Here is a 57,671-nt window from a genome sequence, read left to right on the forward strand (position 1 = left end):
GGCTCACCTCTTCCCATCCCGAACAGAGTAGTTAAGCCCGCCTGCGCAGATGGTACTGCAGTTTTGTGGGAGAGTATGTCGTCGCCTTTCTTTATGAAAAGCCTGTCTGGAAAGATGGGCTTTTTTATTCATACTTTAAGTATGTATTGGTACCTTAGCTCAGATGGTAGAGCAATGGACTGAAAATCCATGTGTCCCTGGTTCGATCCCTGGAGGTACCACAATAATGCTCGGATGGTGAAATTGGTAGACACGCTGGACTTAAAATCCAGTGAACAGCAATGTTCGTGCGGGTTCAAGTCCCGCTCTGAGTACTAAAAGCTTCAATTGGCAACTTGCTAATTGAAGCTTTTTTTTTGGTATTATTTGAATGAATTTCCAACGCCTAAAGCGGTTCTGTTTATTTTTTGAATAGTACCATCCTCATTAAAATAAAGATTTTCGGCACATACCTGACGTTGTTTATCTCCACATTCCGATTTGTTTTCGATCCATCGGTGATAAAATAGCACCCATTTCCCTTTGTATTCTACAATAGAATGATGGTTGTTGCTTTCGCCTTCTTCGTCCATAATCACTCCTTGATATTTCCAAGGGCCTTTAGGAGATTTTGCTGTATAATAAGTTAGAATTCTATTTTCTTCCGGCATGGTATAATAGTAAATTCCTTTTCTTTTAAAAACCCAAGGACCTTCTCTTTTGGGTTTATAGCCACCCATATCCATTTTATACATATCCCCTTTTACGCTGAGTAAATCGTCATTCATTTCGGCAACCAGATAATCGCCGCCGCCATTAAAATAAATATAGCCTGTGCCATCATCGTCTATAAAAAGACAAGGGTCATTAGCGTATGGAGCGGTCCATAATGGTTTTCCGATGGCGTCTTTAAATGGACCGGTGGGAGAATCACTTACAGCAATACCAATTCCCATCCATTTCGTACTGTTTTTTGGGTTAACGCGATCTTTAAAACCAGTTCCCACAGGAAAGCAAAAGTAATATTTACCGTTTTTATAAGCGCAATCTGGAGCCCAGGCAAAATTATCGGCCCAAGTGAGGTCTTTTACCGAAAAAATAGCGCCATGATCCGTCCAGTTTACTAAATCACTTGATGAAAAGGCATGCCAGTCTTTCATAAAAAAATCGGTTTGACATTCTTCATCGTGAGAAGTATAGACATACATTTTTCCATCTTTCCATACATGAGCGGAGGGATCTGCAGTGAATATTTTGCTGCCAAAATTAAGTGGATTTTGCGAATGAACCGAGTTTGCAGAGAGGGTTGCTATCGTTAATGCTGCCAGAAATTGAAATGCCTGAGTTTTCTTCATATTTATTTAAATTGTTTAATAGACTTGTAAATATAAATTATTTATAACAAAAAAACCTTGCACTGGTTAGGCAAGGTTTTGAATAGTAGTTTCTTTTGATTATTTAGTTTTTACTAAAGTATATTTTTCAGAAGTTACTTTTTTTAGTTGTATTCCGGAAATTTCTGTTATTAAGCTGTTATTTGTACCCTTTTTATACGTGATTTTTTGAGGATAATCATTTTGTAGATTTTCAAAAATCAATTCATTTTCTGTATCTTCTTTTAATTGAAAATGAATGGGTTTGTCATTATTTTGGCCTTTTATCGTTGTGATATACGTTAGACTTTCAGCTTTTTGTTGCAGGATAATATTTTCCTCATGAAGAGTATCTTTGTCTTTTATAAAAAGAGATTCCGCTTTAAATGTACTGTCGTTAACTTTTTTCCAATTTTCAGAGAGGATTCCGAAATCGGTTTTACTTTGCCAATTGCCTATAAGCCAATCGGCTTTTTTTATTTGGTCTTTTTCAATAGTTGAGTTTTTTTGGCATGCCGCAACAACCAAAAGGAGCGAGAGTAAACAGGCTTTTTTTTGCATAAAAAGAATGAATTGATTAAGTGTCAAATCCAGAGCAAAATTAGTGAAAATAGTAATAGATTTTTAAGAATATCATTTAGCTGTTTTAATATTTTAAGCTAATTAAAAGATTTAAATTTGCATTTTAAATATTAAAAATCAAAATTAATGCTTTCAGCTTATATAAAAAGATTAAGAGAATCTCCTCAAGGTTATCGTTTAGCAACTACCGTATTTTTTTTCATATCAGGTTTTGGGTATTCATCCTGGGCTTCACGTATTCCTGCTATAAAAGAGCAGTTGCATTTGTCGGAAGCTGAATTTGGAGCTGTTTTATTTGCTTTTCCTATTGGGTTGATGCTAACCATGCCTTTTACAGGAAGAATTTTAAATTTATTCAGTAGTAGGTATTGTATGTTGTTAGGAGCTGTTTTGTTTAATATAGTTTTAGCATTGCCTGGTTTTGCTGCATTTGTATGGCAGCTGGTTCTTATTTTGTTGATTTTTGGAGGTTCCAGAAATATTTTGAATTTGTCAATGAATGCTCAGGCTCTTGAAGTACAGCGGCTGTATCCAAAATCAATTATGACCACTTTTCATGCGGTATGGAGTTTAGCCGGATTTGCTGGCGCAGGTTTAGGATATGTAATGGTAACCCAGCATATTGATCCGTCTTTTCATTTGTTAGGGATTAGTGTTGCTATGCTTGCTGTAACAGCTTGTTTTTATCCGCTCACTATTGAAAACGAACCTTCCGGAGAGCAAAAAAAGTTTTTTTCTATGCCCGACAAAAATTTATTAAAGTTTTCCATAATTTGTTTTGTTTCTATGGCTTGTGAGAATACGATGTATGACTGGAGTGGGATTTATTTTCAGAATGTATTGCATGCCTCTCCTAAAATTACTACTGCAGCTTTTGTGTTTTTTATGACCGCAGTTACTTTAGGTCGTTTTTTAGGTGATTATGTGGTGATGCGTTTTGGGATTAAAAATATTTTATTTTACAGTGCTGTTCTTATTTCTGTTGGATTTTTACTTTGTTTTGTTTTACCATTTATTTTCTCTACAATGATTGGTTTTGTATTGATAGGAATAGGGGTTTCCTGTACTGTTCCGCTGGTTTTTAGTATTGCAGGGAAATCTAAGAGTTTGAGCAGTGGGTCAGCTTTGACGTCCATTTCAACGATTGGATATCTTGGTTTTTTAGTAGTTCCGCCGATGGTGGGATTTATATCTGAGTTGTTGAGTATGAAATGGGCTTTTTTAGTTATGGCGCTTTTAGGTGGGATTATGATTTATATGGTAAGTAAAATTCCGGAAGAGCATTAATTGTTATGATAACTGATTGATAGCCCTGATAGAAGCGACATCCTTTTTCAAGTTTTTTACTTGAAAAAGATACAGCGGATAGCAGGAAACAGCTCCTGAAAAAATGTGAAAAAGGGATTCTAAAATGTGCAATCTTTTTTGTATTTTTGCACTCCAATTATAAGGACTACAACTATGTTAGACAGACTTCAAATAGTGAAACAACGTTTTGACGAGATTTCGGATTTAATTATCCAGCCGGATGTTATTGCTGATCAAAAACGTTATGTGCAGTTGAATAAAGAATATAAGGATTTGAAAGCTTTGGCTGGAAAAAGAGATGAATATGTTCTTTTGATGGCTAATATTGACGAAGCAAATGAAATTATTGCTGACGGAAGTGATGCTGATATGACTGAAATGGCTAAGATGCAACTGGATGAAGCAAAACAAAGATTACCAGAACTTGAGGAAGAAATCAAATTTATGTTGATTCCTAAAGATCCAGAAGATGCTAAGAATGTAATGGTGGAGGTTCGAGCCGGAACGGGTGGAGATGAAGCGAGTATTTTTGCAGGTGATTTATTTAGAATGTATACTAAATATTGTGAAAGTCGTGGTTGGAGAACATCGGTCGTGGATATGAACGAGGGAACTTCAGGAGGCTTTAAAGAGGTTATTTTTGAAGTTACCGGAGAAGATGTTTACGGAACATTGAAGTTTGAAGCAGGAGTTCACCGTGTGCAGCGTGTACCTCAAACGGAGACACAAGGACGTGTGCATACATCAGCAGCAACCGTGATGGTATTGCCGGAAGCGGAGGAGTTTGATGTTCAGATTGATATGAATGATGTGCGTGTGGATTTCTTTTGTTCGTCAGGACCTGGAGGACAATCTGTAAATACCACTAAATCAGCGGTGCGTTTAACGCATATTCCAACAGGATTAGTGGCTCAATGTCAGGATCAGAAATCACAACATAAAAATAAAGATAAAGCTTTAGGGGTATTGCGTTCTCGTTTATACGAACAGGAATTAGCTAAAAAAGAAGCGGAAGATGCTTCAAAACGTACTTCTCAGGTGAGTTCAGGAGACCGTTCGGCAAAAATCAGAACGTATAATTATGCTCAGGGACGTGTTACAGATCATAGAATAGGATTGACATTATATGATTTAGGGAACATCATGAATGGTGATATCCAGAAGATTGTGGATGAATTACAATTAGTTAATAATACAGAAAAACTGAAAGAAGCCAGCGAGGTTTTCTAATGGTTAACTAAACATTATTAGTTAAAAAAAATAAAATTTTTTAATATTATTAATAAGAAAAAGCACTTAATTTGCGTTATCAAATTAGGTGCTTTTTTTGTCCCAAATTTATTAACTAATAGTATTAAATATGAAGAAGAACGTATTTCTTTCGTTATTTGCTTTTGCAAGTTTTTGTACGGCAAATGCTCAGTCTTATTTAGGTTACACACCCGATAATTATGCAGGTGTTCAAAGTGTATTATACAATCCGGCGTCTATAGCTGATTCCCGTTTTAAAGCAGATATTAATTTATTCTCAATTAGTTCATCTGTGGCTAACGATTTGTATGGCGTTAAGATTTTTGATGTTTTTAAAGACGGATATGATTTTGATTTAGAAGCTAAAAAGAATTTTAGCAATGCCAATAATGGTTTTATGAATACCGATATTATGGGGCCATCGGTTATGTTTAACATCGCCCCTAAACATTCATTAGCAATATATACCAGAGCAAGAGCTTTTATGAATGTTCTTGATGTTAATGGAAATGTAGTAAATGAACTTTCTAAAGATAATAAAACTAACTTTGATTATCCGGTAGGAAGCCCAAATGCAGTAGGAAATTCATGGGGTGAATTCGGGATTTCTTATGCTGCTGTTTTGTTTCAAAGAGGAGAGCATTTCTTAAAAGGAGGTATTACTGCTAAATATTTACAAGGAGTAGCTAATTACCATTTACAGGGAACTAATATTAATCTGGAATTTCAGGAGAATGTACTTTTTCCTGAGCAAAGTCAATATGTGAGTGAAGGAACAGCTATTTATGGCTCAAGCCAGGATTTTGCTGATAATTCAGATGTTGAAATAAATTCAAAGTCAAGAGGTTATGGTCTTGATTTAGGATTGGTTTATGAATGGAGACCTGAATATTCTGCTGAAAGAGCTGATATTAATGACTTAAAGGAAGTAAACAAATACAAGTTGCGTTTTGGTCTTTCTGTTACTGATTTAGGATCTATGAAGTATGCGGATGGTATTCGTAGAAATTATGATTTAAATGAAACAATTACTCAGAATGAATATGATAATGCAGATAGTTTTGACGAGTTTTTGGAAGACAATTATGATTTTACAGTTGTAAATGGAGGGGTAAAAGCATACTTGCCAACAGCTATTCATGCTGATGTAGACTGGAATATCCATAGAAAATTTTATTTGAATGCTAATGCTGATTTTGGTGTAGTAAGTAAAACAAAATTAAACCAAAACAGTATTGCTAACCGTGTGAGTTTGACTCCTCGTTTTGAATCAAAATGGTTTAGTGCTTATGTTCCAATTTCGTATATGGATTATAGTAAGCAGGCACAAGTGGGCTTAGGATTAAGAACAGGAGTATTTTTTATAGGATCTGGTTCGATAATTTCTAATGCTATTTCAAAAAGCTCGAGAGCTGCCGATATTCATTTAGGAATGAAAATCCCTATTTATCAAAAAAAGGCCAAGGATAAAGATCAGGATGGAGACGGAGTTTTAGATAAAGATGATGAATGTCCTGCTGTTGCCGGCCCTGTTGAGAACAAAGGTTGTCCATGGGAAGACAAAGATAATGATGGCGTTCTAGACAAAGATGATGCATGTCCTGCTGTTGCCGGTCCTGCTGCCAACAAAGGTTGTCCATGGGAAGACAAAGATAATGATGGCGTTTTAGACAAAGATGATAAATGTCCTGAAGTTGCCGGACCAAAAGAAAACAACGGATGTTTATGGCCGGATACGGATGGAGACGGAGTTGCAGATAAAGATGATAAATGTCCAAAAGTAAAAGGAACTTTAGCAAACAAAGGTTGTCCGGAAGTAACTACGGAGGTAATTAAAAAATTAAATGATTTCTCTAAGTCCGTTTTATTTGATTCTTCTAAAGCTACTATTAAACCTGAATCTCATGATAAATTAGAAGGAATTGTAAAAGTAATGGATGAATACAATAATGCTAATTTTAAATTGGAAGGACATACTGACAGTACTGGTAATGAGGCTAAAAATCTTCAGTTATCTAAGGACAGAGCAGCTGCAGTTAAAGATTATTTGATTGCTAAAGGCATTAGTGCTGACAGACTTTCATCAGAAGGATATGGTATTACTAAACCAATAGCTACTAACAAAACGGTTGAAGGAAGAGCTCAAAACCGCCGGGTTGAGATTATTTTAATTAAATAATTCAAACTTCATTAATATTTAAAAAAAGCTATTTCACTAATCGTGAAATAGCTTTTTTTATGGGTATTATTTATGGCTCGAAATAAAAAATACTGACGGAACTCAGCAATAATTGGTTACAAAAAAAGCCTTTACTTTCAATCGAAAGCAAAGGCTTTTATTTCGAGAAGACAGAATTATTGTTTAGCTTCTACATTTTCATCAGATTTTGCTGTTGCACGATTAACTCGATACATTGTAGCAAATTTGATTTTTAAACCTGAAATTTTGATATTGTCTTTAGAAGATAATCCTTCTTTTTCAACAGTATTTTTTCTGGTATCTAATGCTTCATATAAAAGCTTAATTTCATCCCACTCTTCTCTGTTATAAGAATCTTTGTTTTTTTCTACAGTGTCTATAAAGTTAGAATAAACACCGGCAATGTTATCTTTGTTTACCCAAGCAAAACTCATGTCATCGCTTATTTTTTCTGTAAATAAAGAGCTTCTTAGATTTTCACGGAACATTGAGTTGCGTTTTTGAACAACTTCAGCTTTATATTCTTCATATTTAGTAGCAATCTTATCCATGTCTGCCTCTTTTTCAGCTTTATTTTCCAGGGCATTTAGAGCTTCTTCTGCATCCATTTTGGTTTGCTCATATTTAGCTTCGATGCTTTCCCAATTTTTACTGGTTTCTTCAGCAGCTACATCACTAATAGAGTCTACATACATTTTAAATTCTTCTACTTTTTTATCAGCCATTTCTTTCTTTTCATCTTTGCATGAACTCATGATAACAGCTATTGCAGCGAGAACGAGAAATTTATTTAGGTTTTTCATTTTTATAAATTTAATTAATTGAATTGTGTTATTGTACTATTTTAAAGGTCAAATCCGTAAGCAAGACGCAAAGCAATCTGACTTAATCCATTATCCGCATTATTATTTCTTAATGCAGGGAAATCAGGTAAATATTCGTAACGAACGCTTATATCAATGTATTTTGTAGCGTATCCTATACTCGGACTTAATAATAATGACTTGTCGTTATAGTCATTTGTCACTGCAAATGCACCACCTACTTCTCCCATTAAATAGAATTGATCTTTTAAAACAAAGGCTTTAAAACCCAGTTTAGCAGGAATATATCCTAAATCATTGTTATCTCCGCTGATGAACAGGTTATTGAATCCAGTTGTGGCAGTAAGAGAATAACTTTTGGATAAGTCATATTGCAATCGAACATCACCACCTACATTAAGGTTATAAGGTTCTTCGAATGGATATCCAACAGTGGCACCAATTCCTAATTTGAATTTTTGTTCATAGTTGTCATTAGGAAGATCCTGCGCCATGGCTTGTGTACTACCAATAATTAGTAAAGCCAGAATTGCTAAATTTTTAATTGCATTTTTCATAATTACAATAATATTTGTTATACTTTTTTATAATGAAATAGATGTTTGAAAAAAAAGCATGATTAATTTTCATTTGCCATTTGGTTGGCAGCTTTTGCTTTTCCCTCCTGAACTAAATCATTAGTGTTTTGAGCAATATTTTGATATTTATCCTCAATTTTTTGAATCGCTTTATCAAAGTCATTTTTCATAGTGTCTTTTAATTCCTTTGTCTTGTCTTTGATTTTTTTTCTGGTGGTTTTTCCGCTTTCAGGAGCAAATAGAACGCCTAATACTGCTCCGGTTAATAATCCACCCACTACTCCTATAATTAATTTATTTGTGTTCATAATTTTTATATTTATTTAAGTTATTAATTTAAAGTCTTCTTCCGCTTATAATTCGCATCAGTATAGCAATAACAGCTATCACTAACAAGATGTGAATTAAACTTCCGATACTGTATACAAAGAATCCTAAGGCCCAGAATATTACCAATAATACTGCGACCAGATAGAGTAAGTTTCCCATGATTTTTTTTTTAGATTATAATATTATAGTTTGAAACCAACGTACACACTTAGTGCGCTGTTTTTTGAATCAGGAAAAGTATAAGTTTCTCCGGCAAATGTTCTTTCTTTACCTATTGTTTGTAATCCATAATTGTAACGAACTCCTATTGAAGTAGATTCAAAATCAAATCCCACACCGGCTGATAAACCATAATCCCATTCGTTCAGATCATCATTATTGATGTTTTCTTCAAAATCAAAAGATCCACTGTCGGTTTCATTTGTAGCTTTACCATCAAGTAAATAAGCAACATAAGGTCCAAAATGAACATTGAAGTTTGGGGTTACATTAAGTTTTAGTAAAACAGGTAATTCTAAATAGTTTAATTTTAGTTTAGTAGTTCCGGATGCAAATACATTATCATAAACTAATTCAGAACCTTTTCTTGAATAAAGTAGTTCAGGTTGTAAGGATACAGAGTTGGAAACAGGAAAGTTTGCAAATAAACCGGCATTAAAGCTTGTTAAAACATTATTGTCATCAACATCTTCTGTGTAAAGATTAGTGAAATTAACTCCTCCTTTAATACCTACTGAAGGTTCCATATCTTGTGCTTGAGTAAAATTTACAACTGATAAGCAAACTGCTGCGGCTAAAAATAAATTTTTCATGACTTGTATTTTAAAATTATTAATTGTTGTTTAAATATAGTTCCTAGGCTACATTACAAAGTTGCGATATGTTTAGTTTACTAGTATTACAGGATATTTTAAGACTTTTATAGAATTACCATTTTCATTTATAAACAAAAAAAACACCTTAAATAAGGTGTTTTGAGAGACTTTGTATCAGTAATTTTATTTTATCGTCTTTGCTTCTTTTTGAAGAATGTTAATATTTTTTTCAAGCTTTACGATGGTTTTATCTGCAAGGTTTTTTAATTGATCATTAGGTGTAGTTTTGCTGATTCTTTTATATTGATCTAATTCTACACGGAGTAAAATACTAGTTCTGTTTAAATACAATTTAATATTGGCTTCACTAATAAAACTTTTTAAGGTATTGGTATCATATAATGTATTAGGAATAATAATAAAATTGTCCTTTGCAATTTTTCTAATCTCTTTTTTTAACTCAAGATGTTCAAATTCGATTTTTTTAAATAAAAGTTGGGTACTGTTTTCCATTGTGCTTTCCTGAGCTTTTTGAGTAATTGCTACAACTTTTAAATTAGATTCTGCAATTTCAATCAGAGTTTGGGGTATTATTCTCATTTCAGGAATATCCTTTTCAGTTTTATTTTTTTTCTCACAGGAAGCCAGCATCATATAACAGATGGCAAACACTATAAGGAGCAGAACTGGTTTTTTTCTTTTTAAAAACTTCATTAGGAATATTTTATGTAAAAATAAAAAAATAATTTTGTATTTAATTTATATGCATCTTTAATAGTATTACATAATTAGTGGGCTTTACGCAGGCAGATAGACTTCAAAAACAGCGCCTTCATTTAGTTTTCCTTTAGCAAAAATATATCCTTTGTGGTTTTCCACAATTTTTTTACAAATAGCAAGTCCCACACCTGTTCCCGGATAATCTTTTTTACCATGCAATCTATTGAATAATAAAAAAATCCTTTCAGCATATTCCTGTTCAAAACCAAGACCGTTATCTTTAAAAATAATTTTTATGAATTCTCTCTTGGATTTTTCGTTCAATTTAGGAGCTTTAGAGGCTTTTATTCTTTTAGAAGTTATAGTCACTATAGCCGGAACATCTGTTTTAGAATATTTAAGAGAATTGCCAATCAGATTAATAAATAATTGTTCCAGCTGAAATGGAATTCCCTGAATTTTGTGTAATTTTTCGGCATTTATTTGTGCATTTTTCTCGGTAATGCTTTCGGAAAGCTCGCTTATAGCATTCGAAAAAATGGTATTTAAATCGACAGTTTCGAATTTCTTTTCGGATCGGTTAGTTCTGGAATATTGCAGCAAATCATCTATCAATACACGCATCCTGTTAGATGCTTCCTGTATTTTTTGAAAATAATCTTGTCCTGTTTCTGATAAGTTTTCTTTTTCTTTATCTTCAATTCTGGAAATAAAGGTTTGAATTTTCCTGAGCGGTTCCTGTAAATCATGACTGGCTACATGATTGAATTCGGTTAATTCTTTATTGTTTTGTTCTAATTCCTTATTTCTTAATTCAATTAGTTGTGTCTTATTAAAATCTTCGGTAATATCTTGTGTAGTACCAATCATTTTTTGATTATTCAGTCTGTCGACAAATATTTTTCCGGTAGTTCTAAAATAACGAACTTCCAGAGTGTCTTTTTTAATTATTCTGTAATAGGTTAGGGGCAGAAATTTTTTTTCTTTTATTTGTTCAAAAGCATCAATGATGATTTCTTTGTCGTCAGGATGGATGTAACTAATTAAATTTTCCACCGTAGGCAGGAATGACTGAGGTTCACAACCTAACAAGCGAAATTTATTATCCGAATAGTCAAAAGTTTTATTTTCCAGATTTAATAACCAGCTGCCATATTTTCCAAGTATTTCTGCTTGATTACTGGATTCATCAAATATTTTAAGCCTGATATTTTGATTAATTAAATCTTTGTAATTTTTAATAATAAGTAAATATCCTAAACTTAAAAGCAGAATTGAGATCAGGAAAGTCGAAAATATAATTAAAGGGGTGTTTGAATTATTGTATCTGTAGAGTTTTCCTTTAGAATTTAATAATTTGTTTTCGGTATTAAGCATGATATTTACCTCTGTTTTTAAGGAATCCATGACTAATTTACCGTTATTGAAATAAGTATTAAATTCTTTTTTATTGGTAAAATTATTTTTAAAATAAGAAAAGCGTTTGTCAACTAAATCATAGATTCTTTTGAGTCTGATTTGTTTTTTTGGATCATATCTTATGGTATGATTTAATGACTGAAAAGAATTATTAATGTTTTTACGTGCATCAATAAAAGGCTCCAGATAAATAGAGTCATTAGTAATAATGTAACCACGATAACCGGTTTCGGCATCTTTTAAATAAGAAGTAAGCTGTCCTAACTCAATTGAAATTTCATAAGTATTGATGATTGAATCATTAATTTTATCTAATTCTTTTATGTGTCTGTATGTTACAGAGGCTAAAAAAATTAAAATAAAAAAAGCGATTAAAAACACAGCTCTTATGAAGCCTATTGAATCAAATAACTTATATTTAAACATTTTTACATTCGTAATAAAAAATTATCCTTGTTTAACCCCGAAGTTATATACTGCCAGTTTAGCGTTACCACTTCGGATAATACTTCTTTTAATTTTCCAAAATTGCTGGGTTTCTTAATATAAATATTTGCTCCCAATACAAAAGTGTTTTCGATGTCTTCTTCAGAAGAAGAAGTAGAATAAATAGCAATAACAATGTCTTTAAATCGAGGTTCATTTTTAATTTCCTTTAAACATTCTATACCTGATTTTAAAGGCATGTTTAAATCCAGAAAAATAATATTTGGCAAAATACTCTCAGGATCATTAAGGAAATTCATTAAAGCAACGCCATCATTTACCGTGTTAACAACGGTATTAATTTTTAATTCATCAAAAGCATCTGTGAAAAACATTCTGTCGTCTTCGTCATCATCTGCCAGGGTAATTAAGATGAAATCTTTTTGCATATAGGTATTTGGGGTTTAATTGATATTTTGACTGCTAAATTCGTTACGTTTTTTCAATATTCGTTGAAATGCCGAAGGCGTAATTCCTGTAGTGTTTTTAAACTGCGAGCTTAAATGCGCTACACTGGAATAATTAAGTTTAAAAGCAATTTCGGTTAATGTCAGGTTGTGATGAGTAATAAGTTTTTTGACGTACTCAATTTTTTGAATAATGATAAAATTCTCTATAGAAGTATAGGTAACTTCTGAAAATAAATTAGAAAGATAACCATAACTATGATTGAGCTTTTCAGCTAAATATACTGAACTTTTAACCGAAGGAGCATTTTCGTTGAAAATCATCTCTATAATTGTTTCTTTTATTTTTTGAACAATAATGTTTTTTTGATTTTCTATAATTTCAAAACCATATTCGGTCAATAATGCACTTATCTTTTCATAAGTAATAGTGTCAATCTCTTCTAAAAATAAAATTTCATTAGTATTAATGATGTTGTATTTGACATTGAAAGTGTCTAATTTTTCTTCTAATATTTTTTTTATTAGAAAGGATGTATCTGTTTTTAAAAATAATTTCAAGGCGATTATTTTAAGTTATATTAGTTTTTAAGTTTAGTAAAAGTAATAAATAGGTTTATTATTTCACAGTTTTTAAATATTTGTTTATCCAAAAATAAAATGTATTGTAGAATTTTTATAGAAATATCTGTAATTTTTATATAAATTTAGGATTGGCTTTGTAACTTTGCGTTTGTAAAATAAAATGAATGACTACACAACAGCTGATTGAGCAAATCCAGATAAAAAAATCCTTTCTGTGCATAGGTTTAGATGTCGATTTAAATAAAATTCCAAGCCATTTTTTAGCCTTAGAAGATCCTATTTTTGAATTTAATAAAGCCATTATTGACGCTACGCATGATTTAGCGGTGGCCTATAAACCCAATACTGCTTTTTTTGAAGCTTATGGAATTAAAGGCTGGATGTCTTTGCAAAAAACAATTAGTTATATAAACGAAAAATATCCTGAAATATTTACTATCGCCGATGCAAAAAGAGGCGATATTGGGAATACTTCTTCTATGTATGCCAAAGCTTTTTTTGAAGATTTAAATTTTGACAGTATTACCGTTGCTCCTTACATGGGAAAAGATTCGGTGGAACCTTTTTTAGCTTTTGAGGACAAACATACTATAATGTTAGCGTTAACTTCTAATGAAGGTGCTTTTGATTTTCAAACCCTTCAGGTAAATGGAACCAAAGGCGAGGCTAAAGAATTGTATAAAACTGTTTTAGAGACTTCTAAAACATGGAAAAACAGTGAAAACCTAATGTATGTAGTAGGAGCGACTAAAGCAGAATATTTTACAGAAATTAGAAAAATAGTTCCCGATAGTTTCTTGTTAGTTCCAGGTGTTGGAGCACAAGGCGGAAGTTTGTCAGAAGTATGTAAATACGGAATGAATGCTAATGTAGGATTGCTAATCAATTCTTCGAGAGGGATTATTTATGCTTCAAAAGAAGCTGATTTTGCTCAAAAAGCACGAATTGAGGCTTTAAAAATGCAACAGGAAATGGCTGCAATAATGCAGGCTGAATAATAAAACAATAACGTTTATAAAGGCAAAACCATTAATTTTTTTTAATGGTTTTTTTATTTTAAATACAATCAGATGAAATCTTATTCTTTAATTGATGGGGTCGGGATTACGCATACTTTTGATAAAGTACCACAACGTATTGTTTCTTTAGTTCCTTCGCAAACGGAGTTATTGGTCGATTTAGGTTTAGAATCTAAAATAGTGGGAATTACTAAATTTTGTATTCATCCGCAACATTTAAAGAGTGCCAAATGCATTGTGGGAGGAACAAAAAATGTCAATTATGATAAAATCAAAGCATTAGAGCCGGATATTATCATCTGTAATAAAGAAGAAAACACTTTAGAAATAGTAGAAAACCTTCGTTCCGTATGTCCGGTTTGGGTGACTGATATTCTTACAGTACAGGATAACTTAAAAATGATAGATGATTTGGGCAAACTTTTAGACTGTCAAGTCAAAGCTGAGTATTGGATTAGCAGATTGTCTTTTGCCTTGAGCGATTTCAAACAATTTACAGAAAACAAATCCGTTCAGAAAGCAGCATATTTTATTTGGAAAAATCCTTATATGGTAGCAGGTTCGGAGAATTTTATAAATGAATTATTAAAACTAAATCATTTTGAAAATGTTTTTGAAAATCAACCCCGATATCCTGAAATTGAACTTCAGCAAATAATTAAAAAAACAGATTTGGATTTAATTTTTCTTTCTTCTGAGCCTTATCCGTTTAAGGAAAAAGATGCATTAGAAATGATGCCATTGGTAACTCAGGCAAAAATTCGTCTGGTAGATGGCGAAATGTTTTCCTGGTACGGCAGTCGCTTGTTAAAGGCGTTAGTTTATTTTAAAGAACTGCACTTAAAATTATAATTCGCAGGTTTCAGCAAGCTGTTTCTTTTCTTTATTTTTAGTTGCAGACGTTTCTTTTTGTCCCATTCCGGTTAAAATTTTAAACTCTTCCTGTAGTTTTTTAATTTCAGTTTTCTCTTTCAGTAATCCTTTCATAACAGTAAATTTTTCGCAAATTTACAGTATCATAACATTAAAAACCTAGTTTTTTGTGTTAAGTTTAGCATTTTACGGCTGTTTTGTGATAAAAATTAAGAATAATACTAAATTTTAAAAAGCTGTGAAAGAGGATGATTATGGGTTAGAAGTAGTTTTTTTATGCAATAGATACGGATTATAGTGTATGTGATTAATAATTGGATTTTCCTTAAATAAAGAAGTGCCAGTATTAAAAAATACTAGCACTTGTTTAACTAACCAAAACCAAATATAATAAATAACCAGTTCATTACATTGCAAAGATGCTACATAACAGCGTATATTGCTGTTAAGGTTTTGTTATTACTTTGTTGGTTATAAGTTAAGTTTTAAACGTGTGTTTAATAAAATAAAAGAGCGTTACGAAAAAATCACGGTTTTGTTGTTGTAAACCATTGTTTTACGTTCAGCATGCAGTTTGATTGCTCTTGCTAATACGCTTCTTTCTAAATCTCTCCCTTTCACAATAAAATCTTCTATAGAATGACTATGGGATACTCTGGTAATATCCTGCTCAATAATTGGGCCTTCATCTAATTCCTCGGTTACATAATGACTGGTTGCACCAATGATTTTAACACCACGGGCAAATGCCGAATGATAGGGTTTTGCTCCCGGGAATGCCGGTAAAAACGAGTGATGGATATTGATTATCTTGTTTTTATACAATTCAATCAGTTTAGGAGTGATAATTTGCATGTATCGGGCCAAAACTATAAAATTAATATTGTACTCTTTTAATAACGCAATTTGTTGTTTTTCTCCTTCGTCTTTTATGTTTTTATTAAAAGGGATATGGTGAAAAGGAATTCCAAAACGCTCAGCAACACCTTTTAAATCTTCATGATTACTAATAATCAAAGGGATTTCCAGAGGTAATTCACCGGCACTGTAACGTCCTAAAATATCATATAAGCAATGATCGTATTTTGAGATAAAAAGTGCCATTCGGGGTTTGTATTCCTGAGTATAAATTTCCCAGGACATATTAAATTTATCAGCGAGATTGGTTTGGAAATCCTTTTTAATTAATTCCAGATCCCAATTTTGAGTACTGAATTCGCATTCTAATCGCATGAAAAAAACATTTTCATTAGCATCAACATGCTGATCCAGATAGATAATGTTTCCTTCTATGGCTGCAATATAATTAGTAACTGAGGCGATAATTGCTTTTTGATCCTCACAGTGGATCAGGATGGTTATTTTTTGCATTTTATAATTATTTCATTCTTTCGATAAACCTTTATTTGTTGTCCTGCATGGCAAAAACCTTTTGTAGTAAAGGTGTTGTTCTGGCGCTGATATTATTTCGGATGTTTTTTTCTTCAACGGCTACCATTTTAAAAACACCATTCATGGCCTGATTCGTTACATAATCGGTTAAATCAGGATTTACTTTAGTAACCAGCGGGATGCTGTTGTATTTGGTTATAATGTTTGCCCAGACTTTATCGGCTCCTACTTTAGAAAAAGAGTTTTTAATAACAGGATTGAATTTGCTGTACAAAGAAACAGAAGTGCTATTTTGTAAATAGGAGGTTGCAGAAGTATCGTTACCCAGCAAAATCCCTTTAGCATCAGTAAAAGACATGTTTTTTACTGCTGATACAAATATTGGTGTAGCTTCTTTTACGGCATCTTCTGCAGCACGATTAAGTACTTTTAATCCTTCATCGGCTAATGAGCTTAAACCAATTCGTCTTAATCCGCTGTCTACTTTTCTTAGTTCTTCAGGAAGCAGGATTTTTACCGCTTCGTTTTTATAAAAGCCATCAGTAGCAGTCAGTTTGCTAACTTGTTTGGTAATTCCGTTATTCAGCGCTTCTTTTAGTCCTCCTGCAATATCTATTGTTCCGGTTGTTCCGGTTTGAGGCAGTTGACTAAGCACTTGTTGCATCTCTGCACAACTAATAAAACTAAATACAAGGAGGAACGATACTATTTTTTTCATTTTAAGGATATCAAAGGTTGAATTTTTTGTTTTTACATTATTGTTGTCAAAAATACTATTTATTATAATAAGTAATCACTTAGATTATTTATTGCTTTAAAAAAATATATAGCAATGCTTTTTAATTGGCTTTTGTTAAATTTACAGGAAAATCAACTAAAATAGCGAATGGCCTTTTTAAATAAAATTAACCTGAAAGCAGTATTAGACAGAAATACAGGATTTGGTACCAATGCAAATAGTTACGGTGGTCGTTTTGTAAATAAAAATGGAACTGCCAATGTAGAAAAGCGAGGTATGAATTTTTTGCACCGCATCAGCTGGTACCATACTATGATTGAAATGCCTGCCTGGCAATTTATGGGGGTTATCATCTCTTTTTATATCGTAATAAATTTAGTTTTTGCGTTGATTTATTTTGCTATCGGAATTGAACATTTGGATGGTATTCCAACTACGGATAGTGATTGGGTTAAATTTGGTCAGGCTTATTTTTTTAGTGCACAAACGTTTACCACAGTGGGATATGGACATATAAGTCCGCTAGGTTTTTTTACCAGTTTGCTTGCTGCAGCGGAAGCTTTGATGGGTTTACTCAGTTTTGCAATTGCTACAGGTTTGTTTTTTGGGCGTTTTAGTAAGCCCACCGCTTTTTTAAAATTCTCTCACAATGCATTGATCTCGCCTTATGGTGATATCTCCGGATTGATGATCCGGATGACTCCTTTTAAAAATACAAATTTTACTGATGCCGAAGCCAAAATGACTCTGGGAATGAGTGTGGAAGAAAACGGTGTAAAAGTGAATAAGTTTTATTCCTTAAACTTAGAACTTGAAAGAATCAATGCATTAACCTTGAGCTGGACATTAGTTCATCCTATAACCGAAGAAAGTCCTTTGTATCATTTTACCAAAGATGATTTTATAAATACAGAAGGAGAAATTCTGGTTTTTATAAAAACATTCGATGATATGTTTTCTAATACTGTAGCGGCAAGAACTTCCTATACTTTTGATGAAGTTGTTTACGGGGCTAAGTTTGTGCCTATGTATGAAAGGAGTACAGATAATTCTAAAACAATTCTGGATTTAGACAAGCTAAATTCTTACGTAGTATATAATATTTAATTTGTTTTTAACTTTATAGTAGGTTGTAGATGTAAAAACGTATATTTGTTTAATGTTATTTATAAATAGATGAACAATATAAAAAATGTTTTTAGTATCAAAGACCTTGAAAATTTGTCAGGGATTAAAGCACATACCATTCGGATATGGGAAAAAAGATATCAAATTCTGGAACCCATGCGAACGGATACTAATATAAGATTGTATGATTTAGTGAGTTTGCAAAAACTGCTTAATATTACTTTTTTACATAATTACGGCTATAAAATATCCAAAATAGCGACCTACAAAGAAGATGAAATCCCGGAGTTAGTCAGTCAGATTGTATCCGTTAAAAATTCCCGAAATCATGCATTAAGTGCTTTTAAAATGGCAATGATGAATTTTGATCAGCAATTGTTTTTTAATACGTATGACTGGTTAGCTGCCGAAAAATCTTTTCAGGAAATTTTCTTAGATGTCTTTATTCCTCTTTTGGAAGAAATTGGGGTTTTATGGCAAACAGACACCATTACTCCGGCTCATGAGCATTTTGTAAGCTATTTAGTACGTCAGAAAATAGTTCTGAATTCAGAAAAACTTCAGGTTTTAAATCCTACCCGGTTGGATAAAGTTTTTGTCTTGTCACTTCCGTTGAATGAAATTCACGAACTGGGACTAATGTATCTGCATTATGAAATACTTTCTAAAGGGTATAAAAGTATCTATTTAGGTGAAAGTATGCCTATCCAAAATTTGAAAGATCTGAAAAAGCATTTTGAAAATATTGTCTATGTTTCTTATTTAACTATAAAACCGGACAGAGATCAGGTAAATGAGTATGTTGAAGAAATGGTGGCGGAGTTACAAGACGATACCACCGAATTATGGTTTATAGGGCGATTGGCTTCATTAATTAATTCAGAAAAAGTAACAGATAAGATTACGGTAGTTGATTCCATTTTGGATTTTAGTTACAAGTTGTAATTTTGTTTAATATTTTTGTATATTTGTTAAACAAATGAGAAAGAAAATTACAATAATAGGATCTGGTTTTTCAGCATTATCCGCTGCTTGTTATCTGGCAAAAAGTGGTCATGAAGTGCTGGTGTTTGAAAAAAATAATGCTGTAGGAGGAAGAGCTAGGCAATTAAAAAAAGACGGTTTTACTTTTGATATGGGACCAAGTTGGTACTGGATGCCTGATGTTTTTGAGCGTTTCTTTGCCGATTTTGGAAAAAAAACAACCGATTATTATGAGCTTATAAAATTGTCTCCGGCTTATCGGGTCTATTTTGGAGTGAATGATTTCATTGCTATTGCTGATAATCCGGATGAAATTGTTGCCACTTTTGAAAATATTGAAAAGGGCAGCGGAAAACAACTTCGGGAGTTTATTGCCGAGGCTAAAAGTAATTATGATATTGCAATTAAGGACTTAGTGTATCGCCCGGGAGTTTCTCCATTAGAATTAGTGACGGTAGAAACAGCTAAAAAAATAGGACAGTTTTTTAGCAACATCAGTCGGGATGTTAGAAAGAAATTTAAAAACGAAAAGCTTATTCAAATTTTAGAATTTCCTGTTTTGTTTCTTGGCGCTAAGCCATCTGATACGCCTTCTTTTTATAGTTTTATGAATTATGCCGACTTTGGTCTCGGAACCTGGCATCCTAAAACGGGAATGTTTGATGTGGTGAGAGCCATGGAAAGTTTAGCCCGTGAATTAGGAGTTCAGTTTTTTGTCAATTCGAATATTGAAAAAATAATTGTCGAAAATAAAACTGCCAAAGCGATTATAGTAAACGGAGAAAGAATTGAATCTGATTTGGTTTTAAGTGGTGCCGATTACCATCACACTGAAACTTTATTGGATCAGCAATATAGAATGTATTCAGAACAGTATTGGGAAAGTCGCGTTTTTGCACCTTCTTCCTTATTGTTCTATGTTGGTTTCAATAAAAAAATAACCAATATTTCGCATCATGCCTTATTTTTTGATACTGATTTTTATCAGCATGCTAAAGATATCTATGATGAGCCGCAATGGCCGGCTGAGCCTTTATTTTATGCTAACTTTCCTTCGTTAACTGATAAAACAGCAGCACCCGAAGGTATGGAATCAGGTTTTTTCTTAGTGCCTTTAGCGCCTGGAATTAATGATTCAGAAGCATTAAGAGAGGTTTATTTTGATAAAATAATACAACGTTTTGAGGCGATTACGCAGCAAAATATTAAAGAGAATATTATATTTAAGCAATCCTTTTGCAAAAACGATTTTGTAGAACAATACAATTCGTACAAAGGAAACGCTTATGGAATGGCAAATACTTTATTACAAACTGCTTTTTTAAGGCCAAAACTAAAAAGTAAAAAAGTTCGTAATTTATATTTTACAGGACAATTAACAGTTCCGGGACCCGGAGTTCCTCCGGCATTAATCTCCGGAAAGTTAGTATCTGATTTGATAGACAAACAATTTCTAAAAGTATAGTTATGAAGCAATTATTTGATGATGTTTCCTTTAAATGCAGTAAACTGGTCACAACAAACTATAGTACTTCTTTTTCGCTGGCGGTGTATATGCTTTCGCCAAGTATCAGAGATGCTATTTATAGTATTTATGGTTTTGTCCGTTTTGCTGACGAAATTGTAGATTCTTTTCATGGTTTTCAAAAAGAAGACCTGATTAAGGATTTCGAAAAAGAATATTACAAAGCCTATCATTCGGGCATTAGTCTCAATCCTATTTTGAATTCTTTTCAGCACACGGTTAAAAAGTATAATATTGATGACGATTTAATTCAGGCTTTTTTAACAAGCATGAAAATGGATTTAATTAAATTAGATTATCAATCAAAAGCGGAATACGAAGAATACATTTACGGTTCAGCCGATGTAGTGGGACTGATGTGCCTAAAAGTATTTGTAAACGGAAAAGAACATAAATATGAAACTTTAAAAGATGAAGCCATGCGATTGGGATCTGCTTTCCAGAAAGTAAATTTCCTGCGTGATTTAAGAGATGATAATCTTATTTTGAACCGTAATTATTTTCCCGGAGTCGATTTAAATTCTTTTGATGAAAAAGCTAAAAAAGCCATCATTAACGAAATAAAAGAAGATTTTCGAATTGCTTATCAGGGAATTGTAAAATTACCTATAGAAGCTAAATTTGGCGTCTATACCGCTTATGTATATTACAAAAAATTACTGAAAAAACTGGAAAATACGCCTTGTCATGACATAGGAAATGCCAGAATCCGAGTTTCTAATTATACTAAAGCAACCCTTTTAGCCCAGTCTTTCGTGACGTACAAACTGCGAATGATTGAGTAAATAACCGATTTTAAAAACTAAAAAATGATTTATTTTTTAATTACAATAGCCGTTTTTTTATTGATGGAATGTGTCACCTGGCTCACTCATAAATACATCATGCACGGACTCATGTGGTATTTTCATGAAGACCATCATCAGCCTAAATACGAACACGTGTTTGAACGCAACGACATTTTTTTTGTCATTTTTGCCATTCCCAGCATCGTTCTTTTTTATTACGGAGTTGAGGGCGGCGTCAACTATTTGTTTTTCATAGGCCTCGGTATCACCATTTACGGAATTTGTTATTTCCTGATCCACGATGTCTTAATTCATCAGCGTTTCAAGTGGTTTAAGAATACAAAAAACAAATATTTAATAGGTTTGCGAAAAGCTCATAAAGTACACCATAAGCATTTAGGAAAGGAACACGGCGAGTGTTTCGGGATGCTTTTTGTGCCTTTCAAGTATTACAAAATGTAAAATAATCAGGGCGTGCCCTTTTTGAAAAAACAAGAAAAATGTTTTTTCAAAAAGGTCGGGCTATCCGTTGCAATCTTTATGTTTTTAAAGAAAAAACATAAAGGATTTCCACTACTATCCCTCACGCGACTCACTTTGTCTGAAAAAACAAACTCATGAAAGTATATTCAAAACAAACCGTCCAACATGTCAATGCTACGATCGAAGAATGTTGGACTTTTTTTTCCAGTCCGGCTAATTTGCAAAAAATAACACCGCAATCCATGGGATTCAAAATCACTGATTTTGACGGAAAAAATATGTATGCAGGACAAATTATTCAATACAAAGTTTCACCACTTTTCGGAATTAAATTACCCTGGGTTACTGAAATCACTTTCGTAAAAGAAGGCAGTTATTTTATAGACGAACAGCGTTTTGGACCTTATAGTTTGTGGCATCACAAACATTTTTTTGAACCTGCTGAAAATGGTGTAAAAATGACCGACTTGGTACATTATGCTCTACCATTGGGTTTCATTGGACGCATCATGAATACCTTGGTTGTTAAAAACAAACTCAAAGAAATTTTTGAATACCGCGAGCAAAAAGTTAACGAAATATTCAATTCTAAGTAATGACTAAAACAGCTGTTTCTTTTTTTTGGTTCCGACGCGATTTAAGGTTGGAAGATAATATTGGTTTTTACCACGCTTTAAAATCCAAATTTCCCGTTATTCCATTATTCATTTTTGACGAAGCTATTTTAGACAGTTTGCCTGAAGATGATGCCAGAGTAGGGTTTATTCATGAAACACTTTCTAAAATAAATGCAGAATTAAAGCTAACCGGAAGTTCATTATTAGTAAAAAAAGGAAAAACACAGCAAGTCTGGCAGCAGCTTATTGAAGAATTTGATATCAAAGAAGTCTTTTTCAATAAGGATTATGAACCTTATGCTAGAGAACGGGACGAAAGCATTTGTCAATTATTAGAAGCACATCAATGCATCACTTTTTCATTTAAAGATCAGGTAATTTTTGAAGAAAATGAAATTACAAAGGCTGATGGTTTGCCTTATACGGTTTATACGCCTTATAAAAATAAATGGTTGGAAAAATTCCATCAGGAAAAACCCATTCGGGAATATAGTACTTCGGGATTAGTTTCTAATTTATATACAAGCAATTTCAGTTTTCCATCATTAGAGCAAATCGGCTTTGTAGAAAGTCCAGTAAAAGTAAAACCGTATACACTTGATACTTTAGATAATTACCAGGAAACAAGGGATTTTCCAGCGGTAGATGCCACGTCTTATTTGTCGCCACATTTGCGTTTCGGAACGGTGAGTGTTCGTAAAATGGTCAATTTTGCAGTCAAAACCAATGCTGTTTTTTTGAGCGAATTAATCTGGAGAGAATTTTTTATGCAAATTCTCTATCATTTTCCTAAAGTAGTGACGCAGAATTTCAAATCAGCTTATGATGGAATTCAGTGGCGTAATAACGAAGAAGATTTCCAGCGCTGGTGTACAGGAACCACCGGTTATCCCATGGTCGATGCCGGAATGAGACAACTTAATGAAACCGGTTATATGCACAATAGGGTTAGAATGGTTGTAGCTAGTTTTTTATGCAAACATTTGATGATTCAATGGCAATGGGGGGAAGCTTATTTTGCTCAGAAATTACTGGATTATGATTTGTCAGCCAATGTAGGAAACTGGCAATGGGCAGCAGGAACAGGCTGTGATGCGGCACCGTATTTCAGAGTTTTTAATCCTGATATCCAACTCAAAAAGTTTGATGAAAAAGGAATCTACATCCGCAAATGGATTCCCGAATTTGATTTGGGTTATGGAAAACCCATGGTGGAACATGCTTTTGCGAGAGACAGAGCCATTGCTACTTACAAAGCCGGAATTATTAAGTGATTTTTGTTTTAAACATATAAGTCATATAAGCCTTTTTTACCATTAAGAAATTAAGCTTCATTTAGTTTTTACTTAATTAAACTTAATTTCTTAATGGTTTATTTTAGTTTCAACTTATATGACTTATATGTTTAAAAAAATTATCGAATCAATCTCCGCAACATTCCCTCAAAAATAAACCCATGAAAAGGTAAAACTGAATACCAATATAATTTTCCCCAAATGCCTCGTGGTCTAAAAGTAGCCGACTGATACAGTGTATTTCCAATAATCTTGAATTCCAGCCAGGCTTCTCCCGGAAGTTTCATTTCGGCAAATAAAATTAATTTTCCTTCTTCTTTATTGGCATACAAAACCCGCCAAAAATCCAATACATCGCCGGAATTAATACTGTGTTTATTGGTTCGTCCTCTTCGTAATCCTACGCCACCAAATAATTTATCGATAAATCCTCTTATATTCCAGAGCCAATTGCCGTAATACCAACCAGTTTCTCCACCTATGGACCATATTTGATTAATAGTGAAATCCCGATTTATGACTTCTTTTTTGCGTCTGTCGATAAAACAGTCTTTTTTTGGGACTTTTAAATAACCGGAAAGATTAGTATTAAAGCGCCCGCTAATTAGGGAATCTTTCCAGCTTGACGCCACCTGATCTTCTTTTACTTTCAGCAAAGCTTTAGACAAAGCTTTTTCATAGGACATGGGTTGCACATTCAATAACTCATTGATTTTAGTATCCTTGCATATCACTTCCACTTTCATACTGCTTACCAATGCTGTAGCTAATTTGTAGGATGTCGAGGTGACAAAATACAGCCAGTAGGATGATAATTTTGGGGTCATAACCGGAACTGTAAAGATCCAGCGACGTAGTTTTTTTGCTTTGGCGAAAGTCAGAAGCATTTCTTTATAAGTGAGAATATCAGGACCGCCAATATCAAAACTTTGATTGTAAGTAAGCGGATTCAACAAGGATTTGGTCAGGAATTTCAGTACATCATTGATGGCAATAGGTTGGCATTTAGTATTGAGCCATTTGGGGGTAATCATCACGGGAAGTTTATTGACTAAATCCCGAATAATTTCGAATGAAGCACTGCCGGAACCCACGATAATTCCTGCTCTTAAAGTAGTCATGGCAAAAGTTCCCAAATTGAGTACATCTTCTACTTGTTTCCGTGATGATAAATGTTTGGAAAGCGATTTATCATTGACAATCCCGCTTAGGTAAATCACTTGTCTAGCTTGAGTCTGATTGATTCTTTCTGTGAAATTTTCAGCCGAAATTCGTTCCAGTTCATCATAATTATCCGAAGATCCGGACATGGAATGAATTAGGTAATAAGCAGCGTCAATGTAAATTGGAATTTGGGATAGCGTTTCCTTTTTTAAAAAATCAACTTCAATAATTTTCACATTTGCCTGCAAAGCTGCAGCTAAATAAAACCGGTTTTTATCTCTTACACAGCACAAAACTTCATGGCCTTGCGCTACCAAAAGGGGCAAAAGCCGTTTTCCAATGTAACCTGTTGCACCTGTTAAGAGAATTTTCATGGTTTTTAATTTTTGAATTGCCGTTGATTTTAGTCAACGGAATTAAGTTGAATATTGAATGGGCTTTAGCCAAATAGTTATTATAAATTTGGCTAAAGCCAATACATGTATTATTTGTAAACCTTTGGCTTAAGCCAAAGGCAATTCAAGCAAAAAACAGAGGTATGCTTTAATCTGGGCAGTTTTTTATTGATTTTTTAAATTTATAAATTGTGAATTACAATCAATCTCCCTGTTATTACATTATTTTATATTTTAAAACTGACAATGCCATAATCCATTTCAAAAATTTGTCCTGAAATTGATTTTGCTTTTTCTGAAATCAAGAAATCAGCCATTCCGGCAACTTCTGTTGGTTTTAAATAGCCCTTCATAGGATGGCGTTCTGTCATGTTTTCTTTCATTCGGTCGTTTCTTAAAATATTCGAAGAAAGCGAAGTTTCAGTTATCGTAGGAGCAATGGCATTGATACGAACTACCGAAGCCAGTTCAGCTCCTAATGATTTAACCAGTCCTTCAATTCCTGCTTTTGCAGTAGCAATACTCGCATGAAAAGGCATTCCTAGTTTTGCAGCCACGGTGCTGAATAGTACAATTGATGGTTCATCTCCTTTTTTTAAAATGGGTAAATATTTCTGAATGGCTTTGACCGCTCCGATTACATTGATTTCAAAATCATTCCTGAAATCATCAATGCTGAGATTACCAATGGGTTTTAGATTAATAGAACCCGGACAATAAATGAGGGTATCAATGGCTTCAATTTCCGGGAGTGCATCCTGTAGTACATCCACTGTAAAATGTTTCAGGTTAGGATGTGTAATCTCAGGTGCAGATCTACTGATGTTATACACAAAATTATTTTCTAATTGTTTTAGCAAGATAGCACTCCCAATTCCTTTACTGCCTCCTATAATGGCGATTTTTTTCATATTCGAAATCTGTTTGAATTACCTTTTTGAAATTTTGTTGCTGTTAATTTGTCTTTGTCTGCTGCATTTAAAGCGACCTTCACTAAAACTTCTCAATTTTTCATGTTTCGTTTTACGGCCTTGCACTCTTTCGCGCCACATTTTAAAGCTGGAAGGCTTCATTTCGATACGCATCAGGTCAATGACTTCCTGCTCTTTTAGTCCAAATTGAACCCGAATGGCATCAAAAGTTGTCCGGTCTTCCCATGCCATTTCGATAATGCGGTCTTTATCTAAATCAGATAATTCAATTTTCATTTTGATATTTTAAATAATTATTGACCACGATTTTAGCTTTCAGATCAAACATCAGATTGTACAAACCAAAAAAGGTTCTGTTCATGTAAATAAAGTGTTTCGAACCACGGTTTCCATTCATTTTTTTAAGATTGGTATCTTTAGAAAAACGTTCGCCTAACTGCGCGATGTTTTCAAAAAACACTTCGTCGGAAAAATCAAAAGTTTCCGTTTGAAAAGGTTTGGTAAACAATGACAATAAATCATAAAACATTTGCGTGAAATAAGTAATTTCTTCGGGAGTGTCATCCGTTCTGAGAATTTCTAATTCAAATAATTTTTTTCGAAAGAGTTCCTCGTCATCAATAATGTCTTTGTTAATGAGTTCGAAATACGGAATGTAAAAATCATTCGGAATTTGTTTCATACATCCAAAATCCAGAGCTACCAATTCGTTTTTATCATTAATCAGGAAATTTCCGGGATGCGGATCAGCATGTACTTTTTTAAGAACATGAATTTGATACATGTAAAAATCCCAAAGTGCTTGACCTGTTTTATTAGCAATTTCAGGATCTGAATTTTTAAATTCGGAGAGATGAACTCCTGTCATCCAGTCCATTGTAATGATTTTTTCTGAAGAAAACTCAGGGTAATATTCCGGAAAAACCAGATTTTCTATTTTTTTGCAGGCATCCACTACTTCCTGACTTTGTTTGAGTTCCAGTAAATAATTGGTTTCCTCAATTAATTTATCTTCTACTTCTTTAAAATATTTATCAGAATCTTTTCCTTGGAGATTAAACATTCGGATCGCTATTGGTTTAACCAAAGCCAAATCAGACGAAATACTGTTAGCAACTCCGGGATATTGGATTTTGACGGCTAGTTTTTTGTTGTTTTTTACTGCCAGATGTACCTGACCGATACTTGCCGCATTGACTGAATTAGCATTAAATTCATCAAAAATTTCATAAGGTGTTTTGCCAAAATTAGATTTGAATGTTTTTAATACTAATGGCGCCGAAAGCGGTGGAACAGAGAATTGCGACAAAGAAAATTTTTCTACATAAGCCTGTGGCAGGAAATTTTTGTCCATGCTTAGCATTTGTGCTACTTTTAACGCACTTCCTTTCAGGCTCTTTAAACCGTCATAAATATCTTCGGCATTGTTCTCGTTTAATTTATCACGGCTTAAGTCTGAATTGACTATTTTTTCACCATAATATTTTAAATAATTCACACCTACTTTAGCTCCGGTTTGCACCAGTTTTGTGGCACGTTCAATTTTTGAAGTTGGAATATAATCGATTGTTTTCATTAGTTTTTTTGCATTTTTTCTTTAAAAATAAATTTCCCAAAATCAATTAAGCTATTGATAGGTGCCACATTCATTAATTCAAAACTTAATTTCACTGATTTTTCAATATAAACATCGGTTTTTTCAAAATTAGGAGAACCGTCTTCCAGCCAGAATTTTAATGTAAACAGAAATTGAATCCAGGCACTTTCCTGAATTGCTTTCTCCTGAAATTCCTGTATTTTTTCTTGTTGCAGTCTCACTTCATCGGTGGTTATTGCGGCAATGAAATTCTTGAAATGAGTTCTTAAGTCTGAAAGCTGTATCAGGTTTTTTAACTGATTTTTGTTTTCGTTCAAACTCATGGTTACATAACTTCTGTTAGCAGCCAGCAATTCGAAAAAAGTAAAATAAAAACTTAATAGTTTACTTTTCATGTCATAAGTTTCATAATTAGGGTCTTTAGAAAGTAATTCAACCGTTTTTTCTAAAAACATAGTATAGATTTCTTTTTCAATACTTTCTAAATTCCCAAAGAACGAATAAAATTCGGCTTCTGTAAATCCGTTTAATTTAGCAAAAAGATATACTGATTTGGGTTTTTCATTGTGTTCTAATGTGTAATCCATGTATAGGGATACAATAGTTTCCTTTGTGAGTTTTATTTTTTTAGTTGCCATTTTTTATATGTTTTATTTAGTTTATAAAGATAATGAATTGTTTAACTAAAATGTGTTAATGTTAAACAAAATAACTTTGTATCTTTGAAATAAAACTGCGAAAAGTGATTTTATGAGAAAAAATATAGTAATAACCGGTGGAACAGGATTTGTGGGAAGGCATTTAACTAAATTGTTAGTAGCCAATGGCTTTTCGGTTTCTATTATGAGCAGGACTAAAAAAGTAAATACAGAAAATGTTTTTTACTATACCTGGGATGTGGAAAAACAAACTATGGAAGAGGAAGCAGTTCAAAAAGCGGATTACATTATTCATTTGGCCGGGGCTAATATTGCAGGAAAGCCCTGGACAGATAAACGTAAAAACGAAATTGTATCGAGTAGAGAACAAACTGCCCAATTGATTTATGATACTTTGCAAAAAACGAATACGCAATTAGAAGCTTTTGTTTCAGCATCGGCGGTAGGGATTTATGGCGCCATGAATGGTCAGGCAATTTGCCATGAAGATATGCAGCCGGCAAATGATTTTTTAGGATTGACCTGTCAAAAATGGGAAGTTGCAGCGGATGCATTTGAAAAACTAGGAATCAGAACCGTAAAAATTCGTACTGGTTTAGTGATGGGAGAAAATGATGGTTTCTTAAAAAAATTAGCTCCCGTTTTTAAATTTAAACTCGGAGCTGCTTTAGGATCGGGAAAACAATATATGCCGTGGATTCATATTGATGATTTGTGCAGGATATATTTAGAAGCCATACAAAACCCGGAAATGCGAGGAGCTTATAATGCGGCTGTTTCTGATGATACTACTAATGAATCATTTTCTAAGGTTTTAGCCAAGGTTTATGGATATAAATTATGGTTGCCTAATGTGCCTTCGTTTTTGATAAAATTAGTTTTGGGCGAAATGTCAAAATTACTCTTAACAGGAAGAAGAGTTTCTGATGCAAAAATAAAGAAACTCGGTTTTCAATTTAAACATACCAATTTAGAAGCGACATTAAGAGATTGTTTGTCATTGTGATTTATTGAAGTTCAGCATCGACGGTGACACTGACATTTTTAGATATTTTACTGCGTACCATAAAAGGGATGTCAATTTTAAAATCGTCAGTATTTAATGTGAAATTAGAATGAATGGCAATCTTATTTGTTTTTGTTTTAGAAAGCGTCGCAGCTACTCGGATGTTTTTAGTGACACCATGAATGCTAATTCTTCCTTTGATATAATATTCACCGGGGTTATCATTGATTTTAAGAATAGAAAATTTTTCAATTTCGCCTTTAAAAGTTGCTTTTGGATATTTGTTACTTTCCATATAATTAGCATTAAAATGATCCCGCATCAGGCTTCTTTCAAAAATAAAATTTTGAATAAAGGCTACAAAGGTGATGGAGCCGTTTTTAGTATTTAAAATGGAGTGCAGTTTATTGTTTTCTGCCGCTACAGCTTCATAAAAAGGAACAGAAGCTTCAAAAGAAATCATGCCATTAGTTGTCGTTTTTTTATCCTGAGCAACTATTGGAATACTGAAAAAAAATAAAAACAGGAGTAATTTTTTTTTCATGGCACTTGAACTTTTATACTTAAAGTTAGAAAAAAAATGCCAAAAATCCTAATAAACAAAACCTAAAAAATCCCTAAAATAAGCTCTGAAAAATAAAAGTGTTTTTTTAATCAATCAGTTTGGTATCGTCTTTTTGAGCCCGTGCTAAAATGCTTTCAGGAAGTGCTTTTTTAGCTTTGGCTCCCATCTTTTTAAGTTTTTCTACTCTTACAATCAGGTTTCCGCTTCCGTCAACTAATTTGTTCATAGCGCCACTGTATTCTGTTTTTGTCTCGTCAATTTTTTTACCAATTTTAATTAAATCGGCTACAAAACCTTCAAATTTATCATAAAGAGCTCCAGCCTGACGGGCAATTTCAAAAGCATTTTCCTGTTGTTTTTGATTAGTCCACATGCTGTCAATTGTACGCAAAGTGGCTAATAAAGTGGCAGGTGTTACAATAATAATATTTTTTTCGAACGCCTTATTGTACATAGTGGTATCTTCATTTAGTGCAATCGCAAAGGCTGGCTCAATCGGGATGAAAAGCAATACAAAATCCGGGCTTTCTATCTGATATAAATCCTGATAACTTTTATTGCCTAATTGCTCCACATGGCGTCTGATAGAATTTACGTGTTCTTTTAAATAAATGATTTTTAAAGCATCATCTTCTTCATTGATGTATTTTTCATAGGCGGTCAACGAAACTTTAGAATCCACAATCATCTTTTTTCCGTCAGGTAAATTAATCACAACATCCGGAAAAACACGGTTGCCATCCTCAGAAGTGAAACTTTGTTGTACTTCATATTCCCGTCCTTTTTCCAGTCCTGATTTTTCCAGCACCCGTTCTAAAACCAGTTCGCCCCAGTTTCCCTGCATTTTACTGTCGCCTTTTAAAGCTTTGGTTAAATTAAGGGTTTCTTTACTCATTTGAAGATTCATTTCCTGTAATCCCACAATTTGCTGGCGTAAAGCGGCGTGGTAATCAATACTTTCTTTGTGAGTATCTTCAACTTTCTTTTCGAATAACTGAATTTTATCCTGCAAGGGAGACAGGATATTTTTCATGTTTTCTTTATTCTGCTCGGTAAATTTATTCGATTTTTCGTCTAAAATTTTATTAGCTAAGTTTTCAAATTCTTTGGTGAATTTCTCCTGTAGTTTTTCTACTTCGTCTTTTTGTTCTTTATTTCTTTCCCAAAGATTCTCAAAATCCACTTCTTTTTTTGAAAGTTGGATGGCAAGACTGTCTTTTTCGTTTCGAATAGTTTCTTTTTCCTGATTGCTAATCATTAATTGTTTTTCAAACTGCATTTTCTCATTCGAAAATTGTTCTCTCAGTTGATTCATTTGTGAAGTGATGGCAATTAATTTTTCTTCCAAACTTGTTTTTTCGGATAGAAAACGAGCAGAAAACAGGAGTTTTCCAATAAAAATTCCAATGGCAAGTGCAATGATAAACGACAATAAAAACGGAAGCAAATTTGACATATATAAGTTTTACAGGTAAAGTAAGCAAAAATAAAGATTAATGATGATTCTGCCTCTTTTTTTATTCAAATGAAATTACTTTTTTTAATTATTTTAACGCAACCATTTACAGCAATTCTAATCTACTTAATAGTTAACTGAATAGTATAATTATGAGAAAGCTCAGCATTTTGTTTTTATCCATTTTTGTGCTTTTCCTTGTTTTCTTCCTGTGGAAAAAAGAGGAGAAAAACATTCAAAATGCTACAGCGATCTATGGAACCTGGCATTGGAAACAATCCAGAGGAGGAACAAACGGAAAAGAGGTAATAACTCCTGAAGAAACAGGGGTTGATAAGAAATTAGTTTTCAATACTAATAAAAAAGTGACTGTTTTTACTAATGAGGTAGAGACAGGAAATTATACTTATAGAATAACAAAGGGAAACAGTATCTTTGATGATAAACAACATTATTTATTGACTTTTAATGATATGACTTATGTGATTCAGTCGCTTGATAATAAGAATTTGAGTATTCTGGACAATTTTGCAGAGGGGTATGTTTTGACATATACCAAGTGAATTTTTAATTTTGTTTACGTTAAACTGTTTTAAGAGTTATTTTTTTGAAAGAACCATTAGACCATTATATCCGAAAATGTATCGAAAATGATAGAGGAGGGCAACAGCAGATTTATCAGTTGTTTGCTCCTGTATTGTATGGTCTGTGTATGAAATATATGAAGAATGAAGAGGATGCTAAAGATGTTTTTCAGGAAGCATTTGTAATTGCTTTTCAAAAAATAAATCAGTACCGGTTTGAAGGAAGTTTTGAGGGCTGGTTAAAGCGAATTTTTATCAATAAATTAATAGAAACGCTGAATAAGAGAAAACGCGATGTTCTTTTTGTAGATGAAATGTATCAGGAAGATCTCGCCGATGATGAAGAGGATATAGATTCTTTTTCACTCCCTCAGGAAAAATTACTGGAAATTATTCAACAATTACCGGATCAATACCGATTAGTTTTTAATCTGTATTTTTTCGAAAAAATGAAACATAAAGAAATTGCAGTTTTACTGAATATTTCAGAAGGCACGTCTAAATCCAATCTGAATCGGGCAAAAAGTAATTTACAAAAAAAAATAACAGCATTAATGGCTTCGAAGAATAGTTAAAAAAACAGAAGGCAACAAAAAGAAATTATGAAAAAAGATGATATAGAAAAACTGTTTTCTTCTCTGGAAGATTTTTCTAAAAACCCTCCGGATGAGTTGTGGATTGGGATTGAGGAAAAATTACATCCTGAGAAGAAAAAAGCATTGCCTTACTGGTGGGCTATTGCCGCAAGTTTAGTGATTGGCTTAGGGCTTTTGGCTACTTTTAATTTCAATTCCGGTTCTAAAAACAGTTTAATAACTACTCCTGTTGAAAATGGAGTTGTTAATCAATTAAAATCCTTTGATAGTCTGGGAAAAGACAATGTTAGCAATAAAGTAAAAGAAGAAAACACGATTATTAACGGTAAAACTTCAAAATCATTAGTTGAAAATGAAAATGAAAATCCTGCAGCACAATTAAATAAACCGGCTGTTGTCAATAGAACTCAAAATAAAAATCAGCCTTCTCAGCAGAATAAAGCTGTGGTAGTTGCTGACAAGAAAGATAATACAGCTGTTAAAAATTCGAACGAAAATAAAATTCAGATAAAACAAAACGGGATTGCTGAAAAAGGAAATCAAATAGCAGATGTAAATCAAGCGATTACAGAGAAAAAGGATGTTAAGGTAAAAGATGATTTAGCTTCAACAAGTCTGGCAGATAATGCTTTGGCAGCAATTGCAAAAGGGCAGGAAAATCAGCAGAAAAAAGCGGTTGTTGAAGATAAATGGTCGTTACAAGTATTTGCCGGAGTAAATAGTTCTCAGAATTTAAAAAACCAAAAAACATTAGGGAATACGATTGAATCTCAAACAGGACATAGTTACGGGGTGAAAACAAATTACAAACTCAATAGCCGATGGGCGGTGAGTACAGGTTTGAAAATAAGTGAATTAGGTCAACAGGTGGCGAATGTTTCTTATGTTAATCAGTCTAAAAATCTGCTTAATATCTCTAAAGCGCCTTATGCTTCACCACAGGAAAAAGGCACAATTTCGACTAATTCTGATTATTTATTTATTCCGAACAACAATGCTCAAAAAAATTCAGCTTTAGCCAGTACTACGTTTTATCAAAAAGGAGATTTGTCTCAAAAAGTGCAATATATAGAAATGCCAATGGAGATTTCGTATGCTCTTTTAAATAAAGGGAAAGCAAGAATCAACATGAATACCGGAGGATTTGTAGGAAAAATGATTTCGAATAAAGTATTGCTGGACAATAATCTGATAGGAGAAAATCAAGAGGTGAATGATGTGGTTTTTGGAACGGTTTTAAGCAGTACTTTACAATATGAAGTATTCAAAAAAACAAAAGTTTTTGTAGAGCCGGGAATGAATTATTATACACAGCCGGTTCAGAATCAGAATTTCAATCAGTTTCAGCTGATATTTAATTTTGGATTGAATGTCTCTTTTTAAATCTCTTTAAAAAACAGCTGAGACTGAGCTGATTTATGTATTTTTGCGCAAATTTCACTTTAGCTCATGTCACATCAGCATTTTATTCTTCATAAACCTTATGGTTATCTGAGTCAATTTATCTATGAATTGAAACGAAAAAAGAAACTGTTGGGAGAATTGCATGATTTTCCTGAAGGAACTATGGCTATTGGACGTTTAGATGAAGATTCTGAAGGTTTGTTGTTACTCACAACGGATGGAAAAGTAAGCGAGCAAATCCGCTCCCGAAAAGTCGATAAAGAATATTATGTTCAGGTGGATGGAATCATTACCCAAGAAGCTATTGAAGCACTTAAAAAAGGAGTCGAAATAGGTTTTAATGGGACTAAGTATATTACCAAACCCTGTGAAGCCCGATTGATCCGGGAAATTCCTGGTTTTGGAGTGAGAGGAAAAAAAATCCGTGACGAGCGTCATGGACCTACTTCCTGGGCTTCGATAACTGTTAATGAAGGAAAGTTTCGTCAGGTGCGTAAAATGACTGCTGCTGTTGGATTTCCCACGTTACGTTTGGTTCGGGTTCGAATAGGAAATGTGCATTTGAACAATTTACAATCAGGAGAGGTGATTGAAGTGGGGAATTTCAATGGCAATGACAATATCAATGGCAATGGCAATGACAAAGGCAATGACAATGACAATCTCAAAGAAAATAATCAAATAACCGAATAAACAAATAACCAAATCATAATGCTCAACATCGTTTTAGTAGAACCTGAAATACCTAATAATACCGGAAATATTGGTCGTTTGTGTGTAGGAACCGAAAGCCGTTTGCATCTGATTCACCCGTTTGGGTTTGTGATCAACGATAAAAATTTAAAACGTTCGGGTTTGGATTATTGGATACATCTTGACGTTACCGAATATCAAAATGTAGCCCAATGGATGACTCAAATTCCGGATCAATCCCGTGTTTTTATGATGAGTTCTCATGCCGAGAAATCCTATTTGGAAACCGAATTTCAGGATGGCGACTGGTTGGTATTTGGTAAAGAAAGCGTTGGTTTAAGTGCAGAATTTCTAGCTTTATTTGATAAAAAAAATCAATTAAAAATCCCTATGTCTCCTTTAATCAGAAGTTTTAATATTGCTAATTCGGTGGCTTTTGTAGTTGGTGAAGCGAAAAGGCAGATTGCAGCAGGAAAAATTTAGATTTCAGAAAGCAGAATAGAGAAAATAGATTCTAGAATATAGAAAGCAGATTTAAGAAAAATTAAGAAAAAAACTTAATAAACTTAAATCTCTTAATGGTTTATAAAAAATTAGTTTTCAATCTTCTTATATGCCCTTTTCAAGACTATCTATTTAAAAAGCTTTAAATATCCTTATATGACTTATATGGTTCATAAAAAACTAGTTTCACAAAATACATAATTTGCGAATTTGCGGTAAATTAATTTAGCACAGATTATAAAACTTTGTGCCCTTTGTGGTTAAATACTTTTTTTTAGTTAAGAAATCACAAACTTTCCTTTTGTAGCATCAAAAACAATATGTTCGTCTTTGAACAAGGTATTAAAACTTCCTTTAGAAATAAAATTACAAGGTTCGTCCTGAACTACAGTTTCCGGTGTCATGATAATCATTTCGTCACTTAATTGAATGGCCATGTCAATATCGTGAGTAGAAAACAGAATGCATTTTTGGGTTTCCTGAGTGAGTTTTTTCAGGAGTTTGAACAAGGCAACTTTGTGTAATAAATCTAAATGTGTAGTAGGTTCATCTAAAATAATTAAAGGTGTGTCCTGCGCCAAAGCTCTTGCAACCAATACTTTTTGCAATTGTCCATCGCTAATTTCGTAATGCTTTTTAGAAGCTAAGTGTTCAATTTGCGTAAGCGCTAATGCCTGATTCACTTTTTGGGTGTCTTCATCGGTTAAGGTTCCAATCCAGTTCGTGTAAGGCTGTCTGCCCAGCGCGACCAATTCAAAAACCGTCAGATTACTTGGCGGTAATTTCTCAGTTAAAACCAGACTTAAGTTTTTGGCTAATGCCAAAGCATTCATTTGGTGGACGTTTTTTTCGTTTAAAAAAATAGTTCCGGAAATGGTTTTTTGGATTCCGGTAATGGTGCGTAATAAAGTTGATTTCCCCACACCATTGGCGCCAATAAGTGCAATGAGCTTTCCTCTTTCTAAGGTTATATCAATATCAGAAGCTATTATAGTTTGTTCTTTTTTATTAGAATAACCAATGCTAATTTTACTGGTTTGTAATATGGTTTTGGATGTAATCATGTTTATTGAGCCAGTGAAAATTGAGAATCATACAGGTTTTTATAGTAACCGGATTCTTTGTTAATCAGTTCCTGATGTGTGCCTTCCTCAACAATTAATCCTTTGTCCATAACCAAAATTTTATCAGCATTGACAATGGTTGCCAGTCGATGTGCAATGACAATCGACGTTCTTCCTTTAGTAATCGTTTCGGTAGCACGCTGAATCAATTCTTCCGAATACGTGTCGATTGATGAGGTGGCTTCGTCCAAAATCAAAATACTGGGATTGCTTACATAAGCTCTTAAAAAAGCAATCAGTTGGCGTTGTCCGGAAGACAACATTACTCCGCGTTCTTTTACGTCAAAATCATAATTATCAGGTAAGCTCATGATAAAATTATGAACTCCTATTTCTTTTGCGGCAGCATAAACATCTTCTCGTGTAATTTCAGGATTGTTTAGCGTGATATTATTATAAATGGTGTCTGCAAATAAAAATACATCCTGCAATACAATGGCAATTTGTTTTCTAAGAGAACTCAAAGTATAGTTTTCTATGTCTTCGTTATCGATACAAATTGTTCCGCTTTTTATTTCGTAAAAGCGATTCAATAAGTTAATAATAGTCGATTTTCCGGCTCCGGTAGAACCTACAATAGCTATAGTTTCGCCTGAATTCACACTCAGATTAATGCCTTTTATCACTTCTTCATTTTCAATATAACTGAAATAAACATCTTTAAAAGTTATATTACCATCAAAAACCGCTGCTTCAATTTTTCCGGTATCCTGAATCTGATCTTCCGTGTCTATGATTTCAAAAACACGGTTGGCAGCAATCATTCCCAGCTGCATCTCGTTGAATTTATCCGCAATTTGGCGCAAAGGGTTGAACAGCATTCCGATAAACATAGTGTATGAAAACAAATCTCCAAAAGTCGTAAAATTATCACCATTCAGGATTTTAATTCCTCCGTATAATACAATAAAACCCAGTGTTAGTGACGAAATAATATCGGCAATAGGGAAGAAGATGGAGTTATAAAGAATGGTTTTTATCCAGGCATTTTGATGTTTTTCGTTAATACCTTTGAATTTTTCCGATTCAATTTCTTCCCTGTTGAACAATTGTACAATCTTCATTCCGGTAACACGTTCCTGCACAAAGGTGTTCATATTGGCAATTTGTGTTCGTACTTCTTCAAAAGCAACTTGCATTTTACGTTGGAAAATTCGGGTAATAAAAACTAAAATGGGCATAGCTACAATTACAATCCATGTCAATTTCCAGTTCATGTAAAACATAAAGATAAGTACAACAACCATTTTCATCAGGTCACTTATAATCATGAATAATCCCTGGCTGAAGATTCGTGCAATAGACTCAATATCAGAAACCGAACGGGTTACAAGTTGGCCCACAGGAACCAAATCAAAATATTTCATTCGAAAACTTAAAATGTGCTTGAACAGTTTAATCCGGATGTCTTTTACAATATCCTGTCCCAGCCAGTTTGCCCAATACACAAAATAAAATTGCGAAAAAACCTCGAACAAAAGTACAATTCCCATCAAACTGATGTAAAACAAAAGTCCGTTAGCGTCTTCGGTCTGGATGTAACCATCCACCGTTTGCTTCAGTAAATACGGGCGTAAAGCCGCAAAAAGAGATAGAGAAACGGCAAAAATAACGACGCCATTAAAACGCCATTGGTACGGTTTTGTATATTGTAATATTCTTTTGAATAATCGGGTATCGAATGCTTTTGCTTTCATTTTTTTTAAGCTGAATTAATATCAGTTTTCTTTAGGAGCTATTTCCTGCTGTTCATTACAATCTTGTTCGCCGAAACCCGGCTTCACAAGGATTTCCATTGCCATCAGGGCTAGGGAAATGGTATGTTTTCAAAATTAGTCTTTAGTTCTTAGATTTTAGTACTAAGGACTAGTGACTAATTACTAATCATCTATATATGGATATTCAATTTTAGTTAAATACAATCCGTGTGCCGGGACTGAAAATCCGGCTTTTTCTCTGCTTTTACTTTCGATAATGGCATTAAAATCGGTTAATGTTATTTTGTGTAAACCAATATTGACCAAAGTTCCCACAATAGAACGCACCATATTTCTTAAAAACCGATTGGCCGAAATGGTGAAAATTAATTTATTTTCTTCTTTTTTAGCTCCGCTCTGTTCGGCTTTACCTCGAGTCCAATAAGCTTCAAAAATAGTACAATCAAACGTATTTACATCAGTATTTACCTTTGAAAAACTTTGAAAATCAGTGTGATTAAATAATAATTTGGCGGCTTCATTCATCAAATCAATATCTAACTCTTGATGAAAGTACCAACTTTGCTCTTGTGAAAAAACATCTTTATAACTATTGATATGGTATTCATAAGTCCTTTTAGTTGCATCAAAACGAGCGTGTGCTTCGCTGTCAACAGGGAAAATATTATAAATAACAATGTCTTTAGGAAGATAGGAATTGAGCTTGTGAATTAATTTTGGAATATCAAAATCAGCTTCAAAATCAAAATGAGCATACATTTCGCTGGCATGTACTCCGGTGTCAGTACGACCGGCTCCCATTAAATTAATTTCAGAATTTAACAAAACAGAAAACGCTTTGTTCAGGGTTTCCTGTACTGAAGCGGCATTAGGCTGAATTTGCCAACCATGATAAGCGGTTCCGTTGTAGGCTAATTTTATAAAATATCTCAAGTTTTTAATCTCAAAGTTTCAGAGTTTCAAAGGTACAAAAAAGAAGCTATGGTACTGAGATGCCCAGTTGCTAAGTTTTTGTTAAGAGATGCCTGATAACGAATTTTATCAAAGTTTCGAGGTTAAAAAGTTTTCGCCACGAATTACACCAATAAACACAAATTACCTCTCGTTTTAATTACCTGAATCTGCCAAGGCAGATAAAAATCTGTGCCATTCGATTTTAATTTTAATTAGAATTAGTGGCAATTGGTGTACAACTTTTTTAAACAAAGACTCTGTAGTTGAATAACCAATTTTGAAGCTCTGGAAAACTTAGTATCTTAGCATACTAAAATCTCAGGTTATAAAAAAATGAAAAAAATCCTTTTGCTTTCTGATACCCACAGCCATATTGATGATGCTATTTTGAAATATGTAAATCAAGCGGATGAGGTTTGGCATGCCGGAGATATTGGTGATCTGAAAGTAACGGATACTTTGAAAAAAATAAAACCTTTGCGTGCTGTTTACGGTAATATTGATGATGCTCAGGCGCGCTTGGAATTTCCGTTGCACAACAGGTTTATGTGTGAAGAGGTTTCAGTATGGATAACACATATTGGCGGATATCCGGGAAAATACAACCCGAATATAAAAGTTGAAATAGCAACGAATCCTCCTCAATTATTCATCTGCGGACATTCACATATTTTAAAAGTAATGTTTGATAAAAAACATAATCTTTTACATATGAATCCCGGTGCTTGCGGGAAAAGTGGATTCCATCAGGTTCGTACGATGTTGCGCTTTGTGATTGAGGGAGATAAAATTAAAGATTTGGAAATTATTGAACTCGGAAAAAGAGGCTGATTATTTCGCATATTCAATAGGAACAGTAATCTCAATTCGGGTTCCTTCTTTTGGTTTTGAAATGATTTTAAATTTTCCATTCATGGTGTTTATTCTGGCCTTAATCTGGTTAAGTCCAAAACCTTCAATGGTTTGGTATTGATTGATTTCAAAGCCTTTTCCATTATCGCTTACCACAATACGCAATTGCGAATTTATTTCTTTTAAACTTAGTTTTGCCTTATTGGCTTCACTGTGTTTAATAATGTTGTTTAATAATTCACTAATTATAAAATACATTCTCATTTCGTAATCCTCATTGTAGCGGGTTTCATTAGAAACACTACTGGAATATTCAAAATGAATAGTAGAGTTTGAATTCATTTCACATAAATCATTCAGAGCAAAAAATAATCCAAAACGCGCTAATAACGATGGTAAAAGCTGGTGTGATAAGTCGCGTATTTTATAATGTGCCTGAATCAGGATTGCTTTAGTTTTTGTTATTTCTTCGGAGTTATTTTTGTTTTTTGTAGAAAACACACTCAGATGTAAAGCAGCCGATGAAAGTAAAGCACTAATGTTGTCATGCAGGAATGCGGCAATTTTTTTTCGTTCAATTTCTTGTCCGTTTATGGAAGCTGTGATAATATTTTCCTGAATCTTACTTTCAATATTTTTAAGCTTGTTTTTTTGTTTTAATTTGTTGTTTTGAAAATACAAATAAGAGAAAACAATAATCAAAAGCAGTATTGAGATAATAGTGATACTGTACAACTTATTTTTGGATTGTTTTTCCAGTAAAATTTGGTGCTGTGTTTTGTATTCTGTTTTGATGTTGTCAATTTCTCTTCTGTATTCATCAATTTCCAGATTGATACCGGCAACGTTCAGTTTTTTTAATTTGTCTTCGTTGTTAATTTTCGCAGTAAGTTCATTGTAAGCCTTAAGATATTCGTAGGCTTTTTTAAAATGTCCTGTTTTAAATAAAAATTTAGAATATTCCTGATAGGCAAAGGATAAGTCTGATTTTTCATTTCCTTCTTCTCCCAGTTTGATAGCCTGGTCAAAATAAAAAGTAGCTTTTTGGGCGTTGTTTAAATGGGAATAATACATGCCGTTTAACATTTTTAATGCTACTATGGTTGTTTCATCTCCATGTTTTTTATGGTGTTTATTGACATAGTTGAGATAGGGAAATCCTAAACTAAATTTATTGATGTCAAAATAAGCCCAGGTGATATTCAGCTTTGTTAAAATAATTTCGGAAGAGTCAGCAGATTTAATGCTGTATTCAAGCGATTTTTTATAATAGTAAATTCCTTTAGCATATTCTTTTTTGTCAAAACAATAAATGTTGCCTAAGTTGTTGTTTAACCAGTTTTTTAGATGGTTGTTATCTGTTTTATTAGCATGAATAAGTCCTTTTTTATAATAAAACAATGCTTTTTCATATTCTGCTAACTGATCAAAATTAGCTGCAATGGTATTATAAGACAAGGCAATCAGGTTGTCGTCTTTTAATGAAATTGCCAGGCTTAAAGCATTGCGGGAAAGAATTAATGATTTTTCATAATTCTCGGCTCTCATTAATCGGGTTGCTTCCTGAGTTAAAGCAGTGGTTTCAGTATGTAACGAATTTTTAGTTTGGGCATACAACAAGTCAGTAATACTAATAAATAGTGCAAACAACAAATAGTAGAGACGTGTATAGTGCATGCCGGTAAAATTGAAATCTAAGATTTTATTAAATTATTTTTCAGAGCAAATTTGACTAAGCTAATAGTGTTTTTGGCCTGAAGTTTTTTCATGATATTTTTTCGGTGTGTTTCCACAGTGTTGGCACTAATGAATAATTGATCTGAAATTTCTTTTCCGCTAAACTCTAAAGCAATTAATGTAATAATTTCAATTTCTCTTGATGTGAGTTGATAATCAGGGTTGAGTTTGCTTTTATTGAGTTTGGAATTGTTTTTAGTAGCCGAAGAAAAAATGATTTCCCGTACCCGGCTGCAAAAATATTCTTCATTATTACTTACAACTTCAATGGCTTCCACAATGTTTTCTCCGGCACATTGTTTAGTCAGATAGCCACTGGCACCTAATTTCATAACTTCCTGTATTATTTTTATATCATCATAGGTTGACAGTACAATCACTTTACAGGGAAATCCTTTTTTTGAAAATTCTTTTAGCACTTCTATACCGTCTTTTTCAGGCATACTGATGTCTAAAATTAATATATCAGTAGCGTTGTTGCTGACTTCTTCATAAAGAGTCGTTCCTTTTAAAGAATACCCTATTACCTGGAAGTTGGGGATGGCATTTAACAGTGTACGCATGCCCACAATTAATACCTGATGGTCGTCGGCAATATGAATTCGTATAGGGGTTTCCATAAAATGATTTCTAATATTTTCAAATGTATAAAAAAAAGATCACAAAAAAACCCGAATGTAAAATTCGGGTTTCCTTCGCACTAATAAATTAAAATTTATAGGTTTACCTCAATCGATCCACAGATTTTACAAGATCTTCATCCTTTTTGATCGCTTTATTAGCTAAAACTAATGCTACGATAGCAAAAATAGGCAGAAACATCCCAATACCTTTCTCAGAAACCTCAGGGGCTTCTCCAGATAAATTTAATGAATGATATAAAAACAATCCTAATAAAATCAAATTTAATATGATATTCAATCTGCCGATAACAAATTGATTTTGTCTTTTTTTATAGGATAAAATACTTAATACTGAGAGTGTTGTGCTTAATCCGAATAAAATTACATATAACTGGTTTTGCATAAATAAAAATGATTTACCGTCATTAAGTGTCCATAATGGAAAAATAAAAGGCAAAACACCTGTAATTACAAAAGCGATAAGTAAATATATGGTTTGGATTCTTTGTATCATTATCTCAATATTGTTGTACAAAAATATATTTTTCTTTTTATAAAATACTATTGTATGATAAAATTTTATTCGTATTATTGCAATACAATACCGTAAGCACTTCATACTGCGGTGAATTCATAATAAAAAAAACACACCCAATCTTTTTTCAAGATTCCCCATTTAATTAAATTCATAGAACATTCATGTTTGATATTTCGGCATTAAAGGAAATGAAGCTTTCTGAGCTTCAACAAATAGCTAAAGCTGCTAAAACGATAAAATACAACGGTGTAAAAAAGGATGCCTTAATCACAAGTATTTTGGATTTTCAAAACTCTTTAGCAACAACTGCAGTGGAAGAAAATCCCGCTATAGCTGATACTGATGATAAACCTAAAAGGCAACGTATTGCTCCTGCAAAAAAGCCGGCAATTGTAAAAAATAAAGCCAATGCAGCTGCCAGAAATGAAGATGAAAATAAGGAAAGCCAGTCTGCTCAACCTGATTTGCCTGTTGCAACTGACGAAAAAGAAGTTGTAAAAGAACAAAAAGAAGGTACAAAACAAGAGACTGTTGCTGAAAAAGCGAAAACTGTAAAGTTTAATAAAGCAACTTACGAAAAGAAAATAGCTTTAAAAAAGGATAAAGAAAATCAGGAACCGGTAAAAGAAGCTGAAACTGAAACAAAGTCAGAGGAAGTTTCGAATGATACTGTAACTCCGGCTCCTCAAAAGAAAATAAATCCCAATCAAAACAAACAGAATCCGAATCAGAATTCGAACCAAAACCAGAATCAAAATCCTAATTTTAAAAACAAAAAAAATAATTTTAGAGACTCTGATTTTGAATTTGACGGTATTATAGAAAGCGAAGGCGTTCTGGAAATGATGCCTGATGGTTATGGTTTTTTACGTTCTTCCGATTATAATTACCTGGCTTCTCCGGATGATATTTATTTATCAACTTCACAAATCAGACTTTTTGGTTTAAAAACCGGAGATACTGTAAAAGGGGTGGTAAGACCTCCTAAAGAAGGAGAGAAATTCTTTCCTTTAGTTCGTGTGCTAAAAATTAACGGACATGATCCACAAGTGGTGAGAGACCGAATTTCATTTGAACATTTAACGCCTGTTTTTCCATCAGAAAAATTCAAATTAGCCGAAAGAGACAGTTCGATTTCTACTCGTATTATTGATTTGTTTTCACCAATAGGTAAAGGACAGCGTGGTATGATTGTAGCGCAGCCAAAAACAGGTAAAACCATGTTGTTGAAAGAAATAGCCAATGCTATTGCTGCTAATCATCCGGAAGTTTATCTTATTGTTTTATTGATTGACGAACGTCCGGAAGAGGTAACTGATATGCAACGTTCTGTAAGGGGAGAAGTAATTGCTTCTACTTTTGACAGAGAACCACAGGAGCATGTTAAAATCGCGAATATTGTTTTGGAAAAATCAAAACGTTTAGTAGAATGCGGTCATGATGTAGTGATTCTTTTAGACTCTATAACACGTTTAGCCCGAGCTTACAATACCGTACAGCCTGCATCAGGAAAGGTATTGAGTGGAGGTGTTGATGCGAATGCATTACAAAAACCAAAACGTTTCTTTGGAGCTGCCCGAAATGTTGAAAAAGGAGGTTCTTTAAGTATTATTGCAACAGCTTTAACTGAAACAGGTTCTAAAATGGATGAGGTAATCTTCGAAGAATTCAAAGGAACCGGTAATATGGAATTGCAATTAGACAGAAAAATTGCCAATAAACGTATCTTCCCTGCAATCGATTTGACTTCATCAAGTACACGTCGTGATGATTTATTATTAGATAAAGATACCTTACAAAGAATGTGGATCATGAGAAAATACCTTTCTGACATGAATCCTGTGGAAGCAATGGAATTTATCAATGACCGTTTTAGAAAAACCAGAAATAACGAAGAGTTTTTGATTTCTATGAATGACTAACTTAGAGAAAAGAATATAGAATAAAGAAGCTAGAAAACAGATAAAAAAAATCCTCGTGTATGCGAGGATTTTTTTTGAATTATGAATAATCTAAGATCTATATTCTTTATTCTGTTTTCTTTTCTCTGACTTCTTTTTTCTCTTTTACTGGATTTTCTTTACGTTCTAACAAAGCCATATAAAATCCGTCAAAACCGGATTCTGAAGCCAGGATTTTATGGTCTTTTATAAAAGTAAATTGTTTTCCAATATCAGTAGTTAAAAAGCGTTGTACTTGCTCCTGATTTTCCGAAGGAAGAATCGAACAGGTGGCATACACTAATTTTCCGCCTGGTTTTACTATTTTAGAATAACTTTCTAATACTTCCGATTGTACTTTTCGAATATTATCAATAAACTCAGGTTTTAATTTCCACTTAGCATCCGGATTTCTTTTTAAAACACCTAAACCGCTACAAGGAGCATCAATCAATACGCGATCTGCTTTTTCATGCAGTTTTTTGATCACTTTTGTAGTGTCTATAATTCGGTATTCTATGTTGAATGCACCGTCACGTTTAGCTCTTAATTTTAATTGCTTTAATTTACTTTCGTATAAATCCATTGCAATTAATTGGCCTTTATTTTCCATTAAGGCTGCCATGTGTAATGTTTTTCCACCGGCACCGGCACAAGTATCTACCACGCGCATTCCCGGTTTTACATCCAGAAAAGCGGCAACTAATTGTGAATTAGCGTCCTGAACTTCAAAAAAACCTTGTTTGAAAGCATCTGTCATAAAAACATTAGCACGTTCTTTTAGTACTAAAGCATCTGGTTGGTCTTTTAGATATTCGGTTTCGATATCTAAATCCATCAAAATAGCTCTTAGAGCTTCTTTAGTCGTTTTTAGGGTATTGGTTCTCAGGATAACTTTGGCAGGTTGGTTTTGAGCTGCAATTTCTTTAGCCCATACTTTTTCGCCTAATTCCTTAGCACCCAGTTCGTCCATCCAGTCCGGAATAGATTCTTTGATGGCTCTGGTTTTAGACAATTCATCAAAACGACCTTTTATTTTTCTCTCCGGAGTTCCTTCAAGCTGACGCCAATCAGGAATTGGGTAGCCTCTTAATACTGCCCAGACAGCAAACATCCTCCAGAGATTATCTCTGTCATAAGGTTCTTTTACTTCGGCAATTTCAGAATATAATCTTTTCCAACGAACAATTTCGTAAATAGTTTCAGCGACAAATTTCCTGTCAGAACTTCCCCAACGCTTGTCTTTTTTTAATGCTCTTGCTACTACTTTATCGGCATATTCTCCTTCATTAAAGATAGCATTTAGAGAATCGATAGTAGTGTATACTAAGTTTCTGTGTAATCTCATTTTAATTATTTGAGCTGCAAAGGTACTATTAAATGATTTGAAATTAAATTAATACCGTTTATTATTTCAAATTAGCAGATTAATCCCGATAGATTGGGAAAATTAAAAAAATACCGCAAATTCGCAAATTGTACAGAACCCTTATTCTTAAATAATTTGCGAATTTGCGGTAAAAAGTAAGCGTATTTTATTTTAAATTTTCTTTGAAAAAATCAATGGTTCTTGTCCATGCTAATTAGATTATTACCGTTTATTATTTCAAATTAACAGATTAATCCCGATAGATTGAGAAAATTAAAAAATTACCACAAATTCGCAAATTGTACAGAACCCTTATTCTTAAATAATTTGCGAATTTGCGGTAAAAAGTAAGCGTATTTTATTTTAAATTTTCTTTGAAAAAATCAATGGTTCTTGTCCATGCTAATTAAATTAATACCGTTTATTATTTCAAATTAGCAGATTAATCCCGATAGATTGGGAGAATTAAAAAAATACCGCAAATTTGCAAATTGTACAGAACCCTTATTCTTAAATAATTTGCGAATTTGCGGTAAAAAGTAAGCGTATTTTATTTTAAATTTTCTTTGAAAAAATCAATGGTTCTTGTCCATGCTAATTAAATTAATACCGTTTATTATTTCAAATTAGCAGATTAATCCCGGTAGATTGGGAGAATTAAAAAATTACCTCAAATGCGCAAATTGTACAGAACCCTTATTCTTAAATAATTTGCGAATTTGCGGTAAAAAGTAAGCGTATTTTATTTTAAATTTTCTTTGAAAAAATCAATGGTTCTTGCCCATGCTAATGTTGCTGCTTTTTCATCATAACGTGGAGTGGTATTATTATGAAATCCGTGATTGACATTAGGATAAATGTAAGCAGTATTAGGAACTTTGTTTTGATTTAAAATAGCTTCAAATGCCGGCCATCCTTCGTTTACTCTGGTATCTAAGCCGGCATATTGTAAAAGCAAAGGAGTTTTAATTTGTGCTGCTTCAGCGGCAGTAGGTTGTCCTCCATAAAATGGAACTGCAGCTTTTAATGTGGGAACTTTAACAGCCATTAAATTAGCAATCCATCCGCCAAAACAAAATCCCACCACTCCGATGTTTCCATCACAGTCCGGATGACTTTTGAGATAATAATAAGCGGCTATAAAATCTTCAAGCATTTCATATCGGTCTCTTTTTTTCTGCATTTCTCTACCTTCATCATCATTACCGGGATAACCGCCTAACGGAGTTAAGGCATCAGGTGCTAAACTTATAAAACTATCAACAGCAGTATGGCGTCCCACATCTTCGATATAGGGATTTAAACCACGGTTCTCATGAACCACGATTACTCCGGGTAATTTTTTGTTTGTTTTAGCCGGTTTAGAAAGTAAACCTTTGATTTTTCCTCCGCCTTTTGGCGAATCATAAAAAATGTAATCCGAATCAATTCTGGGATCATCAGCCTTAATCGTTATTGAATTTACATAGTCCGGAGTTATAAAACTCAATAAAGAGGGAAGTGTAAGTGCGCCAACAGCAAAAACAGAGAGTTTTTCGATAAACTGTCTTCTTTCAATTTTGTTGTGAGCATAATCATCGTATAAGTCAAAAATTTCCTGACTGATGTCTTCTTTGGTTATTTTTTTCATTTCAGATAGGGTTGATTTAGAATAGCTTAAATATAATTTATTTTGATTGATTTAAAACAAAAAAAAGCTCCATTAAGGAGCTTTTAGAAAAATAACCGACAAGGTTTTATAATTTGTATTTTAAACTAGCCATTATTTGACGAGGAGCGATTGGATTTACACTATAATTTTCGTGTACAGTGTAGTTCAACTCGTTAGTAATATTTGATAATTTGCATAAAAGGGAGATTTTTTTCCATTCATAACCTACAGAAGCATCGACTGTGGCGTAACCTTTTAATGGAATGTCTCTGTCTTCGATTGTAACATCATATCCGGTAGGTGAGGAGCTATTTGCTTTCCATACATAGCGGTCATTCCAACCTCCGGTTCTGTCTCCAATATAATTTGCGATAGCTCCAAAACTTAATCCTTTTAACACACCGCTAGGTAGTTTGTAGAAAAAGCTTAAATTGGCAGTGTGTTTTGGTGTTCTGGCTAAAATATCTCCTACTACAAGACTTCCGTTGGTACCTGAAGATTTAGAAATTTTGGTTTCGTTAAAACTATAACCGGCCAGGATGTTTAATCCTTCAACAGGTTTAGCAGTGATGTCAATTTCGATACCTTTTCCTTTTGTAGCTCCTACTAATTCTTTTAAATTATTGTTTACGTTCAGTGTTACTCCGTCAGCTTGAAATTGAGCTGTTTGAGCTAAGTTATTGTTGGTTATTTGGTACAAAGTAACATTTGTACTTAAAATTCCTCTCCAGAAATCTTTTTTGATACCTACTTCATATTGGTCAATAATGGAAGGATCCAGTGTTTTTAGGTCAACTGTTGTTCCTGTATTTGGGGTAAATGAGTTCGAATAACTCGCAAATATTGATGTTTCCTTGTTGGGTTGAATAACCAATCCTCCTTTTGGAGAGTAAGCTCTGTTTAATGTTTTAGCACTTGTTGTTGTAACCCCGGTAGCATAAACTTCGGTATCTACTTCAGCTTCTTGCCAAGACCAACGAATACCTCCCAAAACTTTAATATAATCAGTAATTGAAATTAAATCCTGTGCATAAGCTCCAAAACGCTGTGTATTAGTAGTTGCTAGTTGTGTAGACTGAGAGAAAGGAATTTCTGTACTTTGAGTGCTGTAATCATAATCAAAAAGATTAATTGTACCATAATCTGCTAAAGCGAAAGCAAAAGTATAGCTTGGTGCAATCGAATTTTCATAATCAACACCGGTAAATATTTGGTGTTTGATGTTTCCTGTATTAAAAGTTCCTTGTAAGCTTAATTGGTCTCCAAAAATTCTTTCGGCTGCATCCGCTTGAGTTAATCCACGTTTCCAATCGCCACTAGAAGTGACACCATTCATCTGAGCTGTAGATTTTTGTGTTCTTCTGTATGATTGAAAAGAACTGTTGAAACTTAATTTCCAGTTTTTATTGAAATCATGGTTGAATAAGATCGAGGCACTGGCTGATTTAGTATTTCCGGTTGACCATAATGCTCCAAAGTAAATATTACGCGGAAGATCTAAAACGGTTTCTCCAATAATTCCGGTACCAAAATCAGGAGTCCAATCGGCACTTAAGTAATCTCCCTGCACGGTAAGATGTGTTTTTTCAGAGATATTAAATAAAAAGGAAGGGTTAAAATAGATACGGTCGTTTTTTACATAATCTCTAAAACTTTTTGAGTTTTCATAAGATCCGTTAAAGCGATAAGCAATATACTTATTTATTGGACCATAAAAATCAATTGAAGGCTTGTAGAAATCATAGCTTCCCGCTTGCATAGCGATTTCTCCGCCTCTGGTAAATTGAGGGGTTTTAGTCACTAAATTTAAAATTCCTCCAGGAGCAACATTACCATATAATAAGGCAGAACCTCCTTTTAAGAATTCGACTTTTTCTAACGAAGAAACCTCCGGAATAGAACCGGCATTATAACGAAAACCATTTTTAAACATATTATTGGCTCCCATATCATAACCTCTTGACCAAAAAGATTCCTGAGCTCCACCACGTGCCGAACCTACATAGACACCATTAGCATTTTTAATTACATCACTTAAACGAATAGCCTGTTGTTGTGTGATGATTTCATTGCCTATAACCTGAACACTTTGTGGTAAGTCCATTGGTTTAATTCCTGATCTTGCTGCCGAAACCGGTTTTTGCGGTTTGTTTCCGGTTACTATAATCTCATTTAATATTTCTCCTTTTTTGTTTTTGATAGTGTCAAATGGAGAGGAAGAAATTGATGTTAAACTTTTATGTTCCTGTGCTGAAGCCATTTCCTGAGCTTGAGCTGATAGGGAAAATAATAGTGCTATTGCAGGCAATAATATACTTTTCATTATTATTTGGATTTATTTAAAATAACGGTGCAAATGTATAAGCTAAAATTGGTTTTACAATGGGTTATTTGGAATAAATTAAAATAATAATTAACAAAATAGTCAGAAGTTGTTTGGTTTTTTTTAACAGTAGGTTTGCAGCTGAAAAAAAAGTCTCATAAAAACATTTTTCAGGGTTTTTATGAGTCTGTAAAACAGGTGTTTGTGTTTATGTGTGTTTTGGTTTTTAGGAGGTTTTTCAGTTTTACTTTTTAAAGTCTTTTTCTAATTTTATAAGGCATAATCTCTCCATCAGTCTATTTTGGGTGAATTGAGGTGTTTTTTAAAGAAACTGTAAAGTGTATTTAACGAAGCTGCTGTTTCCGGAATGGCATGTCCTTTTCCGTAATTGACTAAGGTAGCCGTTGGAACATTTAAATTATCCAGTTTGTTTTTAAGATGCCCAATTTGATCCTGATAATAAAGATCATCATCAGTATTGTAAAAAAACAGCGTAGGAGCAGTGGCAGCTGTTTCAACCAAAGAATAAGATCCCATAGATTCCCATAATTCTCGGTTTTGGTCTAAAGCTCCCCAAACCCAGGGACATCTGAGTTCCATATTTTTATCTCCGTCATTAGATTTATCATAGATGAGCGTGTAATCAAAAACGCCGGGTCCCAGAGCTGCGGCTTGTACAGCATCGGAAATACCAATATTAAATCCGGCATTTTCTAAATCCGTTACTTTTTTGTCGCCAATGGCCATAGAACCTGCTGTAGAACCTCTTGAAAAACCGAAAACGCCTATTTTATCCGAAAGTCCCATCATAGTATTAAAAGCCCGTAAAGTTCTAATAGCCGATTTTACTTTTTGAGCCGCATCAGGATTAGTTTGATATGATTTATAAGCGTCATTAGGACCGTTAGCAGGCTTTCCTTTTCCCCAAGGACAATATTTAGGATGATCTGCAATGGCCCATGCCATTCCATGAGCAGGTGCTCCTTCAAGAAAAGAATCATTGAATCCGGCAAAGGTGTAGGCCAGATTTATTCGTTGATCTTTGTAAGCATCGGTTAATTTTCCTTTCTCCTGATCGTAATTTGCATAGCTGTTACTGTAAGAAAATGATAAAACAGCAGGCACTTTTACTTTTGCATTAGCGGGATAAATAATATCCATATGCAATGAATCCCCCACAATGTATTGTTCGGGTGTGTTGTAAACAGATGGATCGTCGATAAAATAGCTGACATCTCTGGCTATACGATAACCTTCAAATAATACATAAGATTTATATTGTGAGCAGTTGTTGAGATTACAAAAACTTCCTGCCGAAATAGAGTCATTTATAGCAATAATGTCTTCGTTTATTTTTAAAGCTTTTGCATTTTTATTTTTTTTATAATCAAGTTCTATTACACGATATCCCTGTGAAAGTAACCACTTCACATCTTTTTTAATACTGTTTTGTCCAATTTTTTTAAAAGCAAGATTTTTTAAATAAACCACTGTTACATAATTACCGGCATAATCTTTTATCGGGTTTTGGGATTCGGTTGCTTTATATTCAATAGTAGTAGCTGTAGTCTTGCTTTTCCATTTACCGGTTGCGGCACAGGAACTAAAGTTTATAAGGATGCTAAATAGAATTATAAAAAATAGTGACGGATGGTATTTCATTATATGCGTGTTTCGAAAGATTTCAATCTTAGAGAGATTGTTATTTTATAAACACAAAAATAACTTTTTAAAATTTGATTTACATAAGAGAGATTATATTTGAACTGATATTGAAGCGTATTTTTTGTGTTCTTTTTTCTTCTGTTAGTGATTTCCGTAACCATTTGATAATATTAGCTCGTGTTTTAATTTGTATTTTTGTTTTTTATCTAATTTTTATCATGAAAAAAATATTTTTACTTTTTGCCTCAATGGCAATGTTTAATGGCCATGCACAGCAAAGACCCAAACTGGTAGTAGGTATTGTTGTTGACCAGATGAAGATGGAATACCTCTATCGCTTCTCTGATGATTTTTCGACTAATGGTTTTAAGAGATTAATGAATGAAGGTTATGTTTTTCATAATACGCATTATAATTACATGCCTACTTATACCGGACCCGGTCATGCGTCGATTTATACCGGAACAACTCCGGCAATACATGGGATTGTTGGGAATACCTGGTTTGATAAATCCATCGGGAAATCAAGATATTGTACAGATGATGCTTCGGTTACAATTTTAGGAACCGGAGATTCAGATGAAGGTAAAATGTCTCCACTTAATTTAGAAAGCACAACCGTAACGGATGAATTAAGAATGGCGACTAATTTTAAAGGAAAAGTTATTGGTATCAGTGTTAAAGATCGTGGAGCAATACTTCCTGCGGGACATTTTGCTAACTGGGCTTTTTGGCTGAGTGATTCCGGGAATTTTATTTCCAGTACTTTTTATGGAAAACAATTGCCAAATTGGGTTTCTGAATTCAATGCAAAGAAAAAGTATGAAAGTTATTTAAATAAAGATTGGACTTTACTGAAACAGGAATCCGTTTACAGCAAAAGTTTAGCAGATGATAATCCGTATGAAGGACTTTTATATGGAAGCAAAAAACCGGTTTTTCCTTATGATCTAAAGAAAATGTATGCTGAAAAAGGAGCAAAGGTGATTAAAACTACTCCTTTTGGAAACGATATAGTCGCTGATTTTGCTAAAGAATCAATTGTTAGTGAAAATTTAGGGATGGATAATGAAACTGATTTTTTAGCCGTTAGTTTTTCATCAACCGATTATATTGGGCATTTAACAGGACCTCGCTCCAGAGAAGTTCAGGATACTTATTTACGATTAGACGAAACTATTGCTGATTTCCTGTCTTATTTAGATAAAAAAGTGGGTAAGGATAATTATTTGTTGTTTTTGACTTCCGACCATGCAGCAGCCGAAAACGTGAATTTCTTAAAAGATAATAAGTATGCTGTAAATGCGGTAGATTATAAAAAGTTGTCTACTCAATTGCGGGAATTCTCTAAAGCTACATTTGGAACTGATTTGGTTTTGAATTACTCTAATTTTAATCTGTTTTTCGATCAGAAACAAATTCAGGAAAAAGGGCTTTCATTAGATAAAGTGAAAGCAGCTTTTAAAGATTTTTTAATGAAAATGCCACAGGTAAAACGTGTATATACTGAAGAAGAAATTCTGGCAGGAACAACTGCGGATCATTTTTTAACTTATATTACTAAAGGTTATGACCCAAAACAGAATGGGGATTTGGTTATTTTAGATAAACCGGGTTACATTGAACATGAAGGAACAGGTACTTCTCATGGAACTCCTTATAGCTATGATACACATGTACCTTTGCTGTTTTATGGTTGGAATATCAAGAAAGGAGAGTCTTTTGATAAAAAAGTAATTACTCAGATAGCGCCAACAATTGCTCAGAAGATTAAAATTGATTTTCCTAATGGTACTGAAGCGCATGTGCTGACAGAGGTTTTAGGAAACTAAGAGATATAAAAAAAGGGGATTTTTGAAGTCCCCTTTTTTTATGCTTTTTAATTTTTGTATTTATTGGTTTACAACCGATTCCGGCAATGGAATTTGATTTTTTAATAAATCTTCGAAAGTTTCATGAGCTCTGATCAAATGTCCTTCTCCGTTAATCCATAATACTTCAGCTGGTTTGTATCTTGAATTGTAGTTAGAAGACATAGAGTAGCAATAAGCTCCTGCGTTTCTGAAACAAAGAATATCACCTTCGGCGATTTCCTGAATTCTGCGGTTGCTTGCAAAAGTATCTGTTTCACAAATGTATCCTACCACAGAGTAAAAACGCTCTTTACCTTTTGGGTTCGAAATGTTTTCGATATGGTGTTGTGAACCGTAAAACATAGGACGAATCAAATGGTTGAAACCGGAATCGATTCCTGCAAAAACAGTAGAAGTAGTTTGTTTTACTACGTTTACTTTCGCTAAGAAATAACCTGCCTCACTCACTAAAAATTTCCCTGGTTCAAAAATCAACGTTAATTCTTTACCGTATTCATCACAAAAAGCATTGAATCTTTTCGATAATTTTTTACCTAATTCTTCAATATCAGTTTCGATATCGTCTTTTTTGTAAGGTACTTTAAATCCACTACCAAAATCTAAGAACTCAAGGTTTTTGAAATTTCTGGCAGCATCAAATAAAATTTCAGCAGCATACAAGAATACTTCGATATCTAAAATATCAGAACCCGTATGCATGTGAATACCCACGATGTTCATATTTGTATTTTCTACAATACGTACTAAGTGTGGCAATTGATGTACTGAAATACCAAATTTACTATCAATATGTCCTACTGAAATGTTTTCGTTTCCACCCGCCATAACGTGAGGATTGATTCGGATACATACAGGAACTGTTGGATGTTTTGTACCAAATTGCTCCAGGATAGATAAATTATCAATATTGATTTGAACTCCTAAAGCGTGTACCTCTTCAATTTCTTCAAGAGAAACACCGTTTGGAGTAAAGAATATCTGATCAGGAGAATAACCTGCGTGAAGTCCTAATTGTACTTCCTGAATGGAAACAGCATCTAAGCAAGATCCCAATTCTCTTAATAATTGAAGAATAGAAACGTTAGACAATGCCTTCATAGCATAGTTGATACGTAGTTTTTCTACTTTAGAAAAAGCTTTCGTTAATCTATTGTACTGTGATTTTATTTTTTCGGCATCATATACATATAATGGGCTGCCAAATTGTTCTGCTAATTGAAGTAAGTCTTTTGATTGCATTGCTATTATTTTTACACAAATTTATTATTCTTTATTGATACCACAATAGATAAAAATATTTCTAACAAATTGTAACAAATTGTTTTAAAATAAACATACAACGTTGTAATTATTATTTTTTGAACAAAAGGAGAGTGTGAATTATCCCAAAACAAAAAAGGCTACCTGAAATTACTTTCGGATAGCCTTCTTTTTAAGTTATTAAGTACTACAATGGAGGTAAGTCTCCGCCTTCTTTAGTAGGAAGGTTAGTAGTTCCCATTAAATACAAATCAACTTCTCTGGCAGCTTCACGACCTTCAGAGATTGCCCATACAATTAATGATTGTCCTCTTCTCATATCTCCCGCAGTAAATATGTTAGGAACATTTGTTTGGTAGTTGTTTGCTTTGTAATTGCTTCTAAAATCAGTTTCAAGACCTAATTGTTCTGCTAAGTTTTTCTCTGGACCTGTAAATCCAAGTGCTAATAAAGCTAAATCACAAGGCCATGTTTTTTCAGAACCTTCAATCTCGATTAATTCAGGACGTTGTCCCGGAACCATTTTCCATTCTACATTAACCGTTTTTAAAGCGATTAATTTACCATTAGCATCTTTAATGAATTCTTTAGTATTGATTAACCAGTTTCTTTCAACACCTTCTTTGTGAGAAGAAGAAGTTTTTAACTGTAAAGGCCAGAAAGGCCATGGAGTAGATTCGCTTCTTCCCACTGGTGGTTTAGGCATAATCTCAAAGTTAGTTACTGATTTTGCTCCGTGACGGTTTGATGTACCTACACAGTCAGAACCTGTATCTCCACCACCAATAACGATTACATCTTTACCGGTAGCCATAATTTGGTTTTCAATTTTCTCTCCAAAAACAACCTTAGTTTGTTGTGTTAAGAAATCCATTGCCTGAACAACACCGTCTGCATCAGCACCCGGAGTAGGTAAGCTTCTTCTTTCAGTAGCACCACCACAAAGAACGATAGAATCAAATGCTTTTAAATCTTCTATGGAGTAGTTAACCCCAACATTAGTATTTACTTTAAAAGTGATTCCTTCTGCTTCCAAAATAGCAACTCTACGGTCGATAATTTCCTTTTCCATTTTGAAATTAGGAATTCCGTAACGTAATAATCCACCAATAGCGTTGTCTCTTTCAAAAACAGTAACAGTGTGACCTGCTCTGTTTAATTGTTGTGCAGCTGCTAAACCTGCAGGACCTGAACCAACAACAGCAACTGTTTTTCCAGTTCTTGTTTTTGGCGGCTGAGGTTTAATCCATCCTTCAGCAAAGGCACGCTCCACAATATTTTTTTCTATATTTTCAATAGAAATCGGATCAGCAATAATTCCTAATACACATGCTTTTTCACATGGTGCCGGACATAAACGTCCTGTAAATTCAGGGAAGTTATTTGTTGAATGTAGTATCCAGGAAGCTTTTTGCCATTCACCCTGGTGTACCATGTGGTTGAAATCAGGGATTAAATTCCCTAATGGACATCCACTGTGGCAAAAAGGAATACCACAATCCATACAACGTGATCCTTGTTTCGTAATTTCAGCTTCACTCAAAGGAACTGTAAATTCTTTATAATGTCCTACACGCTCTTGAACTGCTGTGTATGATTCATCTTTTCTTTCGAATTCTTTAAAACCTGTTACTTTTCCCATTGTATTATGCTGTTAATTCTTCTACCATTTGTACCTCAGTTTCCAAACGCTTTAATGCTTTTTTGTACTCTGTAGGCATTACTTTTACAAAATTTTCTAAGCTTGTATTCCAATCACTCAATAATTCGATACCTTTTGTACTGTTTGTGTACGCTACGTGTCTTTCGATTAAATGTTTTAATTCGTCAGCTTCGTTTCCTTCAACTGTTTCAAATTCGATGGTTTCAGTATTACATAAACCATTTTTGAATTTGTGCTGAGGATCATAAATATAAGCGATACCACCACTCATACCTGCAGCAAAGTTTCTTCCTGTTTTACCCAGAACGACTACTTTTCCTCCAGTCATGTACTCGCAACCGTGATCTCCCACACCTTCAACTACCGCTGTAGCACCTGAGTTACGAACTGCAAAACGTTCTCCGGCAATACCGTTGATGAATGCTTCTCCTTCGATAGCTCCAAATAAACAAACGTTACCTACGATGATGTTTTCTGAGGCAACAAATGTTGCTTTTGCAGGTTTCTTGATGATTAATTTAGCTCCGGATAAACCTTTTCCTAAATAATCATTTGTATTTCCTTCAACAGTAAAAGTTAATCCGTGTGCACTAAATGCTCCTAAACTTTGTCCTGCAGAACCTGTAAAGTTGATGTTTAAAGTATCTTCCGGCAAACCTAAGTGTCCGTAGATTTTAGAAATTTCGTTACTAACAATAGCACCTACTGAACGGTCCGTATTTTTAATAGGATATTCTAAAGTCATTTTTTCTTTTCTGTACAAAGCACGGTGAGAATCTTTCAGGATTTGGAAATCCATTACGTTTTCTAATCCGTGGTCTTGTTTTTCTGTATTACGAACGGTCATGTATTTGTACTTGTCCGGTCTGTGTAAGATAGAAGATAAGTCTAATCCTCTTGCTTTATAATGTGTAATGGCTTTGTTAGAATTGATTTTATGTGTTTGACCAATCATTTCTTCCAATGTTCTGAATCCAAGTTGTGCCATGATACCTCTTAACTCTTCTGCAACATAATAGAAGAAGTTAATAACGTGCTCAGGTGTTCCTTTAAAGTTTTTACGCAATTCTTTATCCTGAGTAGCAATACCTACAGGGCAAGTATTCAGGTGACATTTACGCATCA

The 57,671-nt window shown here is 33.6% G+C and carries 55 protein-coding genes, 2 tRNA genes and 1 rRNA gene (1 of these 58 running past the window's edge); 24 read left to right on the plus strand and 34 right to left on the minus strand.

The genetic code is table 11. The features are described 5' to 3' along the window. The 3 genes from rrf to BUB89_RS14195 form a co-directional block, all read left to right on the plus strand. Positions 1-90: ribosomal RNA gene (gene rrf, locus BUB89_RS14185) — 5S ribosomal RNA — on the plus strand; the annotation flags it as partial. 58 nt (positions 91-148) lie between these two features. Next, positions 149-221: transfer RNA gene (locus BUB89_RS14190), tRNA-Phe, on the plus strand. Between the two features lie 7 nt (positions 222-228). Beyond that, positions 229-314 (plus strand) — tRNA-Leu (locus BUB89_RS14195). Positions 315-362: 48 nt separating this feature from the next. On the opposite strand, the gene BUB89_RS14200 is transcribed toward BUB89_RS14195, so the two are convergent. Then, positions 363-1,334, minus strand: coding sequence for a family 43 glycosylhydrolase (locus BUB89_RS14200; RefSeq protein ID WP_073246152.1), 972 nt, complete (start codon positions 1,332-1,334; stop codon positions 363-365). A 99-nt stretch (positions 1,335-1,433) separates the two neighbouring features. Next, entirely contained in the window at positions 1,434-1,913 is a 480-nt protein-coding gene (locus BUB89_RS14205; protein WP_073246154.1) for a DUF6265 family protein, read from the minus strand. A 147-nt stretch (positions 1,914-2,060) separates the two neighbouring features. On the opposite strand from BUB89_RS14205, the gene BUB89_RS14210 reads away from it, so the two are divergent. From BUB89_RS14210 to BUB89_RS14220, 3 genes are all read left to right on the plus strand, one after another. Further along, entirely contained in the window at positions 2,061-3,221 is a 1,161-nt protein-coding gene (locus BUB89_RS14210; protein WP_073246157.1) for an MFS transporter, read from the plus strand. 174 nt (positions 3,222-3,395) lie between these two features. Continuing rightward, positions 3,396-4,472 (plus strand): peptide chain release factor 1, encoded by a 1,077-nt coding sequence (gene prfA / locus BUB89_RS14215; RefSeq protein WP_073246158.1) that lies wholly within the window; start codon positions 3,396-3,398, stop codon positions 4,470-4,472. A 130-nt stretch (positions 4,473-4,602) separates the two neighbouring features. Further along, a complete protein-coding gene (locus tag BUB89_RS14220; RefSeq protein WP_073246159.1) occupies positions 4,603-6,672 on the plus strand; it encodes a DUF5723 family protein in 2,070 nt (689 codons plus the stop codon). A gap of 176 nt (positions 6,673-6,848) precedes the next feature. Here the strand turns inward: BUB89_RS14220 and BUB89_RS14225 are convergent, their stop codons facing one another. The 9 genes from BUB89_RS14225 to BUB89_RS18170 all read right to left on the minus strand — a co-directional run bounded on the left by BUB89_RS14225 (position 6,849) and on the right by BUB89_RS18170 (position 12,833). Continuing rightward, positions 6,849-7,496 (minus strand): DUF6565 domain-containing protein, encoded by a 648-nt coding sequence (locus tag BUB89_RS14225; RefSeq protein ID WP_073246160.1) that lies wholly within the window; start codon positions 7,494-7,496, stop codon positions 6,849-6,851. 41 nt (positions 7,497-7,537) lie between these two features. Continuing rightward, complete coding sequence (locus tag BUB89_RS14230) at positions 7,538-8,074, minus strand: hypothetical protein (RefSeq protein ID WP_073246162.1); 537 nt, start codon at positions 8,072-8,074, stop codon at positions 7,538-7,540. 62 nt (positions 8,075-8,136) lie between these two features. Next, positions 8,137-8,403 carry a YtxH domain-containing protein gene (locus BUB89_RS14235; protein WP_073246164.1) on the minus strand — a complete coding sequence of 89 codons (267 nt, stop codon included), beginning with the start codon at positions 8,401-8,403 and terminating at the stop codon, positions 8,137-8,139. A gap of 28 nt (positions 8,404-8,431) precedes the next feature. Then, complete coding sequence (locus BUB89_RS18005; protein WP_141384548.1) at positions 8,432-8,584, minus strand: lmo0937 family membrane protein; 153 nt, start codon at positions 8,582-8,584, stop codon at positions 8,432-8,434. A 23-nt stretch (positions 8,585-8,607) separates the two neighbouring features. Beyond that, entirely contained in the window at positions 8,608-9,237 is a 630-nt protein-coding gene (locus BUB89_RS14240; protein ID WP_073246166.1) for a porin family protein, read from the minus strand. A 186-nt stretch (positions 9,238-9,423) separates the two neighbouring features. Further along, entirely contained in the window at positions 9,424-9,954 is a 531-nt protein-coding gene (locus BUB89_RS14245) for a hypothetical protein (protein WP_073246168.1), read from the minus strand. An 84-nt stretch (positions 9,955-10,038) separates the two neighbouring features. Then, on the minus strand, positions 10,039-11,805 hold the full coding sequence (locus tag BUB89_RS14250) for a CHASE3 domain-containing protein (RefSeq protein WP_073246170.1): 1,767 nt from the start codon (positions 11,803-11,805) through the stop codon (positions 10,039-10,041). Positions 11,806-11,807: 2 nt separating this feature from the next. Continuing rightward, positions 11,808-12,254: a response regulator gene (locus BUB89_RS14255; RefSeq protein WP_073246172.1), complete on the minus strand. Its 447-nt coding sequence runs from the start codon at positions 12,252-12,254 to the stop codon at positions 11,808-11,810. Positions 12,255-12,269: 15 nt separating this feature from the next. Then, positions 12,270-12,833, minus strand: a complete 564-nt coding sequence (locus BUB89_RS18170) for a helix-turn-helix domain-containing protein (RefSeq protein ID WP_073246174.1) — start codon at positions 12,831-12,833, stop codon at positions 12,270-12,272. A 188-nt stretch (positions 12,834-13,021) separates the two neighbouring features. On the opposite strand from BUB89_RS18170, the gene pyrF reads away from it, so the two are divergent. Beyond that, positions 13,022-13,855, plus strand: a complete 834-nt coding sequence (gene pyrF, locus BUB89_RS14265; RefSeq protein ID WP_073246176.1) for an orotidine-5'-phosphate decarboxylase — start codon at positions 13,022-13,024, stop codon at positions 13,853-13,855. A 72-nt stretch (positions 13,856-13,927) separates the two neighbouring features. Continuing rightward, complete coding sequence (locus tag BUB89_RS14270) at positions 13,928-14,728, plus strand: ABC transporter substrate-binding protein (protein WP_073246178.1); 801 nt, start codon at positions 13,928-13,930, stop codon at positions 14,726-14,728. Here BUB89_RS14270 and BUB89_RS18175 read toward each other — a convergent pair. The 3 genes from BUB89_RS18175 to BUB89_RS14280 form a co-directional block, all read right to left on the minus strand. Next, a complete protein-coding gene (locus BUB89_RS18175) occupies positions 14,723-14,863 on the minus strand; it encodes a hypothetical protein (protein WP_170215514.1) in 141 nt (46 codons plus the stop codon). The two genes, BUB89_RS14270 and BUB89_RS18175, sit on opposite strands and share 6 nt — an antisense overlap. Before the next feature lie 402 nt (positions 14,864-15,265). Continuing rightward, positions 15,266-16,120: a formyltetrahydrofolate deformylase gene (gene purU / locus BUB89_RS14275; RefSeq protein WP_073246182.1), complete on the minus strand. Its 855-nt coding sequence runs from the start codon at positions 16,118-16,120 to the stop codon at positions 15,266-15,268. Positions 16,121-16,151: 31 nt separating this feature from the next. Further along, positions 16,152-16,859 carry a DUF4197 domain-containing protein gene (locus BUB89_RS14280; protein WP_073246186.1) on the minus strand — a complete coding sequence of 236 codons (708 nt, stop codon included), beginning with the start codon at positions 16,857-16,859 and terminating at the stop codon, positions 16,152-16,154. A gap of 168 nt (positions 16,860-17,027) precedes the next feature. On the opposite strand from BUB89_RS14280, the gene BUB89_RS14285 reads away from it, so the two are divergent. The 7 genes from BUB89_RS14285 to BUB89_RS14315 all read left to right on the plus strand — a co-directional run bounded on the left by BUB89_RS14285 (position 17,028) and on the right by BUB89_RS14315 (position 23,679). Next, on the plus strand, positions 17,028-17,987 hold the full coding sequence (locus BUB89_RS14285) for an ion channel (RefSeq protein ID WP_073246188.1): 960 nt from the start codon (positions 17,028-17,030) through the stop codon (positions 17,985-17,987). 69 nt (positions 17,988-18,056) lie between these two features. Next, complete coding sequence (locus BUB89_RS14290) at positions 18,057-18,953, plus strand: MerR family transcriptional regulator (protein ID WP_073246189.1); 897 nt, start codon at positions 18,057-18,059, stop codon at positions 18,951-18,953. Positions 18,954-18,987: 34 nt separating this feature from the next. Then, the gene (locus BUB89_RS14295) at positions 18,988-20,457 is read left to right on the plus strand and encodes a phytoene desaturase family protein (RefSeq protein ID WP_073246190.1); all 1,470 of its coding nucleotides are present in this window, start codon (positions 18,988-18,990) and stop codon (positions 20,455-20,457) included. A gap of 2 nt (positions 20,458-20,459) precedes the next feature. Then, positions 20,460-21,302: a phytoene/squalene synthase family protein gene (locus tag BUB89_RS14300; protein ID WP_073246191.1), complete on the plus strand. Its 843-nt coding sequence runs from the start codon at positions 20,460-20,462 to the stop codon at positions 21,300-21,302. A gap of 24 nt (positions 21,303-21,326) precedes the next feature. Further along, a complete protein-coding gene (locus tag BUB89_RS14305) occupies positions 21,327-21,767 on the plus strand; it encodes a sterol desaturase family protein (protein WP_073246195.1) in 441 nt (146 codons plus the stop codon). A gap of 155 nt (positions 21,768-21,922) precedes the next feature. Next, positions 21,923-22,384, plus strand: a complete 462-nt coding sequence (locus tag BUB89_RS14310) for an SRPBCC family protein (protein WP_073246196.1) — start codon at positions 21,923-21,925, stop codon at positions 22,382-22,384. Beyond that, positions 22,384-23,679, plus strand: a complete 1,296-nt coding sequence (locus tag BUB89_RS14315) for a cryptochrome/photolyase family protein (protein WP_073246197.1) — start codon at positions 22,384-22,386, stop codon at positions 23,677-23,679. Before BUB89_RS14310 ends, BUB89_RS14315 begins: the two co-directional genes overlap by 1 nt. 140 nt (positions 23,680-23,819) lie before the next feature. Here the strand turns inward: BUB89_RS14315 and BUB89_RS14320 are convergent, their stop codons facing one another. The 5 genes from BUB89_RS14320 to BUB89_RS14340 all read right to left on the minus strand — a co-directional run bounded on the left by BUB89_RS14320 (position 23,820) and on the right by BUB89_RS14340 (position 28,426). Continuing rightward, positions 23,820-25,238, minus strand: a complete 1,419-nt coding sequence (locus BUB89_RS14320; RefSeq protein ID WP_073246198.1) for an SDR family oxidoreductase — start codon at positions 25,236-25,238, stop codon at positions 23,820-23,822. A 248-nt stretch (positions 25,239-25,486) separates the two neighbouring features. After that, positions 25,487-26,170 (minus strand): SDR family NAD(P)-dependent oxidoreductase, encoded by a 684-nt coding sequence (locus tag BUB89_RS14325; RefSeq protein ID WP_073246199.1) that lies wholly within the window; start codon positions 26,168-26,170, stop codon positions 25,487-25,489. An 18-nt stretch (positions 26,171-26,188) separates the two neighbouring features. Beyond that, on the minus strand, positions 26,189-26,467 hold the full coding sequence (locus tag BUB89_RS14330) for a TIGR03643 family protein (protein WP_073246200.1): 279 nt from the start codon (positions 26,465-26,467) through the stop codon (positions 26,189-26,191). Then, positions 26,457-27,767 carry an ABC1 kinase family protein gene (locus tag BUB89_RS14335; RefSeq protein ID WP_073246201.1) on the minus strand — a complete coding sequence of 437 codons (1,311 nt, stop codon included), beginning with the start codon at positions 27,765-27,767 and terminating at the stop codon, positions 26,457-26,459. The genes BUB89_RS14330 and BUB89_RS14335 overlap by 11 nt, the downstream gene beginning before the upstream one ends. After that, the gene (locus BUB89_RS14340; protein ID WP_073246202.1) at positions 27,767-28,426 is read right to left on the minus strand and encodes a TetR family transcriptional regulator C-terminal domain-containing protein; all 660 of its coding nucleotides are present in this window, start codon (positions 28,424-28,426) and stop codon (positions 27,767-27,769) included. Before BUB89_RS14340 ends, BUB89_RS14335 begins: the two co-directional genes overlap by 1 nt. A 112-nt stretch (positions 28,427-28,538) precedes the next feature. On the opposite strand from BUB89_RS14340, the gene BUB89_RS14345 reads away from it, so the two are divergent. Beyond that, complete coding sequence (locus tag BUB89_RS14345; protein WP_073246203.1) at positions 28,539-29,453, plus strand: TIGR01777 family oxidoreductase; 915 nt, start codon at positions 28,539-28,541, stop codon at positions 29,451-29,453. Between the two features lies 1 nt (position 29,454). On the opposite strand, the gene BUB89_RS14350 is transcribed toward BUB89_RS14345, so the two are convergent. Beyond that, positions 29,455-29,997: a YceI family protein gene (locus tag BUB89_RS14350; protein ID WP_073246204.1), complete on the minus strand. Its 543-nt coding sequence runs from the start codon at positions 29,995-29,997 to the stop codon at positions 29,455-29,457. A gap of 106 nt (positions 29,998-30,103) precedes the next feature. Continuing rightward, positions 30,104-31,474, minus strand: a complete 1,371-nt coding sequence (rmuC, locus tag BUB89_RS14355) for a DNA recombination protein RmuC (protein WP_073246205.1) — start codon at positions 31,472-31,474, stop codon at positions 30,104-30,106. Between the two features lie 152 nt (positions 31,475-31,626). Here rmuC and BUB89_RS14360 point away from each other — a divergent pair, with 152 nt between their 5' ends. From BUB89_RS14360 to BUB89_RS14380, 5 genes are all read left to right on the plus strand, one after another. Next, positions 31,627-32,037: a hypothetical protein gene (locus BUB89_RS14360; RefSeq protein WP_083552811.1), complete on the plus strand. Its 411-nt coding sequence runs from the start codon at positions 31,627-31,629 to the stop codon at positions 32,035-32,037. Positions 32,038-32,081: 44 nt separating this feature from the next. Then, on the plus strand, positions 32,082-32,633 hold the full coding sequence (locus BUB89_RS14365) for an RNA polymerase sigma factor (RefSeq protein ID WP_073246206.1): 552 nt from the start codon (positions 32,082-32,084) through the stop codon (positions 32,631-32,633). 27 nt (positions 32,634-32,660) lie between these two features. Beyond that, positions 32,661-34,037, plus strand: a complete 1,377-nt coding sequence (locus tag BUB89_RS14370; RefSeq protein ID WP_073246207.1) for a hypothetical protein — start codon at positions 32,661-32,663, stop codon at positions 34,035-34,037. 66 nt (positions 34,038-34,103) lie between these two features. Next, entirely contained in the window at positions 34,104-34,751 is a 648-nt protein-coding gene (locus BUB89_RS14375; protein WP_083552813.1) for a pseudouridine synthase, read from the plus strand. An 18-nt stretch (positions 34,752-34,769) separates the two neighbouring features. Then, positions 34,770-35,234, plus strand: a complete 465-nt coding sequence (locus BUB89_RS14380; RefSeq protein ID WP_073246209.1) for a tRNA (cytidine(34)-2'-O)-methyltransferase — start codon at positions 34,770-34,772, stop codon at positions 35,232-35,234. A gap of 299 nt (positions 35,235-35,533) precedes the next feature. Here the strand turns inward: BUB89_RS14380 and BUB89_RS14385 are convergent, their stop codons facing one another. The 3 genes from BUB89_RS14385 to truA form a co-directional block, all read right to left on the minus strand. Further along, positions 35,534-36,319 (minus strand): ABC transporter ATP-binding protein, encoded by a 786-nt coding sequence (locus tag BUB89_RS14385; RefSeq protein ID WP_073246210.1) that lies wholly within the window; start codon positions 36,317-36,319, stop codon positions 35,534-35,536. 2 nt (positions 36,320-36,321) lie between these two features. Then, positions 36,322-38,076 (minus strand): ABC transporter ATP-binding protein, encoded by a 1,755-nt coding sequence (locus BUB89_RS14390; protein ID WP_073246211.1) that lies wholly within the window; start codon positions 38,074-38,076, stop codon positions 36,322-36,324. A gap of 183 nt (positions 38,077-38,259) precedes the next feature. Continuing rightward, on the minus strand, positions 38,260-39,030 hold the full coding sequence (gene truA / locus BUB89_RS14395; protein ID WP_073246213.1) for a tRNA pseudouridine(38-40) synthase TruA: 771 nt from the start codon (positions 39,028-39,030) through the stop codon (positions 38,260-38,262). A gap of 354 nt (positions 39,031-39,384) precedes the next feature. On the opposite strand from truA, the gene BUB89_RS14400 reads away from it, so the two are divergent. After that, positions 39,385-39,882: a metallophosphoesterase family protein gene (locus BUB89_RS14400; RefSeq protein ID WP_073246215.1), complete on the plus strand. Its 498-nt coding sequence runs from the start codon at positions 39,385-39,387 to the stop codon at positions 39,880-39,882. On the opposite strand, the gene BUB89_RS14405 is transcribed toward BUB89_RS14400, so the two are convergent. The 3 genes from BUB89_RS14405 to BUB89_RS14415 all read right to left on the minus strand — a co-directional run bounded on the left by BUB89_RS14405 (position 39,883) and on the right by BUB89_RS14415 (position 42,777). After that, positions 39,883-41,580 carry a tetratricopeptide repeat-containing sensor histidine kinase gene (locus BUB89_RS14405; RefSeq protein ID WP_073246217.1) on the minus strand — a complete coding sequence of 566 codons (1,698 nt, stop codon included), beginning with the start codon at positions 41,578-41,580 and terminating at the stop codon, positions 39,883-39,885. It abuts the gene before it with no gap. 17 nt (positions 41,581-41,597) lie between these two features. Beyond that, a complete protein-coding gene (locus BUB89_RS14410) occupies positions 41,598-42,260 on the minus strand; it encodes a response regulator (RefSeq protein WP_073246219.1) in 663 nt (220 codons plus the stop codon). A gap of 103 nt (positions 42,261-42,363) precedes the next feature. Beyond that, complete coding sequence (locus tag BUB89_RS14415) at positions 42,364-42,777, minus strand: DUF4293 domain-containing protein (RefSeq protein WP_073246221.1); 414 nt, start codon at positions 42,775-42,777, stop codon at positions 42,364-42,366. Positions 42,778-42,962: 185 nt separating this feature from the next. Between BUB89_RS14415 and rho the strand changes: the two genes are divergently transcribed. Beyond that, the gene (gene rho / locus BUB89_RS14420) at positions 42,963-44,723 is read left to right on the plus strand and encodes a transcription termination factor Rho (protein ID WP_073246222.1); all 1,761 of its coding nucleotides are present in this window, start codon (positions 42,963-42,965) and stop codon (positions 44,721-44,723) included. A gap of 106 nt (positions 44,724-44,829) precedes the next feature. On the opposite strand, the gene BUB89_RS14425 is transcribed toward rho, so the two are convergent. The 4 genes from BUB89_RS14425 to BUB89_RS14440 form a co-directional block, all read right to left on the minus strand. Continuing rightward, positions 44,830-46,089 (minus strand): RsmB/NOP family class I SAM-dependent RNA methyltransferase, encoded by a 1,260-nt coding sequence (locus BUB89_RS14425; protein ID WP_073246224.1) that lies wholly within the window; start codon positions 46,087-46,089, stop codon positions 44,830-44,832. 763 nt (positions 46,090-46,852) lie between these two features. Then, positions 46,853-47,740 carry a dienelactone hydrolase family protein gene (locus BUB89_RS14430; RefSeq protein WP_073246226.1) on the minus strand — a complete coding sequence of 296 codons (888 nt, stop codon included), beginning with the start codon at positions 47,738-47,740 and terminating at the stop codon, positions 46,853-46,855. A gap of 106 nt (positions 47,741-47,846) precedes the next feature. Next, positions 47,847-50,084, minus strand: coding sequence for a TonB-dependent siderophore receptor (locus BUB89_RS14435; RefSeq protein WP_073246228.1), 2,238 nt, complete (start codon positions 50,082-50,084; stop codon positions 47,847-47,849). Positions 50,085-50,375: 291 nt separating this feature from the next. Next, positions 50,376-51,746 carry an alpha/beta hydrolase family protein gene (locus BUB89_RS14440; RefSeq protein WP_073246230.1) on the minus strand — a complete coding sequence of 457 codons (1,371 nt, stop codon included), beginning with the start codon at positions 51,744-51,746 and terminating at the stop codon, positions 50,376-50,378. Positions 51,747-51,967: 221 nt separating this feature from the next. Here BUB89_RS14440 and pafA point away from each other — a divergent pair, with 221 nt between their 5' ends. Continuing rightward, positions 51,968-53,581, plus strand: a complete 1,614-nt coding sequence (gene pafA / locus BUB89_RS14445) for an alkaline phosphatase PafA (protein WP_073246232.1) — start codon at positions 51,968-51,970, stop codon at positions 53,579-53,581. Positions 53,582-53,641: 60 nt separating this feature from the next. Here the strand turns inward: pafA and lysA are convergent, their stop codons facing one another. The 3 genes from lysA to gltB form a co-directional block, all read right to left on the minus strand. Beyond that, the gene (gene lysA / locus BUB89_RS14450; RefSeq protein ID WP_073246235.1) at positions 53,642-54,862 is read right to left on the minus strand and encodes a diaminopimelate decarboxylase; all 1,221 of its coding nucleotides are present in this window, start codon (positions 54,860-54,862) and stop codon (positions 53,642-53,644) included. 208 nt (positions 54,863-55,070) lie between these two features. Then, positions 55,071-56,525 (minus strand): glutamate synthase subunit beta, encoded by a 1,455-nt coding sequence (locus BUB89_RS14455; protein WP_073246237.1) that lies wholly within the window; start codon positions 56,523-56,525, stop codon positions 55,071-55,073. Between the two features lie 4 nt (positions 56,526-56,529). Further along, a protein-coding gene (gltB, locus tag BUB89_RS14460; protein WP_073246240.1) for a glutamate synthase large subunit crosses the window boundary here: on the minus strand, positions 56,530-57,671 show its end. 3,373 nt of this gene lie beyond the right edge of the window; 1,142 of the gene's 4,515 nt are visible here — the last part of the coding sequence; its start codon lies off the right edge, out of view — the gene reads right to left on this strand; the stop codon is at positions 56,530-56,532.

The organism is Flavobacterium flevense, assembly GCF_900142775.1.
GTDB classification, from domain to species: domain Bacteria; phylum Bacteroidota; class Bacteroidia; order Flavobacteriales; family Flavobacteriaceae; genus Flavobacterium; species Flavobacterium flevense.

Excerpts from the sequence above, each read along its gene's own strand:
- BUB89_RS14440 (WP_073246230.1), bottom strand. The coding sequence starts at position 51,746 with ATGAAATACCATCCGTCACTATTTTTTATAATTCTATTTAGCATCCTT.
- BUB89_RS14335 (WP_073246201.1), bottom strand. The coding sequence starts at position 27,767 with ATGAAAACAATCGATTATATTCCAACTTCAAAAATTGAACGTGCCACA.
- BUB89_RS14225 (WP_073246160.1), bottom strand. The coding sequence starts at position 7,496 with ATGAAAAACCTAAATAAATTTCTCGTTCTCGCTGCAATAGCTGTTATC.
- BUB89_RS14325 (WP_073246199.1), bottom strand. The coding sequence starts at position 26,170 with ATGAAAAAAATCGCCATTATAGGAGGCAGTAAAGGAATTGGGAGTGCT.
- BUB89_RS14375 (WP_083552813.1), top strand. The coding sequence starts at position 34,104 with ATGTCACATCAGCATTTTATTCTTCATAAACCTTATGGTTATCTGAGT.
- BUB89_RS18005 (WP_141384548.1), bottom strand. The coding sequence starts at position 8,584 with ATGGGAAACTTACTCTATCTGGTCGCAGTATTATTGGTAATATTCTGG.
- BUB89_RS14305 (WP_073246195.1), top strand. The coding sequence starts at position 21,327 with ATGATTTATTTTTTAATTACAATAGCCGTTTTTTTATTGATGGAATGT.
- BUB89_RS14410 (WP_073246219.1), bottom strand. The coding sequence starts at position 42,260 with ATGGAAACCCCTATACGAATTCATATTGCCGACGACCATCAGGTATTA.
- pyrF (WP_073246176.1), top strand. The coding sequence starts at position 13,022 with ATGACTACACAACAGCTGATTGAGCAAATCCAGATAAAAAAATCCTTT.
- BUB89_RS14320 (WP_073246198.1), bottom strand. The coding sequence starts at position 25,238 with ATGAAAATTCTCTTAACAGGTGCAACAGGTTACATTGGAAAACGGCTT.
- rho (WP_073246222.1), top strand. The coding sequence starts at position 42,963 with ATGTTTGATATTTCGGCATTAAAGGAAATGAAGCTTTCTGAGCTTCAA.
- BUB89_RS14380 (WP_073246209.1), top strand. The coding sequence starts at position 34,770 with ATGCTCAACATCGTTTTAGTAGAACCTGAAATACCTAATAATACCGGA.
- BUB89_RS14245 (WP_073246168.1), bottom strand. The coding sequence starts at position 9,954 with ATGAAGTTTTTAAAAAGAAAAAAACCAGTTCTGCTCCTTATAGTGTTT.
- BUB89_RS14295 (WP_073246190.1), top strand. The coding sequence starts at position 18,988 with ATGAGAAAGAAAATTACAATAATAGGATCTGGTTTTTCAGCATTATCC.
- BUB89_RS14345 (WP_073246203.1), top strand. The coding sequence starts at position 28,539 with ATGAGAAAAAATATAGTAATAACCGGTGGAACAGGATTTGTGGGAAGG.
- BUB89_RS14270 (WP_073246178.1), top strand. The coding sequence starts at position 13,928 with ATGAAATCTTATTCTTTAATTGATGGGGTCGGGATTACGCATACTTTT.
- BUB89_RS14390 (WP_073246211.1), bottom strand. The coding sequence starts at position 38,076 with ATGAAAGCAAAAGCATTCGATACCCGATTATTCAAAAGAATATTACAA.
- BUB89_RS14230 (WP_073246162.1), bottom strand. The coding sequence starts at position 8,074 with ATGAAAAATGCAATTAAAAATTTAGCAATTCTGGCTTTACTAATTATT.
- BUB89_RS14280 (WP_073246186.1), bottom strand. The coding sequence starts at position 16,859 with ATGAAAAAAATAGTATCGTTCCTCCTTGTATTTAGTTTTATTAGTTGT.
- BUB89_RS14430 (WP_073246226.1), bottom strand. The coding sequence starts at position 47,740 with ATGAAAAAAATAACCAAAGAAGACATCAGTCAGGAAATTTTTGACTTA.
- BUB89_RS14400 (WP_073246215.1), top strand. The coding sequence starts at position 39,385 with ATGAAAAAAATCCTTTTGCTTTCTGATACCCACAGCCATATTGATGAT.
- BUB89_RS14300 (WP_073246191.1), top strand. The coding sequence starts at position 20,460 with ATGAAGCAATTATTTGATGATGTTTCCTTTAAATGCAGTAAACTGGTC.
- lysA (WP_073246235.1), bottom strand. The coding sequence starts at position 54,862 with ATGCAATCAAAAGACTTACTTCAATTAGCAGAACAATTTGGCAGCCCA.
- BUB89_RS14340 (WP_073246202.1), bottom strand. The coding sequence starts at position 28,426 with ATGGCAACTAAAAAAATAAAACTCACAAAGGAAACTATTGTATCCCTA.
- BUB89_RS14200 (WP_073246152.1), bottom strand. The coding sequence starts at position 1,334 with ATGAAGAAAACTCAGGCATTTCAATTTCTGGCAGCATTAACGATAGCA.
- purU (WP_073246182.1), bottom strand. The coding sequence starts at position 16,120 with ATGCAAAAAATAACCATCCTGATCCACTGTGAGGATCAAAAAGCAATT.
- BUB89_RS14310 (WP_073246196.1), top strand. The coding sequence starts at position 21,923 with ATGAAAGTATATTCAAAACAAACCGTCCAACATGTCAATGCTACGATC.
- pafA (WP_073246232.1), top strand. The coding sequence starts at position 51,968 with ATGAAAAAAATATTTTTACTTTTTGCCTCAATGGCAATGTTTAATGGC.
- BUB89_RS14205 (WP_073246154.1), bottom strand. The coding sequence starts at position 1,913 with ATGCAAAAAAAAGCCTGTTTACTCTCGCTCCTTTTGGTTGTTGCGGCA.
- BUB89_RS14285 (WP_073246188.1), top strand. The coding sequence starts at position 17,028 with ATGGCCTTTTTAAATAAAATTAACCTGAAAGCAGTATTAGACAGAAAT.
- BUB89_RS14290 (WP_073246189.1), top strand. The coding sequence starts at position 18,057 with ATGAACAATATAAAAAATGTTTTTAGTATCAAAGACCTTGAAAATTTG.
- BUB89_RS14330 (WP_073246200.1), bottom strand. The coding sequence starts at position 26,467 with ATGAAAATTGAATTATCTGATTTAGATAAAGACCGCATTATCGAAATG.
- BUB89_RS14415 (WP_073246221.1), bottom strand. The coding sequence starts at position 42,777 with ATGATACAAAGAATCCAAACCATATATTTACTTATCGCTTTTGTAATT.
- BUB89_RS14220 (WP_073246159.1), top strand. The coding sequence starts at position 4,603 with ATGAAGAAGAACGTATTTCTTTCGTTATTTGCTTTTGCAAGTTTTTGT.
- BUB89_RS14370 (WP_073246207.1), top strand. The coding sequence starts at position 32,661 with ATGAAAAAAGATGATATAGAAAAACTGTTTTCTTCTCTGGAAGATTTT.
- BUB89_RS14255 (WP_073246172.1), bottom strand. The coding sequence starts at position 12,254 with ATGCAAAAAGATTTCATCTTAATTACCCTGGCAGATGATGACGAAGAC.
- BUB89_RS18175 (WP_170215514.1), bottom strand. The coding sequence starts at position 14,863 with ATGAAAGGATTACTGAAAGAGAAAACTGAAATTAAAAAACTACAGGAA.
- BUB89_RS14240 (WP_073246166.1), bottom strand. The coding sequence starts at position 9,237 with ATGAAAAATTTATTTTTAGCCGCAGCAGTTTGCTTATCAGTTGTAAAT.
- prfA (WP_073246158.1), top strand. The coding sequence starts at position 3,396 with ATGTTAGACAGACTTCAAATAGTGAAACAACGTTTTGACGAGATTTCG.
- BUB89_RS14350 (WP_073246204.1), bottom strand. The coding sequence starts at position 29,997 with ATGAAAAAAAAATTACTCCTGTTTTTATTTTTTTTCAGTATTCCAATA.
- BUB89_RS14435 (WP_073246228.1), bottom strand. The coding sequence starts at position 50,084 with ATGAAAAGTATATTATTGCCTGCAATAGCACTATTATTTTCCCTATCA.
- BUB89_RS14210 (WP_073246157.1), top strand. The coding sequence starts at position 2,061 with ATGCTTTCAGCTTATATAAAAAGATTAAGAGAATCTCCTCAAGGTTAT.
- BUB89_RS14455 (WP_073246237.1), bottom strand. The coding sequence starts at position 56,525 with ATGGGAAAAGTAACAGGTTTTAAAGAATTCGAAAGAAAAGATGAATCA.
- BUB89_RS14385 (WP_073246210.1), bottom strand. The coding sequence starts at position 36,319 with ATGATTACATCCAAAACCATATTACAAACCAGTAAAATTAGCATTGGT.
- rmuC (WP_073246205.1), bottom strand. The coding sequence starts at position 31,474 with ATGTCAAATTTGCTTCCGTTTTTATTGTCGTTTATCATTGCACTTGCC.
- BUB89_RS14235 (WP_073246164.1), bottom strand. The coding sequence starts at position 8,403 with ATGAACACAAATAAATTAATTATAGGAGTAGTGGGTGGATTATTAACC.
- BUB89_RS14315 (WP_073246197.1), top strand. The coding sequence starts at position 22,384 with ATGACTAAAACAGCTGTTTCTTTTTTTTGGTTCCGACGCGATTTAAGG.
- BUB89_RS14250 (WP_073246170.1), bottom strand. The coding sequence starts at position 11,805 with ATGTTTAAATATAAGTTATTTGATTCAATAGGCTTCATAAGAGCTGTG.
- BUB89_RS14405 (WP_073246217.1), bottom strand. The coding sequence starts at position 41,580 with ATGCACTATACACGTCTCTACTATTTGTTGTTTGCACTATTTATTAGT.
- BUB89_RS14425 (WP_073246224.1), bottom strand. The coding sequence starts at position 46,089 with ATGAGATTACACAGAAACTTAGTATACACTACTATCGATTCTCTAAAT.
- BUB89_RS14360 (WP_083552811.1), top strand. The coding sequence starts at position 31,627 with ATGAGAAAGCTCAGCATTTTGTTTTTATCCATTTTTGTGCTTTTCCTT.